Raw genomic sequence first — 56,901 nt, forward strand, 5'->3', positions numbered from 1 at the left:
TCCTTGCGGGTCAGCGCCACCGGCCGGCCCCCGACGGTGACCGTCCGGGCGGCCACGTCGACGCGTACGGGCCCCACCTCGATCAGGTTGCGCTCCGGCACGGCGTGCGCCGCGCGGCGCAGCACCGCCTCGATGCGCGCCTGGAGTTCGGTCATGGAGAAGGGCTTGACCACGTAGTCGTCCGCGCCGAGCCGCAGGCCGAGCACCCGGTCCCGTTCCTCGCCCCGGGCGGTCACCGCGATGATGCCGAGCTGGCTGCTGCGCCGCCGCAGCTCCCGGCACAGGTCGGTGCCGTCGCCGTCGGGCAGGGTCAGGTCCAGCAGCACCAGGTCGCAGGGGGCGGCACAGAGGGCCGCGGCGACGGTCGCGGCGTGCTCCACCTCGTACCCCCGGCGGGTGAGGGCGGAGGAGAGCGCGGCGGCCACCCGGCGGTCGTCCTCGACCAGCAGGATGCGCACCCGGGGCCCCCATTCGTCGGCTTGTCGACCCGAATGGTGGCAGAAACCCGCTCGCGGCGGGAGGGCCGGTCCCACGCCGGCCGCTCCCCGGTCGGAGGTGCGGCCCGCCGCCGGCGGGGCAGGCCGGCCGGATCAGAGACCGAAGATCTCGTCGGCCGTGGCGTCGCGGACCCCGTCGACGAAGCCCCGGAAGCCGGGGTCGTGGTGGCTGGCGGGCACGCTGGTGACGATCTCGCCGGTGGCCTGGGTGACCGCGTCGACCAGGGGTGGGTAGTCGATCTCGGCGTCCGGGAGGGTGTCGTCGTCCGCCTGACCGAGGTTGATCACGTGCTGCACGTCCTCGGTCGGGGTGTCCGGGTCGCCGGCCCACTCGCCGCCCGCCCGGTGGCACTCGTCGTACAGCGCCCGCTGGCTGTCGGTCCAGTCCTCGTCGTAGCTCTCCATCGCCATCCCTCCGCGGCCCGCTGCCCCGAGCATGCCGGGCGGCGGCGGGCACCGGGGCGGTACCGGGAAACCGGGACGGCCGCCGGCGGGACCGGCCGCGCGTAGGCTGCCGGGGTGATCTACAAGCTCCTCACCACCACCGAGTGGGACGACGCGCTGGCCGCCGGCCACCTCGACGGTACGGCGCTGGACCGACAGTCCGGGTTCATCCACCTCTCCGGCGCCGACCAGGTGGTCGGTACGGCCCGGCGGTACTTCGCGGGCGCCACCGGGCTGACCCTGCTGACGGTGGACCCGGACCGGCTGGGCGACGCGCTGCGCTGGGAGCCGTCGCGCGACGGGCCGCTCTTCCCGCACCTGTACGGCCCGCTGCCGGTGCCCGCCGTGGTGGCCGCCGACGCGCTGCCGGCGGACCTGCCGGTCGCCGACGCGGTGGCGGCGCTGCTCGCCTGACGGGTCGCTATGCTACGCCGAGTCCGCTCCCCCGGCCTCGCCCGCGCGCCCCGGGGCGGGTGTGGCAGAACCGATCCGCGCGATCGACGCCCGCCCGGCGTACGCCGACGCGGATCACCGACGGCGCGACGCCGCGCCCCGAGCCATGCGAGTTGAAGGATGACTGACAGCAGTTCCCTGCCCCCCTCCGTCTTCGTCCACCCGACGGCCGACGTCGAGGAGGGTGCCCGCGTCGGCGACGGCACGAAGGTCTGGCACCTTGCCCACATCCGGTCCTCGGCGCAGGTCGGCGCCGGCTGCGTCATCGGCCGCAACGTGTACGTCGACGCCGGCGTGACGGTCGGCGACCTGGTCAAGATCCAGAACAACGTCTCGGTGTACCAGGGCGTCACCATCGAGGACGAGGTCTTCGTCGGCCCGTGCGCGGTCTTCACCAACGACTTCCGGCCCCGGGCGCAGAATCCGGACTGGACGATCACGCCGACCCTGGTCCGCCGGGGCGCCTCGATCGGCGCCAACGCCACTCTCGTCTGCGGCATCGAGGTCGGCGAGTACGCGATGATCGCGGCCGGCTCCGTGGTGACCCGGGACGTGGCGCCGTACCAGCTGGTCGCCGGCAACCCGGCGCGCCCGAAGGGCTGGGTCGACGAGCGCGGCGAGGTCGTCTCGCGGGACGTGGAGAACCCGCCGCAGCGGGGCTGAACGGACGACGCGGGGGCGGTGACCGGCACCACCGGACACCGCCCCCGCGTCGACGCGTCAGCCGCAGAGCCGGTCGACCTCCGCCCGGAACCGGTCCATCGCGTTCGGCTCGTCCGGGCCCAGCAGGTACGTCTTCAGCTCCCGACGCGCCTCGGTCATCGGGTCGTCACCGGCCCGGGTCACCGCGACGATCTTCGGCAGCTCCCCGCAGTCCGCACCGAGCAGGTACGCGGCCCGCGCCGTGGGGTACCGGCGGCGGAACTCGTCCTCGGGCAGCCCGGCCGGGTTCGCCACGACGTACGGCCGCTGGCTCTGCATGAAGTCCGAGACGACGCTGGAGATGTCGCTGACCAGCAGGTCGGTCTGGTTGAAGCAGTCGAACAGCCCCGGCGCCCGGCCGCTGACCACGAGGTGCGCGTCGCCGGCCAGCGAGGTCGCGTCGCTCTGCCCGCCGGCGGCCCGGATCCGACGGATGATCCGGTCGTTGGCCGACCGGGCCTTCGCCGACCGGCTGCCGGTGAGCGGGTGCGGCTTGTAGATCACCCGCACCCCGGGGGTCGCCAGCAGGCCGGCGACGATCCGCTCGCCCATCAGCACCACGGAGGTGTGGTAGACCTCCTCCTCCAGCCAGCCCTCCCAGGTCGGGGCGTAGAGCACGGTGAACGGTCGCTCCGTGGCCGTCGAGCCGAAGGTGTGCACGCCGGCCAGCTGCGGCCGGCCGATCTCGACGATGTCGCGGTCGAGCACGCCGACGCCGCTGAGGGCGTAGCGTTCCCGCCCCGCCGGACCGGCCACCCAGACCTCGTCGTACACCTTGCTGTAGGGGTTGACGCTGGCCTGCTTGTCGCTGTCGCCGTGGCCGACGAAGACGTGCTTCACGCCCGGCTCGCGCAGCAGGTGGATGTTGGCGCCGACGTTCGCCACGTAGAGGGCGGCGCGGAGGCTGCCCAGTTCGAGGTTCATGAAGTCGGTGCCGGCGGGTACGCAGACCACCGGCAGGCGGGTGTCGGCGAGCGCCCGGAACGCCTCCTCCTGGCGCATCAGCACCACCGCCCGCCGGCCGGTCGCCTCGACCGGGGCGAGCCACATGTTGGCCTGGTAGACGTCCTTGACCGGGCCGGCGAAGTAGAGCGCCAGGTCCGGCTGCTCCCGGGCGAGCCAGCTCTGCACCGCCGGCAGCGCCGAGGTGGCCCGGCCGCGCCCGCGCAGCCAGGTCAGCGCGAGCACGGCGGCGACCAGCGCCCCCGCCACCAGGGTGACCGCCGCGGTGAGCACCACCGGCGCCACGTCGTCGGCCAGCACCGCGACCACGGCCGCCGGCACCAGCAGCAGGTTGAGCAGGGGCAGCCGGTCGCCCTCGACGGCGACGGCCCAGGCCGGCGGCCGGGGCGCACCGGAGGACCGCCCGACCTCGATGTTGCGGACGAAGGCGACGGCGGCGGCGCCCCGCTCGCCGAGGCGCGCCAGCACCCCCGTGCCGAGGGCGAGCGCCAGCAGCGCCGCGGGCAGCAGCAGCACCAGGACCAGCGCCGTCGGGCCGGGGCGGACCGTCGTCACGATCAGCAGGACGACCGCCAGGTCCCGGGCCAGGTGCCGGTACAGGCTCCCGATCCCGGCCTTGTCCAGCAGTACCCCGCCGGCCGGGCGGCGCAGCAGGGTGAGTTCACCGGCGGCCACGGCCAGGCCGGCGACCGCGAAGGGGATCATCCAGCCGAGGGCCCCGGCCAGCACCATGACGGCGTACGACAGCAGTAGCGCGCCGATGAGGCCGGCGTCCGGCTGCCTGCGCAGTTTGCTGAACAAAGACACACTCCCCTATCGATCACCGGCGAATCCGGGCAGGTGCGACCTTAACGTGGCATGTCCTTCGAGTATTGCCGGGGTGTCGCGCAGCCCACCAGCGGGCCACGGCGGCACCCCGCTCGACGCGACGGGGCCCCGGCCGTTGTCGACCGGGGCCCCGTGACGCGACGGCGGATCAGCCGCCGATGACCACCCGCCGCACGCCGGCCCAGCGGGCCGCGTCGGTGACCCGGCGGCCGTCGACCAGGACGGTCACGCCGGGCAGGTCGGCCGGGCTGAGGGTGCGGTACTCCGCGTGGTCCGCCTGCACGACGGCCGCGCCGAGCGGCTCACCGTCGTACGGCGGCAGGCCGTGCGCGGTGAGTTCCTCGGCGGTGTACATCGGGTCCGAGACGTACGGCCGGGCACCGCGCCGCCGCAGCGCGTCCACGGTCGGGAAGACACCGGAGAAGGCGGTCTCCTTGACGCCGCCCCGGTAGGCGGCGCCCAGCACCAGCACCCCGACGTCGGTCAGGTCGCCGTAGGCGGCGGCGAGCAGGTCCACCGCGTACTCCGGCATGGCCGCGTTGGCCTCGCGGGCCGAGCGGACGACGGTGGCCGCCGGGTCGTTCCACAGGTACATCCGGGGGTAGATCGGGATGCAGTGCCCGCCGACCGCGATGCCCGGCTGGTGGATGTGGCTGTACGGCTGGGTGTTGCACGCCGCGATGACCTTGGTGACGTCCACGCCGACGGTGTCGGCGAACCGGGCGAACTGGTTGGCCAGCCCGATGTTGACGTCCCGGTAGGTCGTCTCGGCCAGCTTGGCCAGCTCGGACGCCTCGGCGGAGCCGAGGTCCCAGACGCCGTTGGGCTGCGCCAGGTCGGGCCGCTCGTCGAAGTCCAGCACCGCCTCGTAGAAGCGCACGCCGTGCTCCGCCGACGCCTCGTCGACGCCGCCGACCAGCTTCGGGTAGCGGCGCAGGTCGGCGAAGACCCGGCCGGTGAGCACCCGCTCGGGGCTGAAGACCAGGTGGAAGTCCTTGCCCGCGGTCAGCCCCGAGCCCTCCTCGAGCATCGGCGCCCAGCGGTTGCGGGTGGTGCCGACCGGCAGGGTGGTCTCGTAGCTGACCAGGGTGCCCGGCTTGAGGCCGGCGGCGATGGCGCGGGTCGCGTCGTCCATCCAGCCGAAGTCCGGCACGCCCTCGGCGTCCACGAAGAGCGGCACGACCACCACGACCGCCTCGGACTCGGCGACCGCGGCGGCGGTGTCGGTGGTGGCGGTCAGCAGCCCGGCGGCGACGGTCTCCTTGAGCTTGACGTCCAGGTCGGTCTCGCCCGGGAAGGGCACCGCCCCGTCGTTGACCAGCCCGACGACCCGCTCGGAGACGTCGGCACCGATCACCCGGTGGCCCTTCGTGGCGAACTGCACGGCGAGCGGCAGACCGATCTTCCCCAGCGCGACGACGCAGATGTTCATGGAACTACTTTCCTCCTAGTGGAAGCCTGCGCCGCAGGCGGGCCACCACCCGGCGCAGCGTCACCGGCGAGACGGCGATCACCAGGTGGCCCTTGTGGTTCGTGGTCGTGGTGAACACGTACAGCTGTCCGCCGTGTCGGTGGAGCACCCGCTGCCGGACCGGCGGACGTGGCCCGCGCAGCGGGGTGGAACCGCTCTCCCCGGCCGCCACGGCGGTGACCCGGACGGTCCGGGTCCGCCCTCCGGGCGGGAGGCCGGCGAGCAGGTCGACGGCCCGGAACGTGACCCGGACGGTGGTCCCCAGCGGGTCCTCCGTCAGGCCGGTGACCGTGCCGGCGGCCGAACCCACCTTGAAGGTGAGCCCGCCGTCGGCGAGCTCGGCGAGCTCCGGCCAGGGGCTGCGCGCGGCGACCGTCAGCGTCCTCTCCCCGCCCCGGTCGGGGGACCAGGTCGCGGAGACCGCCTCCAGCCGGGCGAGCCACTTGGGGTCGGACCGGCTGACCTCGAACCACTCCTCGGACAGGGCGGAACGGGGGTCGCCGAAGCCAGGGTACAGGGCGTACCAGCGCTCGTCCTGCACCACCGTGGGCGGCAGCCCCTCCTCGACGTCCTGCCTGATCACCGCCCGCAGGTCGGCGAGCGACCCGAGCCAGGCGGCGCCGATGCGCACCCGGGCGGTGACGCCCAGCCGGTCCCGGATGGGATCCGTGAGGTGCTTGCGGGCCAGGTTGGCCACGCCCGCGCGGACCTGTTCCTGGACGTCGGGCTCCAGCGTCAGGAAGTCGTCCTGGAGCAGCTTGGCGATCTCCCAGGTGAAGTGCCGGTACAGCACCGCGTCGCGCCGCTCGCCGGGCTCGATCAGCTCCGCCACCACCTCGACGACGCGCTCGACGCCGCGCAGCCGGGCGAGGTGGTTGCTGCGGTAGGTGATGTTGCCGGCGTTGAGCCGCTTGACCGCGTAGTAGTAGTCGTAGTCGGCGAGCACCGAGATGCGCCCGGCCCGCAGGCACGCCTCCAGAGTGAACGGCTGGTCGCTGCCGACCGGCATGTCCTCCGGGTAGCGCAGCGCGTACTTCTCGATCAGGTCGCGCCGGAACAGCTTGGTGTTGGACAGGGCGAACGGCAGCGCGGAGGCGAAGAGGTCCACCTCGGCCCGGGTGCTCTCGAAGATCGCCTGGTGGACGTAGCGTTCGTTGACCCCGACCATCCGGCCGAGCAGCACGTCGGAGCCCCACTCGTCGGCCGCGGCGACCATCCGGGCCAGCGCCTCCGGCCCGAGGTGGTCGTCGGCGCCGATGAACAGGACGTAGCGGCCGGTGGCGTGCTCCAGCGCACGGTTGCTGGGGGCGGCGGGGCCGCCCGAGTTCGCCTGGTGCAGCACCTTCACGGTGCCCGGGTACGCCGCCGCGAAGCGGTCCAGCTCGGCGCCGCTGCCGTCGGTGGAGCCGTCGTCGACCGCGACGACCTCCAGCCGGTCCAGCCCGATGGTCTGCTCCACCAGGGAGGTCAGGCACCGGGTCAGGTCCGGCATCGTGTTGTAGACGGCCGTCACCACCGTCACGTCGGGCGTGGTCACGCGCCGACCCGCAGGGCTGGCGGCTCGGCGCCCGGGGTGGTGTCGTCACCGCCGGCACCGCGGCCGGCGGGCAGCAGTCGGGAGTAGACGCCGTCGAGCACCCGCGCCTGCGACTCCCACGTCCACGACTCCAACAAACCCGGACGCTCGTACGCCTCCCGATAACGCCCCGGATCCCCCAACACCGCACGCACCACCCGCACGAAGTCCCCCACATCCTCCGCCCGGAACACCTCACCCTGCCCCGTCGACCGCACCGTCTCCGCCATCGTCCGCACATCACTGACCACCAACGGCAACCGCGCATGCGAATACTCGAAGAACTTCGTGATCAACGCGATCTCATGATTCGGCCAATGATGAATCGGAATGACCCCCACCGAAGCCCCCGACAAGAACGGCACCACCTGATGATGCGGCACGTACGACAACACGTGCACCCGCTCGGCCACCCCCAACTCACCCGCCCGCACCACCAACCCCTTCACGTACGCGGAGTCGGGCTTGTTGACCACGAAGGCGGCGTGCGCCCCGGGCAGTTGCGGCAGCGCCTCGACCATGACGTCGAGGCCCCGCCGCGCGGCGGCGACGCCGCTGTAGACCAGCAGCGGCACGTCCGGCCCGATCCCGCAGAGCTGGCGGATGTCCGGCGCGGGCTCGTCGCCCGGGCCGGGCAGCTCGGCCAGCGAGGGGGCGTTGAGCACGACCTCCGGCCGTTCGGCCAGGCCGTGCTCCTGCTGCAACAGGTCGGCCAGCCCGCCGGAGACGGTCGTCGCCGCGTCCGCGTACGGCACGAACTCCCGCTCGTGCGCCATGTTGCCGGGCAGCCACCGGACGTTGTCGCGCCACGCCTGCACGCCGGGGAGGTACTCGTGGGCGTCCCAGACGACCGCGACCCGCCGGCCCTTGGCGGCGGCCCGCAGCTTGGCCCGGGCGGCCACCCCGAGCATGCGGAAGTCGTTGGCGTGGATCAGGTCCGGCCGCAGTTCGTCGACCGTCGGGCCGTAGGCCAGCTCGTAGTCCCACAGCCCCGGCTCCAGCCGCCGCCAGGCGCCGTCGCCCTGCACGGCCTGCCAGAACCTGGTGTACGCCCGGTCCAGCGGCCCGTCCAGCTTCTTCCGGTCGCGCCGGGACCGGGTGAGCTGCCAGTGGCGGAACGAGACCCAGCGGCGGGTCGCCCCGGCGACCAGCTCCTCCGCGCGCAGCGCGTGCCACCGCAGGGGTGACGGGCGGCCGGCGCCACCGGCGCGCGCGGCCACCGTCAGGGCGGCCCGCCGGAAGGTCAGGTCCGCACGCCAGGCCTTCATCGCCTGGCTGCGGTGCGCGGCGATCCCGGTGGGCGGGTACGCCAGCGGCCAGCGCAGCCAGCCACGGCGGAACTCGTGCCGGCGCTTGGCCAGCGGCTCGGGCATCGGCAGCAGGCGCACCTCGGCGTCGCCGAGGTGCCAGCTCTGTTCGCGCCCGGCGGATGTGCGGCCGAGCAGGACGACCTCCCAGCCGGCGTCGGCGGCCGAACGGGCGGCCTTCTGTACCCGGGAGTCACCGTTGACCCCGTTGTCGACCAGCATGACAACACGCCCCCGGGCGCCGGCGCCGCCGTTCAGCCCCATCGTCTGCTACTCCGCCTCTGCCCGGTGCTGTCCGGCCGGGTCACCCGGCCCGGATCCCGAGCGATTGTACGAGACCGCCGGCCGGCGCCCTCGCACCATGGATGTGGGAAAGCGCGGGTCGACTTCGCCTCCGCGCGCCCCGGAGCGTACCCTCCCCGCTGTCCGTCCCGGCGCCGACCGCGTCGATGCGCGCTCCGCGCGAGGAAACTGTCAGCCGGATACCTTCCGCCGGAAGTAGGGCGAGATGTCGAGTAGCCAAAACCTCGGTGGCGCGCCGGTGACCGCGCCGGACGCCCGCCGGGCCCGCCTCCGGCTGGTGCTCGGCCTGCTCGCCGCCGCCGCGCTCGGCAGCCTGCTGTGGGTGGGCCGCTGGGAGACCGCGCCGCAGCACGCCTACCCGGACACCTACTGGTACGCCCGGCAGGCGGTCACCGCGACCGGCACGCCGTCCGCCGAGGCGGACCGGTTCGCCGCCCGGCTGGTCTGCCGCCAGGGCATGCCGAGCCCGCGCCCGGGTATCTCCTGCGTCGCCGGCACCCGGCAGTGGGCCGCCAGCATGCCCCCGCGCTACCAGCGGATCTTCACCACCCGGCCCGGCTACTCGCTGACCGTGGCACCGTTCGTGCTGGCCTTCGGGGAGCGGGGAATGGTGCTGGCCACCGCCGCGCTCGCCGTGCTGGCCGGCGTGTTGGCGGCCCTGGCGGTCCGGCTGCTCGGTGGCGGCCTGGTCAGCTCGCTCGCGGCCACCGCGCTGCTCTTCCTCCTGCCCACCGGGTTCTGGCTGAGCCGGCTGCTGGCCGAGGCCGGCGCGACGGCGTTCGCGTTGGCCGCGCTCTGCGCCGCCATACCCCTGCTGCGGCCGGGCGGCTCGACGCGCGGCCGGCTGCTGCTCGGCGGCGCGGTGCTGGCCGCGCTGCTCGGCTCGACCGTCACCCGGCCGGCGACCGGCCTGCTGCTGTCGGGCGCGCTGACGGCGGTGCTCGGCGCGCTGACCCTGGCCCGCCGCCGCCGGGCCGGCTGGGAGCCGGGGCTGGTCGTGCTCACCGCCGCCTGCGGCGTGGCCACGGCGGTCTGGCTCGGCCTCAGCGCCGCGCTGGACATCCCCGGCGCGGCGGAGACGCTCCAGGACAAGTTCACCGTGCACTTCACCCGGCCGGACGTGCCCGACCCGTGGCCCCGCCTGGTGGAGCTGAACCGGGACTTCTGGCCCGCCCAGCTCAACGCCTGGTGGAACGGGGGCGCGCCGCTGGCCGCCTCGCCGTTCCTGGCCCTGCTGCTGGTCGGCTTCGCCGCCCTGTTCCGGGCGCTGCCCGGCCGGGCCGCGCTGCTCTTCGCCACGGCCGGGGCGACCGGACTGCTCACGCTGGTGGCCCACCCCAAGGAGTCCGAGGCGGACCGGCTGGTCCTGGTCATCTGGCTGCCGGTGGTGGTCGGCCTCGCCATGCTGCTGGGCAGACCCGCCCGGCCCGCCCCGGCGCCCGCCCCGGACACCGCGGTCGGACCGGGGCAGCAGCCCCCGGAGTAGGAACCGCCCGGGCGGTCAGCGGGTCAGCGGGCGGACGTCCCAGAGCCAGACGTCGTCGACGCGGCGGCCCGGACCGAAGCACGCGTCCAGCACCGCGCGGAGCGCCTCGGCGCGGGGATGCCGGGGCAGCGCCACGGCGTCCGCCCGCCAGTGCCGCACGTCCAGCTCCGCCTGCGCGCGTTCCGCGGGGGTGATGGTGACCGGCGCCGGGCGTTCCCCGGTGGCCACCTGGGTCAGCAGGACCGCGGTGGGCCGGGGATCCACCCCCCACCGGCCGGTGTCGTCGGTGGGCGAGGTCGGTCCGAGGAAGTAGCCCTGTGGCACGGCGAAGCCGGCACCCGCGGCGGCGCCCCAGCGCACCGAGGTCATGTTCTCCACCGGCACCGGCACGAGCGTCCGCCCGGGCGCGACGTGGTCCCGCCACCCGCCGGCGGTGACGAAGTCGGGCACCTCCGGGCGACCCACGGCCGGCAGCGGGGTCGGCAGCAGCGGCACCAGGGCGACGGCCAGCGCCACCGCGACCAGCGGCCGGACCGGCACGACGCCCACCCGGGCCGGGACCCGGCCGGAGAGCAACCGGTCCACCACGATCGCCATGAGCACCCCGAGGGCGGCCGTGGTGATCAGGGCGAAGCGGGCCACCACCATCGCGTCGACCACCGGCAGGCCGTTCAACAGCCGGAACGGCCCGGGGACCCCGGGCCCGCGGACCGCCCAGTTGATCGTGTTGCCCAGCGAGAAGAGCGCCGCCAGCACCGCGGTGAAGCCCAGCACCCGGACCAGGTGCTCCCGGCGCAGCCAGGCCATCGCGGCGACCGCCACCAGCACCAGCGGCCAGCCGTAGAAGCTGGCCTCCTCGGTCACGTTGGCGGCCAGCCGGCGGTCACCCTGCGGGCCGCCGCCGAGCGACTCGGTCGCGTAGCTGAAGTAGGAGGCGAGCCGCAGGGCGTACTTGTCGGGGTCGGTGGGGTGTCCGCTGCGGTGCTGCGGGCCGAGGAACTGCATCCAGAGCGGGTACGCCGTCACCAGCAGGGTCAGCGCGCCGGCGACACCCAGCACGGCCAGCGCCCGGGGGGCCGCGGCCAGCGCCGCCCGGGGCCGGAACAGCACGTGGCCCAGCAGCGCCATCACGCAGGCCAGGGCGAGGATGAAGAGGATCTCGACGCTGACGAAGAACTGCGCGGAGACCAGCGCGCCGAGGATGAGCCCGTCGCGCAGCGGGCGCCCGCCGCGGGTGAGTCGGGCCACCCGCCACACGATGAGCGGGACCAGCCACTGCGCGGTGACGTGCGGGTGACCGTTGCTGTGCGAGATGAGGGCCGGCGCGAAGGCGCAGCAGGCGGCGCCGACCAGCGCCGCCGCGCGGTTGCCGACCACGTGCCGGGAGAGCACCCAGTACCAGGCGAAGCCGGTGCCGGCGAGGTTGAGGGTCATCAGCACCAGGTAGGACAGCGAGGCGCCGCCGAGCAGGGTGACCGGCGCGAGCAGGATGCCGGGCAACTGGATGCCCACGTTGGTCATCAAGTTCACGCCGTCCGGCGCGTTCTGCAACGTCGTGAAGAACGGGTTCTCCAGGTTGGCCACCGCGTGCGCCGCGTGGGCCAGCATCCACTCGTTGAAGTCCTGGTCCGCCGGCTGCGCGCCGAGCACCCGGCCGTGCACGTCGCGCCAGCCCCGGGCGGTCACCCAGAGCGCGCCGGCGAGAAGGACGAACACGGCGACGAGGTCCGGCCGGCGCCGGCGGGACTCCCGGGGCGGATCAGCCGGCGCGCGCTCCTCGGCGGCGTCGGTGGAGAGGTCTGTCGCCGGGGGATGCGCTGCGGTCACGGTGCCCGATCCTACTCATGGGGACACGCTCCACGGTGCCTCCGCTCCGGCCGCATCGCCGCCCACCGCGCCCCGTCGCCGCCGACGGCCGGGCATGCGGTCAGACCCCCGACCTGCCGCGGCCGCTCAAGGGCGGGGCCGTGCGATCAGACCCCCACCTGCCGGGGCGAGTCGGGCGCGGACCCGGCCGCCGGGCGGTGCGCCGGAGCGGGCGGGTGGTCGGGCAGCAGTCGGGAGTAGACACCGTCGAGCACCCGCGCCTGCGCCTCCCACGTCCACGACTCCAACAAACCCGGACGCTCGTACGCCTCCCGATAACGCCCCGGTTCCCCCAACACCGCACGCACCACCCGCACGAAGTCCCCCACATCCTCCGCCCGGAACACCTCACCCTGCCCCGTCGACCGCACCGCCTCCGCCATCGTCCGCACATCACTGACCACCAACGGCAACCGCGCATGCGAATACTCGAAGAACTTCGTGATCAACGCGATCTCATGATTCGGCCAATGATGAATCGGAATGACCCCCACCGAAGCCCCCGACAAGAACGGCACCACCTGATGATGCGGCACGTACGACAACACGTGCACCCGCTCGGCCACCCCCAACTCACCCGCCCGCACCACCAACCCCTTCACGTACGGGGCGGCGGGGCGGGGCACCACCAGCGCCACGTGCGCGCCGGGCAGCTCGGTGAGCGCCTCGACCATGATGCCGAGGCCCCGCTGTTCCGCGGCGGCACCGCTGTAGACCAGCAGCGGCACGTCCGGCCCGATCCCGCAGAGCTGACGGATGTCGGGCACCCCGTCGCCGCCGCCCGCCGCGTCCGCGCTGCTCGGGGTGTTGAGCACGACGGTGGGCTGCTCGGGCAGGTGGTGCCGCTCGCGCAGCAGGTCCGCCAGCCCGTCGGAGACGGTGAGCACCGCGTCGGCGTACGGGGCGTACTCCCGCTCGTGGGCCGTGTTGGCCGGCAGCCACCGGGGGCTGTCGTTCCAGCGCCGGATGCCGGGCAGGAACTCGTGGGCGTCCCAGACCAGCGCGACGCGCCGGCCCTTGGCGGCGGCCCGCAGCTTGGCCCGGGCGCCGACCCCGAGCATGCGGAAGTCGTTGGCGTGGATCAGGTCCGGCCGCAGCTTGTCGACCACCGGCCCGTACGCCAGCTCGAAGTCCCACAGCGCCGGGTCGAGCCGGCGCCAGGCGCGGTCTCCGGCCACCGTCTGCCAGAACTTGGTGTAGAGCTGGTCGACCGGGGTGGCCAGGTCCTTGCGTGCCTCCTGGGCCCGGCTGAGCTGGCGTCGACGCAGCGACACCCAGCGGCGCGACACCTTCGTCGCCAGCAGCTCACCCCGCAGCAGCTGCCGGCTCAGCGTCAGCCCGGCGGAGGATCGCCCCTCCCCCCGGGCCTGGCTCAGCGCACCGAGCCGCGCCTCCAGGTCGGCGCGGCGGGCGCGCACCTCCTGCTCGCGCCGGGCGGCGATGCCGGTGGGCGGGTACGCCAGCGGGCCGCGCACCCAGTGGCGGCGGAACTCGTGCGGCGCCCGGGCGAGCGAGGTGGTCATCGGCAGCAGCCGGACCTCGGCCCCGCCGAGCTGCCAGGTCTTGACCTTGCCGGTGGCCGAGCGGCCCAGCAGGACCACGTCCCAGCCGGCCTCGGCGGCCGAGGCGGCGGTCTTCTGCACCCGGGAGTCGCCCTCGACGGCGTTGTCCACGAGCATGACCACCCGGCCCCGGGTGGCGGGGGTGGCCGGTCCGGCGGCGCCGTCGGTCATGGGTGTCTCCTCCGTCCGTGCGGGCCCGTCGGGCCCCGGCGAGTGTACGGCAGCGGCAGCCGCCCGGACGCCACGCTCCCGGTGCGCCGGGGCGGTCGACAGCCGTCGCGCGGCGGTCGACCCAACGGCTGCGGCAGCGTCGGCGGACACCACCGCCCGGGGCACTAGCATGGCCCGGTGACCGCCTCCCACCCTGTCAACGTCGCGCCGGCCGTCGGGGCCGGCCCCGCACCGTCGCCGGCCCCGCACCGGTCGGACGGCGCCGTCGCCACCGCGCAGCCGGAGGGCCGGGCCGGCGGACCACCACCTCGCGAGTACGGGCTGGACGCGCTGCGGGTCGTGGCGATCTGCGGCGTGGTGGCGATCCACGTCTTCGGCGTCGTCGTGGGCCAGGACGACCTGCGCGGCAACCTCGGCTGGTGGGTCGCGACCGCCATCGACATCGGGGCGATCTGGACCGTGCCCGCGTTCATCATGATCAGCGGGGCGTTCGTGCTCGATCCGCGGGCGCACCGGGCCGGCCCGGCCGCGTTCTACCGCAAGCGGTTCGCCCGGATCCTCCCCGCCATGATCGTCTGGCACGTGGTGTACGTGGTCGTGGTGCGGATGGCCATGCGGGGCGAGGAGGTGAGCCTCACCCTGCTCACCCGGCTGCTGATCGACGGCAAGGTCTTCACCGCGCTGTACTTCCTCTGGCTGATCGCCGGGCTCTACGTGCTCGCGCCCGTCCTCGCGCCGTTCCTGCACGCCGGCGGGCGGCACCGCGCGCTGGTCACCGCCGGGGTGGCGCTGGGCTGGACCATGGTGGCGTACATGATCCCGGGCATCGCCCTGATGCTGGGTGACTCCCGGCCGAACATCCTGACCAGCTGGAACCGGTGGTGGCCGTACGTCGGCTTCTTCATCGCCGGCTGGGCCCTGCGCCGGGTGGTGCTCAACCGGCTCTGGACGACGCTCGCCCTGCTCGGCGCCGGCCTGCTGCTGGCCGAGGCGATCTGGCAGTTCGGGGTGGCGCCCGAGCACCGCCTGCTCCAGGTCACCTTCCCGGTGATGGCGACCGGCACCCTGGTCGCCGCCGCCACCCTGCTGATCTTCATGGCCTCGGTGAGCATCGGGTCCCGGGTCACCTGGCGCCCCGCCGTGGGCCGCCTGGTGACCCGCCTCTCCGACGCCTCGTTCGGGGTGTTCCTGATCCACCTGCTGGTCTTCGAGGTCTTCCGGCAGCTCATCCCCGACGTGGAGGCCGGGCGGTCGCTGGTGGTCATCGGGCTGACCTACCCGGCCGTGCTGGTGATCTCCTTCGCCGTCTCCATGCTGGCGTCGAAGATCCCGTACGTGCGGGCGGTCTTCTGACCGACACCGCCGGCGGTCGGCCGGCAGCGACGACGGCGGCCCGGACGATTGCGATCGTCCGGGCCGCCGCCTGTCGGAGATGGGCCGCCACGCCGACGGCCGCCCGCCTCCCGCAGGCAGCGGGGGACGGGCGGCCGTCGGACCGGCGTGGCCTCAGCCGAGGAACGAGGTGAGCTGGCGGGCCGTCCAGGTGCCGTCGTGGTAGGTGCGGGCGTACTCGGCGGAGGCGAGGCCGATCTTGGCGGTCGCCTCCCGGTCGTCGAGCAGGGACTCGATGACCGTGGTGAGGTCGGTCGGGGTGGCGTTGACGATCGGCAGGTCGCCGCCGACGGTCTTGGTGACCTGCTCGCTGAGGTAGGCCACCACCGGCTTGCCGGCGGCCATCGCCTCCACGGCGAAGGTGCCGAAGCTGCCGGTGGTGAACTGGTCGAGCACCAGGTCGCAGTCGCGGACCAGCTCGCGCATCTCCGCCCAGGCAACCCCCTCGGCCAGCCGCAGCTCGATGACGCCCCGGTCGTGCAGGGCCTGCATCGCCGGCAGGATCCGGTCGGTGCCCTTGGTCCACCGCTTGGAGGGGGCGTGCAGCACCAGCGGGCGGGACCGCTGCATCACCGGCCGGTCGCAGGCCCACGCGTCGACGTCCACCACCAGCGGGGCCCACGTCGCCCAGGGCAGGTCCTCGAGCAGGTCCGGCGTGGTCACGAAGGCCGGCAGCCCGCACTCCTCGGCCACCCGCCGGTTGCGCTCGGCCTTCTTCCGCAGCTTCGCCGCGATGCCGTCGGGCGCGTCGCTGAACAGGGAGAACTCGTGCCGCTGCTGGTGCCGGTCCGGATGCCGGATCTCGCTGCCGTGCGCCAGCAGCGCGACTTTGATCCCGGCCTTGCGCAACGCCGGCAGGTCACCCTCGATGTTGTCGCCGTTGAGCTGGCCGAACAGCGGCATGAACGCGTCCACCAGCACGTGGGTGTACTGGCTGAGCACCCGGTTGACCTGCTCCAGCTGGAAGTCGAGCTCCGGCTGGCGCAGCGAGTCGAGGTAGACGTCCGCCGGGTAGTCGAACGAGCCGGGCAGCTTGTTCATCACCACCTGCACCGACACGTCGGCGTTGTCCCGGCAGATGGCCCTGGCGAAGGCGGCGGCCTGACCGGCGTAGTTGGCCGGGCCGAGGCCGAGGCGGATCGGCGTGTCACCGAGCTCGCGCCAGCCGCCCAGGGGCCGCGGCTCGGCCGTGCCCGTCGACGGTGCGGTGACCGGACGCTCCTGCACCGTCCAGGGCACCTCGCGCGGGCCGGCCGGCGCGACGCCGGAGAGGTCCCGGTAGAGCTGGAGCAGCTTGCTGCTCTGCCGCTCCCAGGACAGCTCGTCGAGGATCGGCTCGCTGATGTGCGCGGCCAGCTCGGCCCGGCGGGCGGTGGCCCGCCGCGTCGCCTCCACGAAGCCCGCCACGTCGCCGGAGGTGAAGGTCTCCCCGATGTCGTGGCCCTCGACGAACGCCCGGACCACCTGCACGTCGCTCGTGACCAGGGGAAGGCCGGCGTGCAGGTACTCGGAGACCTTCGTCGGCAGGGACAGCTCGCAGTTCGGGGTCCGCTGGAACGGGATCAGGCCGAGGTCGGCGGAGCTGAGGTAGTCGGCGACCTCGTACGGCGCGACGTAGGGGACCACGTGCACCCGGTCCCGCGTGCCGGTCGCCTCGGCGCGGGCGAGCAGGTCCTCCAGCAGTGGGGTCATCCGGCCGCTGACCAGGGCCAGGTGGTGCTCCGGCAGCTGCGGCAGCGCCGCGATGACGGTGTCCAGCCCGCGTTCCTTGCCGATCCAGCCCGCGTACACCATCAGGGGCACGCCCTCGGCGACGCCGGCGCGCTCCCGCACGGAGGCGGTCACGGCGCCGCTGCGGATGCCGTCGCGCACCGGCGAGTTTCCCACCACCATCGGGGTCTTCGGCAGCCCGTACTCGGTCTGGAGCTTCTCCGCGATCTGCTCGGAGACGGTGACCACCGCGTCGGCCCGGCCGATGAACTCCCGCTCGGCGGCCCGCACGCCACTGGCCTGCTGCGGCTTGGGCCAGGCGACGCCCTGCACGTACTCGTGGGCGTCGTAGAGCCAGACGCAGCCGCGCCCGCGCGCCCGCAGCCGCGCGGCGCTCATCGCCGCCGTCGGGATGGTGTTGATGTCGTTGGCGTGGATGACGTCCGGCTCCAGCTCCTCCAGCACCGGCCCGAACGCCAGGTCGATGTCGACAAGCGTCGGCCAGTCGGTCCGCCAGTCGCCGGTGGGCGGCAGCGGCTGGGTGCTGTGGAACTGTTCCCAGCCCCAGGCCCGCAGCCGGAACTGGTGCACCGCCTCGTGCGCCCGCAGCCAGGCGCGCGGCGGAGGGTTGCGCTTCGCCGTCTGCGTCCGGAGCCAGGCCTGGTGCGAGGCGCGGTAGCGGGCCAGGGCGGACTTGTCCGGGATGCCGAACTGCGTCACCGTGCGGCGGATCCGGTGCTCGCGGGCCGGCCGGCGGGACAGGGTCTGCGGCACCGGCACCCGGATGACCTGGATCGGCCCCATGGCGGAGCGCTCCGGCTCGCCCTTCTTGCGGCTGCTCCGGCCCACCAGGACCACGTCCCACCCGTCCCGGGCGGCGGCGATGGCAGTCTTCTGTACGCGGGAGTCGCCGGTGATGCCGTTGGCGACCAGTACGACGAGCCGCGGCGCTCGGCGGGGCGTTGACATGCGCTGTCCTTAGGTGGGAGGAGGGCTGGCGGTGCGAGGTGCCGGACCGCGGCCCGCCGGACGCGGACCGCGGTCGCCCATCGTCAGCGGGTGGGAACGGTGTCCCCCGCCGGGGACGCGGTGCCCGCCCCCACGGTGATCGTGCTGCCGTCGGTCGCGGAGCGCAGGACGGCGCCGGCCACCTCGACCGTACGCAGGCCCTGGCGCAGGGTCACGATGTCGCTCTCCTTGCCCTCGACCGCGTCGCGGAAGCGCTCGTGCTCGACCAGCAGCGGCTCCCGCTTCGGGATCGCGTAGCGCACCATGTCGCCCTCGGCGACGCCGCGGAACGCGCGCAGCGCCTCCCACTCGGTGTCGATGGCGCCGTTGGCGTAGAAGGTGAGGTCGGCGGTGAGGGTGTCGGCGACGAAGCAGCCCCGGTCACCGGTGATCACCGTGGACCGCTCCTTGAGCGGGCTCAGCCAGTTGACCAGGTGGTTGACCATGGTGCCGTCGGCGAGCTGCCCCACCACGGCGACCATGTCCTCGTGCAGCCGGCCGCTGCGCGACACCGTCCGGGCCGACACCGAGGTGTATTCCTGGCCGGTCACCCAGCTGGTCAGGTCGATGTCGTGGGTGGCCAGGTCCATCACCACGCCGACGTCGGCGATGCGGTGCGGGAAGGGACCCTGCCGGCGGGTGACGACCTGGTAGACCTCGCCCAGCTCGCCCGCCTCCAGCCGGGTGCGCAGGTTCTGCAGGGCGGGGTTGTAGCGCTCGATGTGCCCGACGCCGGCCACCAGGCCGGCGGCCTCGAAGGCCTCCACGAGCCGCACCGCCGCGTCCACGCTCTGCGCGAGGGGCTTCTCGATCAGGGCGCTGACGCCGTTGGCGGCCAACTCCAGGCCGACCTGCTCGTGCAGCGCCGTCGGGCAGGCCACCACCGCGTAGTCGACGCCGAGGGCGAGCAGGTCGCCGAGCTCGGGCACGACCGGCGCCCGCAGCGTGCCGGTGGTGTCGCCGGCCGGGTCGACGATGCCGACCAGCTCGACGCCGTCCAGGCCGGCGAGGATGCGGGCGTGGTTGCGGCCCATCGCGCCGAGGCCGATCAGGCCGGCGCGCAGCTTGCGGCCGGCGCTCACCGGGCACCCCCGGCCAGGTTCGCGCCCTCGGCGATGCGCTCCAGCTCGGCCTCGGTCAGCGAGGGGTGCACCGGCAGGGAGACGACCTCGGCGGCGGCCCGCTCGGTCTCCGGCAGGTCCCAGGGGCCGGGCTTGCCGTCCTCGGTCAGGTAGGGCTTGAGCCGGTGGATCGGGGTCGGGTAGTAGACGGCGTTGCCGATGCCCAGCTCGGTCAGGCGCTGCTGGGCGGCGTCCCGGTCGCCCTGCACCCGCACCGTGTACTGGTGGTAGACGTGCCGGGCGGCGTCGGCGACCGGCGGGGTGACCATGCCGGTGATCTTCGAGTCGAGGAACTTGGCGTTCGCCCGGCGCTGCTCGGTCCACTCGCCGAGCTGGCCCAGCTGGACCCGGCCGATGGCCGCGGCGACGTCGGTCATCCGCATGTTCGCGCCGACGATCTCGTTGGCGTACCGCTGCTCCATGCCCTGGTTGCGCAGCAGCCGCAGGGTGCGGGCCAGCTCGGCGTCGCCGGTGCTGACCATGCCGCCCTCCAGGGCGTGCATGTTCTTGGTGGGGTAGAAGCTGAAGCAGCCGGCGGTGCCGAACGCGCCGACCGGGGTGCCGTGCAGCGCGGCGCCGTGCGCCTGGGCGGCGTCCTCGACGACGGCCAGGCCGTGCCGCTCCGCGATCGCCATGATCCGGTCCATGGCGGCGGGGTGGCCGTAGAGGTGGACCGGCATGATCGCCACGGTGCGCGGGGTGACCGCGGCGGCGACCGCCTCCGGGTCGAGGCAGAAGCTGCCCGCCTCGATGTCCACGAAGACCGGCTCGGCGCCGACCAGCCGGACGGCGTTCGCGCTGGCCGCGAAGGAGAACGACGGCACGATGACCTCGTCACCCGGGCCGAAGCCCAGGGCCATGAGGGTGAGCTGCAGGGCGGAGGTGCCCGAGTTCACCGCGACGCAGTGCCGCCCGGCGACCAGCTCGCCGAACTCCTCCTCGAAGGCCGCGACCTCGGGACCCTGCACCACCCGGCCGCTGCGGAGCACCCGGACAGCCGCTTCGATCTCGGCGTCGCCGATGATCGGCCGCGCTGGGGGAATGAACTCTGGGTGCGGCCCAGCCATGGGGCATCCTCCTGTGTCAGATGGTGCTCGGGTGGGGGTTCGGGGTGCGATACTAGCCCGTTGCGAATCAGGCCGAGACCGACGAGGTCAACGTTCACGCACCGGCCCGATGGGGTTCAGAAGTGGTCAGGGACCGGGTGTCCCACACCGCTGGCTCGTCGAGGGACGGACCGGTACATGCTACCCGCAGGGCCGCGACGATCGCGGCGGCCATGCGCGTGATCTCCGGCGTGTCAAGAGGTGTCCGCGAAATCGCCAGCCGCCAGTAGACCGGCCCGACGATCAGATCCGCCGCGCCGCGTCGGTCGGCGCCCGCCGGCAGCTCACCCCGCTCGACCGCTCGGCCGATGACGAGCTCGCCGACCCGGTCCTGGTAGCCGGTCAGCGCCTGCTGGAGGGTCTCGGCGATCTGCGGGTTGCGCGCCGCCTCGGCGAGCAGGTCCGGAATGATCTGCGAGGCCAGCGGGTGACGTAGCGCACCGGCGGCCACGAGCAGCAGCAGCTCCACGTCCCCGTGCAGGCTGCCGGCGTCCACCATCGGCAGCTTGCGCCCGGCGACCGCGGAGACCATGTCCAGCACCAGCTCGAGCTTGGAGCGCCACCGGCGGTAGATCGCCGTCTTGCTGACCCCGGCCCGCCGGGCCACCGCCTCTATCGACAACCGTCCGTAGCCGACCTCCGCCAGCTCCTGCGTGACCGCGCGGCGGATGGCCGTGGTGATGTCGTCACGGAGCACCGCCGCACCGGCCGGCACCCGCCTCTTATCGGTCTTCACGTGCAACAATGTAGCGCAGCGACGGTACGGTTGCGTCCCGACGTGTTTTCCACTACGGTTCGCCCGGCGACGAGGCGGCGCTCCGCACTGGCCACGCTCTCCCGTCGTCGCGCGCAACCCGTTGGCACGAAAGAGATCGGAGCGCCTAACCATGGCCAACACCACGGTGGCAGACCCGGATTCCGGGCTCACCGGGGCCCAGCTCGCCCAGCGCTACGGTCTCCGGTTCGCCGGCGAACGGCCGTCCCTGGGCGAATACGCGGGGCAGCTCTGGCGCTACCGGCACTTCATCGCCGCGTACGCCAACGCCAAGCTGGTGGCGTCGTTCAGCAACGCCCGGCTGGGGCAGCTCTGGCAGGTGCTCACCCCGCTGACCAACGCGGCGGTCTACTACCTGATCTTCGGTGTGGTGCTGGAGCAGAACAGGACCCCGAACTTCATCGCCTACCTCTGCACCGGCCTGTTCATCTTCAACTTCACCCAGACCGCGGTGCAGAACGGCACGCAGTCGATCACCAGCAACCTGGGCCTGATCCGGGCCCTGCACTTCCCCCGGGCCTGCCTGCCGCTGGCCGTGACGATCACCCAGTTCCAGCAGCTGCTCGGCTCGATGGTGGTGCTCGTCCTCATCGTGCTGGTGACCGGTGAGCCGATCACCCTGGCCTGGCTGATGCTGCCGCCGGCGATCCTGCTCCAGACGATCTTCAACGCCGGGCTGACCATGGCGATGGCCCGGATGGGCTCGAAGCTGGCGGACCTCAAGCAGGTCATGCCCTTCGTCATGCGCGCCTGGATGTACGGCTCCGGGGTGCTCTACAGCGTGGCGCTCTTCGAGGAGCAGCTGCCCTCCTGGGCCTCCAGGCTGGTCGAGCTCAACCCCGCGCTCGTCTACATCGAGCTGGCCCGGGTCTCGCTGCTGGAGAACACGCCGACGCTCAGCTCCTCCCTGCCCCAGCTCTGGGTGACGGCGCTGGGCTGGGCGATCGTGATGGGCGTCGGAGGTTTCATCTACTTCTGGCGAGGCGAACAGGAGTACGGCCGTGGTTGATCACTTCGAGTCGTCCAACGACGTGACGGTGACGCTGCCCAAGGTGCAGGAGCGCATCCCCACCGTGGTGGTGGACGACGCCCACGTCATCTACCGGATCCACAAGGGCGCCGGTGGGGGCGGCGGCCCGGTCGGCGCGCTCAAGCGGATCATGAGCCGCACCTCGGCGCCGAACATCCAGGAGGTGCACGCGGTCAAGGGGGTCAGCTTCACCGCGTACCGGGGCGAGGCGGTCGGGCTGATCGGCAGCAACGGCTCCGGCAAGTCGACCATGCTGCGCGCCATCGCCGGCCTGCTGCCGGTCAACCGCGGCGCGGTCTACACGCAGGGGCAGCCGTCGTTGCTCGGGGTCAACGCGGCCCTGCTCAACGACCTCTCCGGCGAGCGCAACGTCGTGCTGGGTTGCCTGGCCATGGGCATGTCGCCCGAGGAGGTGCAGCGGCAGACCCCGGAGATCATCGACTTCTCCGGCATCAACCAGCGGGGCGACTTCGCCTCGCTGCCGATGCGCACCTACTCCTCCGGCATGGGGGCCCGGCTGCGCTTCTCCATCGCCGCGGCCAAGAAGCACGACGTGCTGCTCATCGACGAGGCCCTCGCCACCGGCGACAAGATCTTCCGCAAGCGCAGCGAGCGGCGGGTGCGGGAGCTGCGGGAGGGCGCCGGCACGGTGTTCCTCGTCAGCCACCAGCTCTCCTCGATCCGGGACACCTGCGAACGGACGATCTGGCTGGAATCGGGCGTCCTGCGCATGGACGGCCCGACCGACGAGGTCGTCCGGGAGTACGAGGCGTTCAGCGGCAAGTAGCGCCCCGGCGCACGTACGGCATCCGCCCGGTGCCGGCCGACCGCGTCGCCCCGTGGGGGCGGCGCGGTCCGCGCGTTAAGGTTCATCCGGTCGCCGCGCGGGCGGAACCTTCTGTTCACGCACCCTGAGAGTGAGGCTTCGGCAATGACGCAGGACCACACCACCGGCCCGGACGCCGCACCGGAGGACCCGGCGCCATGGCGGCCCTCGCGGACGGTGGCGGTGGTGCTGGCCGGCGGCACCGGGACCCGGCTGGGCCTCGGCATCCCGAAGCAGCTGCTGAAGATCGCCGGTAAGCCGATCATCGAGCACACCCTGGCGGTCTTCGAGGCGGCGCCCGAGATCGACGAGATCGTCGTGCTGATGGCCACCGGCCACGTCGCCGACGCGCAGCAGATCGTCGACAAGGCCGGCTTCCGCAAGGTCACCAAGGTGATCGAGGGCGGCGACACCCGCAACGCCACCACCCGCATCGCGCTCGACGCCGTCGGCGAGGGCGACTGCAACATCCTCTTCCACGACGCGGTGCGGCCCCTGGTCAGCGGCCGGATCGTGCGGGAGTGCGTGAACGCGCTCTGGACGTACTCGGCGGTCGACGTGGCCATCCCGTCGGCCGACACGATCGTCCAGGTCGACGAGGACGACTGCATCACCGACATCCCCGTGCGCTCCTCGCTGCGCCGGGGCCAGACCCCGCAGGCGTTCCGCTCGGGCACCATCCGCGCGGCCTACCGGCTCGCCGAGGACGACCCGCACTTCGCCGCCACCGACGACTGCGGGGTGGTGCTGCGCTACCTGCCCGGCACGCCGATCAAGGTCATCGACGGCTCCGACGAGAACATCAAAGTCACCCACCCGGTCGACGTGCACCTGGCGGACAAGCTGTTCCAGCTCGCCGCCGCGCAGGCACCCCGGGTGACCGACGAGCGCAGCTACACCGAGGAGCTGACCGGCCGGACCATCGTCATCTTCGGCGGCAGCTACGGCATCGGCCACGACCTCGCCGTGCTGGCCCGCCGCTACGGCGCGCAGGTCTTCCCGTTCAGCCGCTCCAGCACCGGCACCCACGTCGAGCGCGCCGAGGACGTCGAGGCGGCGCTGAAGACCGCCTTCGAGGCCACCGGCCGGATCGACCACGTGGTGGTCACCGCCGGCATCCTGGAGAAGGGTCCCCTGTCCGAGATGGACCAGGAGACCATGGACCGGGTGCTCCAGGTCAACTTCGTGGGGCCGGTCATCGTGGCCCGTCAGTCGCTGCCCTACCTCCAGCAGACCAAGGGCCAGCTGCTGCTCTACACCTCCAGCTCCTACACCCGGGGCCGCGCCGACTACGCGCTCTACTCCTCCACCAAGGCGGCCCTGGTCAACCTCACCCAGGCGCTCTCCGACGAGTGGGCGGAGTTCGGCGTACGGGTCAACTGCGTCAACCCCGAGCGGACCGCGACGCCGATGCGCACCAAGGCGTTCGGCGAGGAGCCGGAGCACACCCTGCTCGCCGCCGAGACCGTGGCCCAGGCGTCGCTGGACGTGCTGATCTCGGACCTGACCGGCCAGGTCATCGACGTGCGTCGCGCGCCCGGCGAGGTGCCGGCCCAGCCGGGGCCGGCGCGGGCCGAGCGGGACGCCAGCCCGGCCGACGCCGGCTGACGCGGATTTCGGGCCACGGCGGGAAACGGAGCCGACATGCGTGGTGACCTGGTTCGGAAGCTGCTCGCCCGCGCGCTGGCCACCGGCCTGGCGGTGCTGGCGTTCCTCGTCGTCGCGCTGACCGGCGCGACCGGCTGGGGGCTGGGGCTGGCGGTGGCCGCCCTCGCGGCGGCCACCTGGGAGCGGCGGGTGCGCCCGGGCGCCGACAACGCCGCCGAGACCACGCTGGTCGCGGCGGCGATCCTGGTCGGCTACGCCCGCCGCCTCGACGCCGGGTTCGACCCCGCGCTGGCCGTGACCGCGCTGGCCCTGCTGGGGCTGGTGCTGCTGGTCAACCCGCTCCGCGACGCCGGCGGCCTGGAGGTGCGCGCCGCGAACCTGCCGGTGCGCTCGTGGACGCCGCTGGTCGCCGCCCGCCTCGGCGACGCGCTGGCGGTGCTGCTCGCCCTGCTGGCGCTGGCGGCCGTCGCGGGCCTGCCCGCCGGTGTCGCGCTGACGGCCGTCGCCCTGGTCGCCGCCGGTGCCGCGGCGGTCGGGCTGGACCTCGCCCGGCGCAAGTTCCGGCCGGGGGCCGGCGGCTCGGCGGTGTCCCGCGCGCTGCGCCGGCACCAGCCCGAGTTCCTGCTCCACTTCTCCGCGCCGCCCGGCTCGGAGTACCAGGTCACCATGTGGCTGCCGTACCTGGAGCGGATCGGCCGGCCGTTCCTGGTGATGGTGCGCGAGCCGGAGTTCCTGCCCCTGGTCGCCGCGGCCACCAGCGCGCCCGTGGTCTACTGCCCCACCACCAGGGCCATGGACGAGGCGCTGGTGCCGAGTCTGCGGGTGGCGTTCTACGTCAACCACGGCGCGAAGAACAGCCACTGCATCCGCTACACCCAGCTGACCCACGTCCAGCTGCACCACGGCGACAGCGACAAGGCCCCCAGCGCCAACCCGGTCTCGGCGATCTTCGACCGGATCTTCGTCGCCGGCCAGGCCGCCATCGACCGGTACGCCCGCGCCGGGGTGGACATCCCGGCGGAGAAGTTCGTCGTCGTCGGCCGCCCGCAGGTCGAGTCGATCGAGGTACGCCCGGAGCCGGCGCACGGGCGGGCCAACCCTACCGTGCTCTACACGCCGACCTGGACGGGGCACAACGCGGACGCGAACTACTGCTCCCTGCCGGTGGCCGAGACGCTGCTGCGCCGGCTGCTCGACCGGGGCGCGACGGTGATCCTGCGGGCCCACCCGTACACCTCGCAGAACCCGGCCTCCGCCCGGCAGCTGGGCCGGCTCACCGAACTGCTGGCCGCGGACCGGGCCCGCAGCGGCCGGCAGCACGTCTTCGGGGCCGCCGCCAGCCGGGAGCTGACCCTGACCGAGTGCGTGAACCGCTCGGACGCGCTGGTCTCCGACGTGTCCGGGGTGATCTCCGACTACCTCTACTCCGGCAAGCCGTACGCGGTGACCGACATGGTGGACTCCGGCGACCGGTTCCCCGAGCAGTTCCCGCTCGCCGGGTCGGGCTACGTGCTGCGGCGCGACATGGCGAACGTGGACGAGGTGCTGACCGCGCTGCTGGACACCGATCCGCTGGCCTCGGCGCGGTGGGTCACCCGGAGCCGCTACCTGGGCGACTTCCCCGCCGAGTCGTACGCCGAGGCGTTCCTGGAGGCCGCACGGCGCCAGCTCGACGAGGGCTGGAAGACGCCCGCCCCGCGCACGGGCGGCGCGACCGGCCTGCCGCTCGACCCGGACGAGGCGGCCCTCTCCCCCGCCACCTGACGCACCGTTCGGGAGGCACACCGGTCGCGACGGCGGATCTCCGGGCCGGGCCGTTCGCCAGGCACCGTCAGCGGTACGGCTCGACGAGGTCCAGGACCGCTTCGGGGGCCTCGACGTGGGCGTTGTGCCCGAGGCCGGGCAGGGTGGCGACCGGCACCCCCAGCTCCGTGAGCTGGGCGTCGGTGACCATGGGGTCGTGCTCGCCGCGGGCCAGCAGCACGGGCACGTCGGTCGCCGCCAGCAGGGCGGGCAGCTCCGGCGCGCCCACGCCGAACGCGGCCGGGTCCATCGCCAGCCGCCAGCGGCCGTCGACCTGCCGCAGCCCCGCCTCCACGACGGGGTGCTCCGGGGCGAAGAGCCCGGTCAGGCCGGCCACCCGCAGGTAGCGGCGGGCCGCCTCGTCCCGGCTGGCGAACCAGGTCACCGGCCGGGCCGCCAGCTCACCCGCCTTGGCCAGCTCCGCCGGCGACCAGACGGCCTTGATGCCGAGCCCGACGACGGCGTCGACGGGCAGCCCGGCGCCCCGGGCGGCCAGCGCCAGCCCGACCACCCCGCCGAGGGAGTGCCCCAGCACGACGAGCCGGTCCCCCGCCGCGAGCCCCGCGCCGATCCGCGCGGCCAGCCCCGGGAAGGAGTACTCCGGCAGCGGCGGCGACCAGCCGTGGCCGGCGAGGTCGGGCGCCAGCCACCGCCCCGCCCACCGACGCTCCAGCAGCGGCGCCCAGGGCAGCCACACGTCGCCTGTCGCGCCCATGCCGTGCAGCAGCAGGAGCACCCGCCGGCCGTCCCGCTCACCCGACTCATCGACCATGGGCGCAGTGTGCCACCCGTCGGACGCCGCGGGCGAGGGCCGTGACCCGGACACGACATCGGGCGCCGACCCCCCGGGTGGGGAGCCGACGCCCGACGGCGTCGCTCAGGCGGAGTAGCCGCGGGTGGCGGCCCAGTTCGCCAGGGCGATGGTGCTGATCCAGTACGACGCGGTCGCCGGGTTCGCCGAGTCGGCGATCTTCACCAGCCGCCCCTCGTCCTGGTAGCCGACCACCGCGATGTAGTGGCCGCCGGGGAAGGAGTGCCAGCCGCCGTCGGTGTCCGTGGCGCTGCCGGCGACGTTGACCACGACGCCCCGCCCGTCGGTGATGGCCGCGACGACGTCGGCCTGGAGCCGGTCCATCTGGGCCGGGGTGGCGGCGCCACCGGGGATCATCCGGGTCCGGTACGGGTCGCCCTTCACCACCGCGTTCAGCACGCGGGTGGTGTCCTGGGCCGAGTCGGTGCCCATCTGGTCGGTGCCCAGCTGGGCACCGAGGGCGTCCTGGCTGCGCGCGATGCCGGCGGCGCTGAGGGCGTGCCGGACGGCCGCCGGACCACAGTTGTAGAAGGTGGTCTGGGCCTGGTAGTCGTAGTCCAGGCTCTTGGCGGCCGGAGGCTTCGGCGGCTCCGGCTTGCGGGTCAGGTCCGGGTCCGGGGCGGCGCTGGACGCGCTGGCCGACGGGGCGGCGCTGGACGCGGCCGGGGCGGCGCTGGACGGGGCGGGCGCGACCCGGGCCTGGCTGCGCGAGGCCGACGCGTCGTCCCGCAGTTCGGTCGCGGCCACCGGGGCCTGCGCGGCGGCGGGGGCCTCGTCGGTTCCGGCCAGCAGCGCGCCCGTGCCCGACGCCAGCACGAGCGCCGCGGCGGACGCGGCGGCCAGTTGGTACGGACGCTCGGACGTGAGGCGACGCAGCTGTCGCTTGAGGTGGTGCTTCACGGTTTCCTCCACGGGCTCGGGGTGAGCGGCCGTCGGTCCGCGCCGAGGGCAGGGCGGACCGACCGCGCGGACGGGCGTCCGGGCGGGTGGTGGGCCACTCAGGGGATGCGCCCGGGACGCCGGGCGACGGACGGTGACCGGTGGGTCAGCTCATGACCTGCGGGCGGACGAGCGCGGTCACCGCGGCGCCGTGGAGACGGCGGCACAACCGAGGGGTGTACGGGTGTGGCATGACGATGGAACTCCTTCCGACACCGCCGACCGGGTTAGCTGACGGATTCGGGCGGGAAGAACGCCCTACCACGGGCCCACGGCCCACGGATTCACCCCAACGAGCACTGGGTCCCCGGTTCGTCGTTCACGATTAGGCGGGTCGGCGCGGCGTCGCCTCTGGCGATCGGGTACCGCACCGGACGCGCCGACATTACTGGCCGGTCCGCGCCCTGCCAACCCCGTCCCACCTGCCTAAACCTTGATCGGCAGACAATTTTTGCGGGCACTTCGCCACTGACGCGACTCAATGGGACGACCGTTTCTGCGCGCACCTCCGGGCGACAACGGGACAAGTGGCGGACATCGGCGCCGAAACCCCGGCAGGAATCGACCGGGCCGCGCCCGATGACCGGTTCGCCGACGTGGTGACCGGCGTCACCGAAACGGCCGGGATTTCGTCGGCGGACACTCCGGTCGCCGGGGCGCTCAGCGCGAGTCGGCGTACGTCGGTCGGTGGTCGTCCTGCGGGCCGGCGGCCCGGGGGCGCGGCACGGCGCTGCCCCGATCCCCCGGCGTCGCCCCGGGGCCGCCGGGGTCCTGCCCGGCGCCGTCCCCGTCCCGCGGCGTCCGGACCGGCCTGCGCGGGGTGAGCAGCCGCATCATCGGCGTCTCGACGAGACGGTGCAACAGGCCGGCCAGGGCCAGGTTGACCAGCAGGAAGCCGAGCACCACCGCCAGCCCCGACCAGCCGGTGAAGCCGACGCCCCAGTCGCCGGTGAGCCGCAGGACGGTGATCATCACGAGGACGTGCACCAGATAGAAGGCGAAGGAGACCTCGCCCAGCCAGATCATCGGCCGGGACCGCCACGGCGAGCGCCGCCCGCGCACGTCCGCGTCCGCCGCCGCGGCGATGACCAGGATGTACGCGACCGAGAGCAGCGCCGCCCACAGTTCGGCGCGGACCCACTGCGCGGCGACCACCCAGGTCGCCACGAAGAGCAGGCTGGCCAGCGGCAGGCCCGGCCCGCGCCACCGGCCACGCCGCATCAGCTCGGCGGCGGCGACGCCCATCCAGAACTCCAGCGACCGCACCGGCGGGAAGATCTGGGTGAACCACCAGCGGCTCTCCTCGGGCACCAGCGCCTGGGCCGGCCAGAGCGCCAGGATGAGCAGCGGCACCGCGACCACGACGGCCCACAGGGCCCACGGTCGGGCCCGGCGGATCAGCGGCAGCGCCAACGGCAGGCAGAGGTAGAAGAAGAACTCGCAGGACAGCGACCAGCTGACCGTGTTGATGCTGTAGAAGTGGCCCGGCCGCGGGTCCCACGCCTGGAGGAGGAACAGGTTCTCCACCGCGACGAACCGGTCCACGGGGTCGGCGAACCAGGCCGCGACCGCCAGGGCCGCCACCCACAGCACCACGTGGCTCGGCCAGATCTTGGCCACCCGGCGCCGCCAGAACGCCCGACGGGTGTCGGTGGGTCGGGCCGACCAGACCAGCACGAAGCCGCTGAGGATGAAGAAGAACTGCACGCCCGACAGCCCGAGTGCGAAGGCCCAGTCCACGACGGCCTTCTGGCCGGGCTCGGCGATGATGCCCATCGTCGCGACGTGGAACCCGAAGACGAGCAGGGCGGCGACCCAGCGCAGCCCGGTCAGCGACGGCAGGCGGCTGGCCGGGGACGCGGGCCGGGCGGCGGGCGCGACGGTCGCGGCGTCGTTCATGCCGGCATCCCGACGATCCGCAGGGTCACCAGCACGTACGTCTCCTCCTCGACCCCGTCCTCAGGCGCCCCCGAGGGGCCCGTGGCGGTCCGCCGGTCGGCGCCGCCCCGCCGGGCACCCTACCCGCCGGGCCTGAGGCTCTGTTCCGTCCCGTCCGCGAGTGCCCGTTCTGTCCCGTGGGGGAGTCCCGTTCCTCCCGTCCCTCCGTGACCGTTGCGTCCCCATCCGTGACGGCGGTGGCGGGCATCCGGGTTCCGGCCGATCGGGTGGCTAGTATTCCCAGACCCGGAGGTGACGAGAGGCGGGCGAATGCACCAGCGAATCCTGATGCGGGCGAAGAAGGGCCCGTTCGACGTCTACTCGCCGGAGGAGACGCACGAGCGGAACTGGATCGGCGACAACAACGGCAACCTCGTCTTCAGCCACGCCGCCCACAAGCTCCTGCGCACCGCCACCGCCGAGATCACCTCGACCGAGTTCAGGATCGACCCGCGCGACGCCGACATGATCAACGAGCGGTACGACGTCTACGTCGTACCGCTCGCCAACGCCTTCCGCCGCAGCTACGCCCACCGCGTCGAGGCCATGACGAAGCTCATCGAGCAGCTGAAGATCCCGGTGGTGGTGCTCGGGGTGGGCGTACAGACCGACATCAACGGCGACCGGGAGTACCTCCGCCCGATCGACGACGTCGTGACCCGGTTCGTACGGGCGGTCCTCGACCGCTCGCACAGCATCGGCGTACGCGGCGAGATCACCCGTGACTACCTGCGCACCCTGGGCTTCTCGGCCGTCGACGTGATCGGCTGCCCGTCGATGTTCCTGCACGGCGACAGCCTGCGGGTGGAGAAGAGGAAGGCGTCCCTGTCGCCCGACGACAGGCTCGCGCTCACCGTCTCCCCGTACGTCACGTCGATGGCGGAGATCATCGCCCGGCACCACGAGCGGTACCCGAACCTGCGCTACCTGCCGCAGGACCTCAAGACGCTCGGCACGCTCCTCTACGGCGACGCCCCCGGGGACCGGGGCAGGACCAGCAAGATCCCGATCCACACCTCGCACCCGCTGTTCACCGAGGACAAGGTGCGGATGTTCGTCGACCCCTGGACCTGGATGGACTACCTCTCCGGGTTCGAGTTCGCGTTCGGCACCCGCATCCACGGCACCATCACCGCGCTGATCGCCGGCACGCCCGGCTACCTCTTCGCGCACGACTCGCGCACCCTGGAACTCGCCCGGTACTTCGAGATCCCGCACCGGGTCATGAAGGACGTGCCGGTCGACGTCGACGCCGCCCAGCTCTACGCGGAGGCGGACTACACGGCGCTCAACGCCGGCCACAGGTCGCGCTACGAGACGATGCTGGCCTTCCTCGCCAAGCACGACCTGGGCCACGCCTTCGCCGACGGCGACAGCGCGGCCCGGTTCGACGCGCAGGTGCGCTCCACCGCCTTCCCGCCCGCCGTACGCCCGGCCGCCGCGACCGCCCCCGACGCGCTGCTGGAGCGGATCCAGTGGCTGCGCGACCGCAACGTCGAGCTGCGCAAGGAGACGGAGACGCTGCGCGGGCAGCGCCTGCAGGCCCGGGTCAAGCAGGTGATCGGTGGCCGGGTGCGCCGGATGCTGAGCCGCTGAGGCGGGGTTCGCACCGCCCGTCCGGCCGCCCCTCACCGGCGACCGGCGGGCGGGCGACGCGTCCGTACACCTGTACCAACATGGCGGGTACGCTGGGCGGATGACCGGGGCCGCCTACCAGCCGTCGATGTTCGACCTCACCGCCGCCGGACCGTCGCTGAGCCCGCTGGCCGACCGGCTGCGCCGGCACCCGCTCACCCACGGCGCGTGGGTCGACCATCTCCCCGGCTGGGTCACCGGCTCCGACCAGGTCTTCGACGTCCTGCTGCGGGACGTCCCCTGGCGGGCCGAGCGCCGCACGATGTACGACGCCGAGGTCGACGTGCCCCGGCTGCTCTGCTGGTACGCCGGGCACCGCCCGCTGCCGCACCCGCTGCTCACCGAGGCGCGCGCCGCCCTCACCCGGCACTACGCCCCCGAGCTCGGCGAGCCCTTCGTCACCGCCGGCATGTGCCTCTACCGCTCCGGCCGGGACAGCGTCGCCTGGCACGGCGACACCCAGGGCCGCTCCGCGCACACCGACACCATGGTCGCCATCGTCTCGTTCGGCTCGCCGCGCGCACTGCTGCTGCGGCCCCGTGGTGGCGGCGACAGCCTGCGCTTCCCACTCGGCCACGGCGACCTCGTGGTGATGGGCGGCTCCTGCCAGCGCACCTGGGAGCACGCCGTGCCCAAGACCACCCGCCCCGTCGGGCCCCGCGTCAGCGTCCAGTTCCGCCCCGCCGGCGTCGCCTGACCCGCCCGACGGGCGGCAACGGTTCGCGGGCCCGGACGGCCCGCCCATGCCACCAGCCGAACCCCTGCCGGGCCACCGGCCGGGCCGAGCCGGGCCTCTGCTAGAAACGACTCCTGGGTTTCACCTGCGCCCCCGTCACCTCTCCAGACGCGAAGGGCGTTCCATGACCCAGTCCTCCACCGAGCCGCGCTCCCGTTGGTCCGCGTGGGCGGTCCACGGCGACGGCCGGTCCATCCGCCCCGGCGACGTGGTCCACCCCGACGAACGCCTCTCCTGGCCGCGCACCCTCGGCGTCGGCGTGCAGCACGTCGTCGCGATGTTCGGCGCCACCTTCACGGTGCCGCTCATCACCGGCTTCCCGCCCGCCACCACGCTCTTCTTCTCCGGGCTCGGCACGCTGCTGTTCCTGCTGATCACCGGCAACCGGCTGCCCTCGTACCTCGGCTCGTCCTTCGCCTTCATCGCGCCGGTGCTGGCTGCCAAGGCCGGCGGCGACATCGGCCCGGCGCTCGGCGGCATCGTCGTCGCCGGCGTGGCGCTGGCCGCCGTCGGGCTGGTCGTCCAGCTCGCCGGGTCGCGCTGGATCGACGCGCTGATGCCGCCCGTGGTCACCGGGGCGATCGTCGCGCTGATCGGCCTGAACCTCGCCCCGGTCGCCTGGGACGGCGACGGGAGCGGCACCGGCGTGAAGGCGCAGCCGCTGATCGCGGTGGTGACGCTGGCCGCCATCCTGCTCGCCACGGTGGCCTTCCGGGGCTTCCTGGCCCGCCTGTCCATCCTGCTGGGGGTGGTGGTCGGCTGGGTCCTCGCCGCCGTGCTCGGCGACCTGGACCCGAAGGCGGTCGACGGCCTGCGGGACGCCGCCTGGGTCGGCCTGCCCGAGTTCCACGCGCCGAGCTTCAGCCTGCGGGCGGTCGTGCTGGTCATCCCGGTGATCCTGGTGCTGATCGCCGAGAACGCCGGGCACGTCAAGGCGGTCGCCGCGATGACCGGCCGGAACCTGGACCGGGACATGGGCCGGGCGTTCATGGGCGACGGGTTGGCCACGATGCTCGCCGGCTCCGGCGGCGGCTCCGGCACGACCACCTACGCGGAGAACATCGGCGTGATGGCGGCGACCCGGGTCTACTCCACCGCCGCGTACTGGGTGGCCGGCCTGACGGCGGTGCTGCTCGGGCTCAGCCCGAAGTTCGGCGCGCTGATCCTCACCGTGCCGGCCGGTGTCCTCGGCGGCGCCACCACCGCCCTGTACGGCCTGATCGCCATCCTCGGCGCGCGGATCTGGATCGAGAGCCGGGTGGACTTCCACGACCCGGTGAACCTGATGACCGCCGCCGTCGCGGTGATCGTCGGCGCGGCCAACTACACCCTCACCGCCGGCGACCTCTCGTTCAACGGCATCGCCCTGGGCACCGCCGCCGCCCTGACCGTCTACCACGGCATGCGCCTGGTAACCCACCTACGAACCCCCACCCCGGATCCCACCCCCACCCAGCCCCCCGCTCCGCCCCGTTGATCATGAAGTTGTTGTCGTGACACGCCGAGTGGGGTGACAACAACTTCATGATCAACGCGCGGAACGAGCGCGGGGAGCAGGGGTGGGGGTGGGAGTGGGGGTGGGTGGGTGGGCGTGCGGGGGCCGGTTGGGTCAGCGGCCGGCCCCCGGCCGGTTGGGTCAGTCGCGTTCGATCTGGTGGCCGACGACGGTGGGGCCCAGCATCACGGCGAAGCCGGAGCCGTCGCGGCGCGGGTCCGCCGCCGGCAGCTCCACCGGCTCGCCGGTGGCGGTGGCGGCCGCCGGACGCGACCCGACCCAGGCGACGGCCACGTCGGTCTCACCCTTGAGGAAGCGGTGGGCGCGCACACCGCCGGTCGCCCGCCCCTTCGCCGGGTACGCCTGGAACGGCGTGACCTTCACCGTGGCGCCCGTGGAGGTGACTACCATCGGCTCACCGTGGCCCGGGTCGTCGGTGCGGATCGCCCCGAAGAACACCACCCGGGCGCCGGCGGGCAGGTTGATGCCCGACATGCCGCCGCCCTTGGTCCCCTGCGGCCGGACCAGTCCGGCGGCGAACCGCAGCAGCGACGCCTCCGAGGTGACGAAGGTGAGCGTCTCCGCGCCGTCGGTGAGCCAGGTCGCCCCGACCACCTCGTCGCCCTCCCGCAGGCCGATCACCTCGAACTCGTCCGAGCGGACGGGCCACTCCGGTGCGCAGACCTTGACCACGCCCTGCCGGGTGCCCAGGGCGAGGCCCGGGGAGCCCTCGGCCGTCGGCCCGAGTGGTGCCAGCCCGACCACGGTCTCCCCCGATTCCAGCGGCACCAGCTCGGCGGCGGCCATCCCGCCGCGCAGCGACACCGTCCCCGCCTGCTCGGGCAGGACCGGCAGCGGCAGCACGTCGACCTTGAACGCCCGGCCGGCGCTGGTCACCAGCAGCACCTTCCCCCGGGCGGTGGAGTGCACGACGGCGCGTACGGCATCGTGCTTGGTCCGGCCGTGCCGCCGGCGGCCCTCGGACGCCTCCTCCGACTCCGCCGCCGTCCTGGCGACCAGCCCGGTCGCGGAGAGGATCACCTGGCAGGGGTCGTCGGCGACCTCCAGCGGGCCGGCCGGCGCGGACGCGGCCAGCACCTCCTTGAGGTCCCCGTCGACGAGCGTGGTGCGACGCGGCGCCCCGAACTGCTTCACCACCGCCGCCAGCTCGTCGGAGACGACCTTCTTCAGCACCTTCGGGTCGTCGAGGATCGTGGAGAGCTCGGCGATCTCCTTGCGGAGCTTCTCCTGCTCGGCCTCCAGCTCGATCCGGTCGTACTTGGTCAACCGGCGCAGCGGGGTGTCCAGGATGTAGGTGGCCTGGATCTCGGAGAGCCTGAACTTCTGCATCAGGCCGTCCTTGGCGGCCTGCGCGTCCTCGCTGGCCCGGATGAGCTTGACCACCTTGTCGATGTCGAGCAGGGCGATCAGCAGGCCGTCGACCAGGTGCAGCCGCTCCTGGCGCTTGCGCCGGCGGTACGAGCTGCGCCGGGTCACCACCTCGTAGCGGTGGGCCAGGAAGACCTCCAGCAGCGCCTTCAGCCCGAGGGTCTGCGGTTGCCCGTCGACCAGCACCAGGTTGTTGACGCCGAACGACTGTTCCAGCGGGGTGAGCCGGTAGAGGTCGGCGAGCAGCGCCTGCGGGTTGACCCCCACCTTGCACTCGACGACCAGGCGGGTGCCGCTCTCCCGGTCGGTGAGGTCCTTGACGTCGGCGATGCCGGTGAGCCGCTTGGTCTTGTTGACCTCGTTGGTGATGGCCGCGATGACCTTCTCGGCACCGACGCCGTAGGGCAGCTCCACGACAGTGATCGCCTGCCGGCCCCGGCTGCCCTCCAGCGGGCCGATCTCGACCTTGCCCCGCATCCGGACCACCCCGCGCCCGGTCTCGTAGGCCCGGCGCACCTCGTCGAGCCCGAGCAGCAAGCCGCCGGTGGGCAGGTCGGGACCGGGCACGAACTCCATGAGCCGGTCCAGCGTGGCGTCCGGGTGGTTGATCAGCCAGCGGGCGGCGGAGACCACCTCGCCGAGGTTGTGCGGGATCATGTTGGTCGCCATGCCGACCGCGATCCCCGAGGCGCCGTTGACCAGCAGGTTGGGGAACGCGGCGGGCAGCACGGTGGGCTGGGTCAGCGAGCCGTCGTAGTTGGGCTCGACGTCGACCGTGTCCTCGCCCAACTCGCCGACGAGCAGCATCGCCTCCCGCGACATCCGGGCCTCGGTGTATCTCGAGGCCGCCGGCCCGTCGTCTGGGCTGCCGAAGTTCCCGTGCCCGTCGATGAGTGGCGCGTTCAGCGAGAAGTCCTGCGCCAGGCGCACCATCGCGTCGTAGATGGCCGTGTCGCCGTGCGGATGGTACTTGCCCATCACGTCCCCGACGATGCGGGCGGACTTCACGTGCCCCCGGTCGGGGCGGTGGCCCTGCTCGTACATGGACCAGAGGATGCGCCGGTGCACCGGCTTGAGGCCGTCGCGGGCGTCGGGCAGGGCCCGGGAGTGGATCACCGAGAAGGCGTACTCCAGGTAGGAGTCGGAGACCTCGGTGACCAGCGGATTGTCGAAGACCCGCGCGCCGGCCTGGTCGAAGGCGGACAGGTCCACCTTGGCGCGGTCGTCCTTGCGGCGTGCCATCGTTCAGCTTCCCTCTCGGCGGGTGGTGCTCATGCGTCGATCGCCTCGCGGTCGACCCGGTCGGCGGAGTCGATCAGCCAGTTGCGGCGCGGCTCGACCTTCTCCCCCATCAGCAGTTCGAGGATCCGCTCGGCGGCGTCGACGTCGTCGAGGGTGATCCGGCGGACGGCCCGGGTGGCCGGGTTCATCGTGGTCTCCCACAGCTCGTCGGCGTCCATCTCGCCGAGACCCTTGAATCGCGGGATCGGGGTGACGATCTGCTTGCCGGCCTTCTCCAGCTTGCGGACCGTGGCCTCCATCTCCGCCTGGGTGTAGGTGTAGATCGTCTGCGGGTTGCGCCCCCTGGTGGTGATCTTGTGTAGGGGCGGCATCGCCGCGTAGAGCCGGCCGGCCTCGATCAGCGGTCGCATGTAGCGAGCGAAGAGCGTGATCAGCAGGGTGCGGATGTGCGCGCCGTCCACATCGGCGTCCGCCATGATCAGCACTCGGCCGTAGCGCATGGCGGACAGGTCGAACGTGCGGCCGGAGCCGGCGCCGAGCACCTGCACGATCGCGGCGCACTCAACGTTGTCCAGCACCTGCTGGAGGTTGGCCTTCTGCACGTTGAGGATCTTGCCTCGAATCGGAAGAAGTGCCTGATATTCGGCAGATCGGGCAAGTCGCCCTGTCCCGAGTGCGCTGTCCCCTTCCACGATGAACAGCTCACTACGGTCGATGCCCGCCGCGCGGCAGTCGACCAGCTTCGGCGGCATCGACGCGCCCTCCAGGGCGGTCTTGCGGCGGGCCGCGTCCTTCTGCTGCTTCTGCGTCAGCCGTACGCGCGCCGCGTCGACGATCTTCTGGAGGACCGTACGCGCCTCGGCCTTGGTCCGGCGATCCTCCAGCCACGCCTTCAGGTGCTGCTCGACCAGCCCCTGGATCACCTTGGTGATGCCGGCGGTGGAGAGCTCGTCCTTGGTCTGCGAGGTGAACTGGGGCTCCGGGATCCGGACGTGCACGACCGCTGTCATGCCCTCCAGGACGTCGTCCAGGGTGGGCGGGTCCTCCTTGGCCTTGAGCAGGCCACGGGTGTTGCGGACGGCGTCGGCGAGGGTACGCGCCAGGCCCCGCTCGAAGCCCTTGCGGTGGGTGCCGCCGTGCGCGTTGCGGATGGTGTTGGTGAAGCACTCGACGGTGCGCTCGTAGCCCGTGCCCCAGCGGAAGGCCACCTCGACCTCGGCCCGACGCTGCACGTTGGACTGCATGACCCCGTTGGCGTCGGCGGCGTTCTCCCGGTAGGTGCCCTCGCCGGTGACCATCAGCATGCCGGAGACGGGCCGGTCGCCGGCCGGGGCGAGGAACTCCACCATGTCCGTTAGGCCGTCGGGGTAGTGGAAGCTCTCCTCGGTCGGCTCCTCGCCGGTGTGGTCGCGCAGCGTGTAGTTCACGCCCGGCACCAGGAACGCCGTGTTGCGCAGCTTCATCCGCACGGCCTCGGCGTCCAGGCGGGCGCCGGTCTCGAAGTAGCGCGCGTCGTGCCACCAGCGGATCGAGGTGCCGGTGCGCTGGCCGCGCTTCATCGCGCCGACGATCTGGAGGCCGGGACCCGGGGTGAACGCCGCGTCGGGGCCGGCATCGTCGAAGACCCCCGGCACGCCGTGCCGGAACGACATCGCGTGGACCTTGCCGCCCCGGCGGACGGTGACGTCGAACCGGCGGGACAGCGCGTTGACCGCCGAGGCGCCCACGCCGTGCAGACCGCCGGAGGTCTTGTAGCCGGAGCCGCCGAACTTGCCGCCCGCGTGCAGCCGGGTGAGCACCAGCTCGACGCCGGAGATGCCGGACTTGGCGTGCACGTCGGTGGGGATGCCCCGACCGTCGTCGTCGACCTGGACCGAGCCGTCGGCGTGCAGCGTCACCTCCACCTTCGTGGCGTGGCCGGCGACGCCCTCGTCCGTCGAGTTGTCGAGGATCTCGTTGACGAGGTGACCCACGCCACGGCTGTCGGTGGAGCCGATGTACATGCCGGGCCGCTTGCGGACGGCGTCCAGCCCCTCGAGGTGCGTGAGGTCGTCGGCCCCGTACAGGGTCTCAGGCTCTGCGGTCAACTGGTCGTACTCCCAGGTCTCGGCGATGTGGTGCCGCGTCCGACGTCGCCGGCCGGCCCGCGCGCCGCAGCGAGCCTAACCGGGAGATGCGACAGGACGACGGCGCCCCGCAGCGAGGCACGCGCCTCGTCGTGGGTCGGGCCCGGGCGGCAGGGTAGCGCGTTCCGTCCGGTTCCGGCGCATCGAAGCCACCGTGACCGGTTTGCGGTGATGCCGGCCGGCGGGCGGTTCCACCCGGACAACAACGATGCCGTGGCCAGCCTTCCCCCACGCGGCTGACGCCGCCACTGACGCAGGGTCCCCGGGCACCGCAACGCCGGGTTCTCCGGTCGCCGGGACGCCGGACCCCCGGGGGCCGGGTGGCCGGCGTCACCGGCCACCGACACTCCACCGCCGACGCCCCGGACCTGCGCTCCGACCGCCGACGCCCCCGGGGTCGCGGCCGGGGCGAGTGTGTCCCTCTCGGAAAGATCTTGTTACAGGCCATTGACGCCCGTCGTGCCGGAGTGATCTGATCGCGCCCTCGGAGGATCTTTCACGTTTCGATGGACAGTTAGGGGACGCATGTCCAGGTTCCGTCGTACCGCACTCGCGGCGGCGCTCGCCGTCGCCACCGCCACCCTGTCGACCGCCGTCGGGCTGAGCGCCCCGGCCTCGGCAGCCCCGCCCACCGCCGCGGTGGCGCTCGGCGACAGCTTCATCAGCGGCGAGGGCGCCGGGGCGTACACCCCGGTGGCCGACGCCAACGGGGTCGCCCAGGGCTTCCCGGGCTGGACCGCCGCGAACAACAACGCGTTCTTCTGCCACCGCTCGGCGAACGCCTCACTGCACCGGGCCAATCTGCCGGGCATCCAGGACCGGTTCAACCTCGCCTGCTCCGGCGGGCAGCCGCACGACATCGCCGCCGCCTCCTCGGCCCGGGCCAACGGCCGCCAGGTGGCCGCCCAGCTCGACCAGCTCCGGGCGGTCGGCCGGACCCACGACATCGACCTGGTGCTGCTCGGGCTCGGCTCCAACAACAGCTCGTTCACCTTCGGCAACGTCGCGGAGAAGTGCGCCAACCGGTTCATCGCCGACGCCTGGACCGGCTGGTGGGAGTTCTGGGCCTACCTGAACGGCCCCGTCGAGCAGAAGCCCTGCTCCGACGCCGACCTGGCCACCGCCGCCCAGTGGAGCGCCGCGACCGCGGAGACCACCTCGGCCGTACGCCAGCTCCTCGCCACGCTGCGCGAGATCGACGCCGACGGCCAGCACCGGATCGTCTTCCAGGACTACACCAACCCGCTGCCGCTCGACCTCGCCCCCGGGTTCCACGAGGAGGACAGCCGGGACGACACCCGGGACAAGTTCCGCGCGCTCGGCGCCGAGCGGTACGCGGCCGGCTGCCCGATCCACCGGGCCAGCCTGCTGCCGGGGCACCGCTTCTCGCAGGGGCTGGGCACCCTGGTGAAGTCCACCCGGGACACCCTGGCCGCCGAGTTCCCTGGCGCGGACCTGGTCTACCTCAACGTGCAGCGGGCCTTCGACGGCGCCCGGCTCTGCGAGTCGGGAACCAGCCCGGCCGGCACCCTGGCCACCCCGATCCGGCTGCAGGACAGCCCGCCCAACGGCGTCTTCGTCACCAGCCTCTCGGGCAAGGACAAGATCGCCATCCAGCGGATCGCGAACACCTGCGTGAGCTACTTCCAGACCTGCCAGGAGTCGTGGCACCCGAACGCCGCCGGCCACCAGGTGCTCGGGCAGTGCCTGACGGGCGCAGCCACCACCGGTGCGCGTTCCGTGGCCTGCGTCCGCGCCGGGGACGGCTCGATCACGGTCTCCTGACCGCGACCGCGTCCCGGAACCCCGTGCCGCCTGGCGCGGGGTTCCGCCACGTCCGGGCCCGGAACGGACCGGCGCGGCAACGGTGAGTGGCACCGGTCCGACGGCCACGGACAGCCGGCTCGGTCACGGACGACCGGCGCGGCCACGGACGACCGGCGCGGCCACCGACCACCGGCGCGGCCATGGGCGAGGGTGGATCAGTCGCGGGTGGCCACGCCGAGCACGTGCGGGGTGGCGGGGGCCGGGAGTCGACTGTCGGGGAAGCGGAACGCGTCCAGCTCGGTGACGGTGAAGCCCGCCGCCCGGATCGCGGCCACCGTATCGCGGCCCGTGTGGCAGCCGCCGCAGAGCAACGGCCAGACGGTCGCGTCGGCCAACCGCTGCACGCGGCGCAGGCCGGGGCTCTGCGCGCGTACGTGCTCGAAGAAGCGCACCTGCCCACCGGGCCGCAGCACCCGGCGGGCCTCGCGCAGCGCGGCGGCCTGGTCGGCCACCGAGCAGAGGACCAGGGAGAACACCACCGCGTCGGCGTCGCCGTCGGGCGCCGGCAGCGCCTCGGCGAGGCCGTCGGCCACCTCGACGGGTACGGGAGCGGTGCCCGCCGCCTCCCGCGCCGCCGCCCGGAGCCGGGGCTCCGGCTCCACCGCCAGCACCCGCTCGACGGTGCCCGGGTAGTGCGCGAAGGTGCGGCCGTTGCCGGCGCCGACCTCGACCACCCGGCCCGCGAGGCCGGCGACGAGGCGCCGCCGGTGAGCGGCCGCGCCGGCGCGGTCCATCGCCACGCTCGCCCGCTGGAACACCCGGGCGAAGACCGGGTGGGAGACCTTGTTGGCGGGCATCGTCACTCCTCAGACCGGACCGGGTACGGCCGGCCGGGCTCCGGAGGGCCCGACAGGCGACGGCGGCGCGTGGGGCTCCGGCGGACGCGGCACGGTCGCTGAGGGCGACACGTCGCGCCCCGGCGGCCCCCCGGACGGCGACACGTCGCGCCCCGGCGACCCTCCGGACGGCGGCGCGTCGGGCGCCGGCAACTCTCCGGACGGCGACACGTCGCGCCCCGGTGGCTCCCCGGACGGCGCCGGCCGGGGGCGGGGCAGGCCGAGGGCGAGCAGCGCCGGGCCGGTCGGCCCGGCGACGAGCTCGCCGAGGGTCACGTCGTCCAGCACGGCGAGGAAGGCGTCCCGGGCACGGCGCAGTTCGCCCCGCAGCCGGCAGGCCGCGCGCAGCGAGCAGGCCGGCTCGTCGCAGGACACCACCTCGTCGTCGCCCTCGAAGGCCCGGACCACGTGCCCGACGGTGGTCCTCCCGCCGTCCTCGGCGAAGGCCACCCCGCCGGAACGGCCCCGGATGGTGACCAGCACCCCGAGCCGCTGCAACCGCTGCACCACCTTGGCGACGTGGTTGCGGGGCAGGTCGAGCTGGTCGGACAGCTCGTCCACGGTCATCCGTCGCGGGTTCGCGGCGGCGAGCATGGCGATGCGCAGCGCCATGTCGGTGGACCGGTTGAGCTTCACGCCTCGACCCTAGCCAGCGCGGTCGACCGCCCACCACGGCCGACCGGCCCCGGGTGTGATCCGGACGACCCTCGACCCGGGACCTTCGGCCCTGAAGAGGTATTTCGAATACCTGTTTTGCTGTCGGGGCCCGAGCGGTTCAGCCCAGAAGGAGACAGTCGTGCTCTCGGAGTCCTCAGCAGCAGTGGTGACGGCGACCCTGCCCGCCGTGCAGGCGCACGGCGAGGCGATCACCGGCCGGTTCTACCAGCGGATGTTCGACGCGCACCCCGAACTGCTGGACATCTTCAACCGCAGCAACCAGGCCACCGGCACCCAGAAGGCCGCCCTCGCCGCCGCCGTGGTCGCGTACGCGGAGCACCTGACCGGCGGCAGCCACGCACCGTGGGGGCCGATCCTGGACCGCATCGCGCACAAGCACGCCTCGCTCGGCATCACCGCCACCCAGTACACGATCGTCGGCCGGCACCTGCTCGCCGCCGTCGGCGAGGTGCTCGGCGACGCCGTCACCGACGAGGTCGCGGCGGCCTGGGACGAGGTCTACTGGCTGCTCGCCTGCGAGCTGATCGCCCGGGAGGCCCGCCTCTACACCGTGGCCGGGCTGGCCGAGGGCGAGTCGGTCTGGCGGGACTGGCGGGTCGTCGCCCGGGCCACCGAGGCGCTGGACGTCGTGTCGTTCACCCTGGTCCCGGCCGACGGCGGCCCGGTGCCCACCTTCGTCCCGGGCCAGTACACCTCGGTCGCCGTCGACCTCGACGGCGGGCGCGGTCAGCAGATCCGCCAGTACAGCCTCTCCGGCCGTCCCGGCGCCGACCACTGGCGGATCACCGTCAAGCGCGTACGCGGTGGCGGTGACGCCCCCGACGGCATGGTCTCCACCTTCCTGCACGAGCGCGTGGGTGTCGACGACGTCCTCCGGCTCAGCCCCGCGTTCGGCGAGGTCAGCGCGGTGGCCGGGGAGGGCCCGCTGCTGCTGGTCAGCGCGGGCATCGGCCTGACCCCGGCGATGGCCGCCCTGGAGCACCTGGCCGCCACCAAACCGGAGCGTCCGGTGGTGCTGGTGCACGCCGACCGGGCCGGCGCGGCCCACGCGTTCCGCGGTGAACTGCCGCGCCTGCACGCCGCGCTGCCCAACCTGCGCACCGCCCTCTGGTACGAGGACCTCACCGGCGGCGAACTGGCCGGGGTGACCGCCGAGGTCATCGCGGGCCGGGTCGACCCGGCGCTGATCCCCCTCTCCCCCGACGCCCACGTGCACCTCTGCGGGCCGCTGCCGTTCATGAACACCGTCCGGGGCGGCCTGCTGCGCCGGGGAGTGCCGGTGGAGCGCATCGCCTACGAGGTCTTCGGGCCGGGCATGCTCCACGACGAACGGTCCTGACCGGCTGCGACCGGGCGGTCACGGGCGGTGGGGTGGTTCGCCCCGCCACCCGCCGGCCGCTCCACACCCGACGGACACTCCGTCAGGACGAGCCGGGCAGGCGGCGGTTAGGAGGGAAGGTCGGGGGTAGGGACTCCTGCGGCGGGGTCCGCCAGGCGGCGAGGAGACGCCCCGGGGCTCGACCGGGTCCCCGCCGACGGGCCGGCCGATGGAGGAAGCACATGCGTATCGCGATGATCTCGGAGCACGCCAGTCCGCTCGCCGTCGGAGGGGTGGAGGAATCCGGCGGTCAGCACACGCACGTGGCGGAGCTCGCCGCCGCGCTGGCCGGCGAGGGGCACGACGTGCGCGTCTACACCCGCCGGGACTCCACCGTCCCGCCCGACTCCGTCGTCACCCCGGACGGCTACCGGGTGTGCCAGGTGCCGGCCGGCCCGGCGCTGCGGGTGCCGAGGGACGAGCTGCTGCCGCACCTGGGCGAGTTCGGGCGCTGGCTGGCGGGTCAGTGGCGCGATGGCGGCTGGGCGCCGGACGTGGCGCACGCCCACTTCTGGACGAGCGGGCTGGCCACCCTGCACGCCGGCCGGCGCACCGGGGTGCCGGTGGTGCTGACGTACCACAGCCTCGGCTCGGTGAAGCGGCGGTTGCAGGGCGCCCGGGACACCAGCCCACCGGGCCGGGTGGGCTACGAGCGGGCCCTGGGCCGGGCCGCCGACCGGATCATCGTGCAGTGCCAGGACGAGGTCGGCGAGCTGGTCCGCCTCGGCGTGCCCCGGTCCCGGATGACGCTGGTCCCCGCCGGGGTCGACCAGGAGCTGTTCCGTCCCGACGGGCCCGTCGCCCCGCGCGACCCGGCCCGCCCCCGGATCATCACCGTCGGCCGGCTGGTGGAGCGCAAGGGCATCCAGGACGTCATCCGGGCGCTGCCGGCCGTGCCGGACGCCGAGTGCGTGGTGGTCGGCGGCCCGCCGGCGGAGTTGCTCCCCGCGGACGGCTTCGCCCGCCGGCTCCGCGCGCTCGCCGAGTCCTGCGGGGTCGCCGACCGGGTGAAGCTGCTGGGCGGGCTGCCCCGAGAGGAGCTGGCCCCGTGGTACCGCTCGGCGGACCTGCTGGTGGCCGCCCCCTGGTACGAGCCGTTCGGGCTCACCCCGCTGGAGGGCATGGCGTGCGGCGTACCGGTCGTCGGCACGAACGTCGGCGGGATCGCCGACACCGTGGTAGACGGCCTGACCGGCGACCTCGTGCCGCCGCGGGACCCCCGGGCCCTCGGCACCGCGGTCCGCCGGCTGCTCGCCGACAAGGTCCGTCGCTTCGCGTACGCGACGGCGGCGCTGGACCGGATCCGCAACCGGTACTCGTGGAAGCGCTGCGCCGAGCAGCTGAGCACGGTCTACGCCACGGTCAGCACGGTCGGCCGGCCCGCTCCGGCGGTGGCGTAGCGCAGGGTGGTGGTGGGCGGCCCCCGGTCGTCGCCCGGGACGTGACGCCCACCACCCCACGGTTACCCGTCGGTAGCCTCGGGCCGTAGCCTGGGCCGGTGAACGCGACGGGGGAATACCGGCAGGAGTTCGTCGAGGTCGACGGGGCCCGCATCGGGCTACAGGTGTATCCGGATCCGGAGGGCGTCGCCGACGCCCCGCTGGTGCTGATCACGCCGGCGATGGGCGTCCGGGCGCGCTACTACCGGCCGTTCGCCGCCGCGCTGCGCGCCGCCGGCCTGGCCGTGGCGGTGGCCGACCTGCGCGGCACCGGGGAGAGCACCCCGAAGCCGAGCCGCGCCTGCCGGTACGGCTACCCGGAACTGGCCGCCGACGTGGGCGCCGCGCTGGCGGCGCTCAAGTCCCGGCGGGACGGGCGCAGGACGCTGCTGCTCGGGCACTCCCTCGGCGGGCAGGCGGCGCTGCTGCACCTCGCCCTGCACGGCGAGCACGACGTCGACGGGCTGGCGCTGGTCGCCGTCGGCGTACCGTGGTGGCGCAGCTACCCGGGCCTGCGCGGGTACGGCGTCCTGCCGTACACCCAGGGGATCGCGGCGACCGCCCGGCTGCTCGGCGTCTGGCCGGGCTGGGGCTTCGGCGGCCGGCAGGCGCGCGGGGTCATCCGGGACTGGGCGTACACCGCGCGGACCGGGCGCTTCCCGCAGCTGGACGGGGTGGACGCCGAGGCGGCCGTGCGGGCGCTGCGGACCCCCGTCCTCGCGGTCAGCGTCGACGACGACCAGTACACCCCGCACGAGACCGTCGACCACCTGTGCGCGAAGCTGGCCGCGGCGCCCGTCGCGCGCGAGCGCTACACGCCGGCGCAGGCCGGCGCCCCGATGGACCACTTCACCTGGGTACGCGCGAGCGGCCCGCTGGCGGCCCGGGTGGCCCGCTTCGCCGCCGACCTGCCGGCCCGCTGACCCGGGGCGGGACGCGGCACCGAGCGGGGCGACCCGTCGGGGCCGCTCCCCCGGTCACGTGACACCGGCGCCGGGCTGCTGCGGCACGCGTCCCGGGCGGCGCGACCACCGCCCGGGACGGAGACGCTCACTCGTCGGTGTCGACGGGCACCATCTCGCCGTCCCGCTCCACGCGGGTCTCGCCGCGCTCGGCGGGCGGCGGCACCTGCGCCGTGGTCCTGCGCGGATCGTTGTCCGGGTGCATCAGCACCGCGTCGGTCGACGCGGTCTTCTCCCGGCTCTCCTCGGGCTGCGACATCCGCTTCCCCTCTCGCTCGGGTCGTCCGACGAACTACCCGCGCCGGCCCCGACGACTCCTCCCGGCCCGTCCCCGGCGACGACGCCCCGGGTCCGGTATCTGTGCCGCCGCGGCATATCGGCAGGTCACGGGCGGGATTAGCCGGCCGGGCGGCGGGTATGCCGCACCGCCCGACACGGTGGAAGGGGATCAGATGTCCGAACGGCACACCGCACTGCGCTCGATGCACGACCTGGGCCTGGCGGCCTGGTTCGGGGGCTCCCTGATGGGAGCGTTCGGCGTCAACGGCGCGGCGGCACAGATGAACGACTCGACCCAGCGGTTGCCGATGGCCTCGGCCGGCTGGGCCCGGTGGACCCCGGTGAACGCCGCGGCGATCGGCGCCCACCTGGCGGGGGCCGTCGGGGAACTGGTGACGGAGAGCCCCCGGGTGGCCGCCCAGTCGGGGGTGGCCCGGGCCAGCACGCTGAAGACGGCGTTGACGGTCGGCGCGCTGGCGGTGACCGGCTACAGCCGACTGCTCGGCATGAAGCTGGAGAAGGCGGGCGGCCCGGCGGTCGAGGGGGTCACCGAGCCGAACTCGCACACGCCGTCGAACGTGGCGTCGTGCCAGCGGCAGATGCGGATGCTCCAGTGGGCTGTCCCGGCGATGACCGGGGCGCTCATCGTGATGACCGCGTACATGGGCGAGCAGCAGAAGCCCGGCGAGGTGTTCCGGGGGATGTTCGGGCGCATCGGCGGCATGCGGAACGCCCCGAAGGGGATGGGCGCGCTCATGGCGATGGGCGGGACCAGGCAGAAGCGGATGGCGAAGTCCGGCCGCTGCTGACGACGTGTCGCCGGACGGCGTCCCGCCGACTCCTCGGCGGCGGGGCGCCGCTGCGCGCGTCCCCACCCGTACCGGCACCGCGGCCCCGGGGCGCCGGCGAGGCATGACCGCCCCGGTGACGGGCATTCGGGGCCGGTACCGGCGGACCGAGCAGCGAGGTGGTCATGACGGCAGAAGAGGGACGCGGCGGGGGCCGACGCGCACCGGAGGCGACCACGCCCTGGGTGACCAGGGACGGCATGGACGTGGAGGCGCCGTGGGGCGTCGCTGAGCACGACCCCATGAACGAGGGCAGCGAGGAGACCGCCGTGCCGGAAGGGCGGCGCGGGGAGCGGCGGGCCGACGAGCCGGCGGGACCGTCCGGCCCCGCCGGCCGGCACGGCTTCGGCCCGGTCGAACCGACACCCACGCGGCCGGCGGGCCCCGGCGCGCCGCCCGACCCGGCGCCGGCCCGACGGTCCTTCCCCGACGCCGCCGACGTCGAGGAGCGGACGGAGGACGCGCTGCGGACCAGGGGCCGACGTTCCTGACCGGCACGCCCCGGCACGGGGCTGCACGAGGCGTGGTTCCTCGACCTGGACGCCGAGCCGCGCGGACGGGACCGCCCCCGCCGAAGAGCCCGGCGGTCAGGCGCGCCCCGCCGCCCGCAGCAGCCGGAGCTGACCGATCTCGGCCGCGTTCTTCATCAGCTCGGCGTTGACCCAGGCGAGCATGTGCGCCACCGTGTGGCCCGGGTCGTCCTGCCACGGGAACGGCGCGGTGCCGTCGAGGTCGGCGTCGGTCAGCCGGTCGAGGTGCCCCAGCCACTCGGCGCGCAGGCCCCGCAGCCAGGCGACCGTCGGCTCGCCCGCGCCCGGCCATCGCACGTCGGTGCGCTGCCGTGCTGGCCGTCCCCCGAGATGGTCCATGGTCACCGTCCACCACCAGCCGATGTGCCAGGACAGCCAGCCGATGGTCGGAACCGGCACGGGGTCGGGTTCGGTGTCGGCCCAGTCGGGTGTCCAGCCGCCGGCGGGGTCGCGACGCACCGTCCAGCAGACCTCGGCCGGTTCCCAGAGGAAGTCCGTCGCGTCGAGGCGCTCGAGGTGGTACTCGAACAGCGACCACGTCAGGTCGAACTGCCAGCGCAGGAGCGCACGGGAGGTTGCCGCCATCCGGCGATCATCCCGGAGGGCACCGGCCCCGGTCCACGGAATTGGACCCCGCGTCACGGGGTCAGCCGCCGGCGGTGTCCTCGTCGGCGACCTCGGCGGGGTCCGCCGTCACCGGGTGACCGGTGTCGTCCACCAGAGCGGGCGCCATGCTGCCGCCGTGCGCCTCCTGCGCCTCCCGGGTCTCGCGCGCCGCCGCGTCCCCCGGTACGCCGGGCGTCGCCTCCCCGGGGTGCTCCTGCCGCTGCTCACCCATCACCGCGTCCCCTTCCGTCGCTCACGCCCCCGCCGGTACCCGGGCGGCCGGCGGGGAAACCTGGCGCCGCGCCGACGATCCCGGGTGGGGCCGGTGGGTGCTCAGGAGGGCGAACCGGCTCCCGCCCGGTCGCGTCCCGCCGGGCGGACCCCGAGCAGTTCCGCGAGTCGGGCCGCGTCACGCTGGGCCTGGTCGCCGCAGCAGTTGTTGAACAGCGCGTGCAGCTCCCCCGCCTGCCCGGCCAGCTCGACCAGGAGTTCCGACCAGCGGCGCAGTTCCTCGTCGCCGTACGCGTAGCGGAACTTCTCCTGCTTGTCCCCGGTCTCCCAGGCGGTGCTGTGGCCGTGGAACCGGACGACCGCCAGCTCCGCCGTGGCGAACAGGATGGGCGGCACCGACGAGGCGTGCCCCTGCGGCATGTCGACGCAGACGAACGACAGCCCGCGCTCCCGCAGGAACCCGAGCGTGTCCAGCGCGGCGGTGCCGTCGAACCAGGACGCGTGGCGCAGCTCGACGGCGACCCGCCACGGCTGGCACCGCTCCGCCAGCTCGGCGATGCGCCGTTCGGCGGCGGCCCCACGGGCCAGCCACGGCGGAAACTGGAGCAGGACCGCGCCGAGCCGGTCGGCCGCCGCGATCGGGTCCAGCGCCGCCCGGAACCGGTCCCACAGCTCGTCGTACGCGGCCGCGGGAAGGTCCCGGCGCCGGATCCGGCTCGGGCCGCCGGCCGGGCGCAGGTCGCGGGGCAGCGCCGCCACCGGTGTCGGGTGACCGGTGAAGAGGCTGAACGCCTTGACGTCGAAGGTGAAGCCCTCGGGCGTGGCGTCCACCCAGCCTCGTGTCGTCTCCGGCACGGGCACCGCGTAGTAGGAGGTGTCCACCTCGACCAGCGGGAAGCGCCCGGCGTAGAAGTCGAGCCGACCGGCCGGGGTGTTGGCCGCGCGGGGGTACCAGCCCGAGCGCAGCAGCATCTGGTCCGCCCAGGACGACGTGCCCACCTTGATCACACCCATGTGATTCAGTGCACCGCGCACCGGACGAATCGGCAACCGCTGGCGGAAACCCGGCGTCCGGGCATCCTGCGCGAGGCGGTCGCGGCGTGTCAGGACCATGGGCGGACCGGTCGGTCCCGGCCCGGCACTTGTCGGACGTCACACCCGACCCGTGTGACGGCCCGACGGCCCGTGGCGCTGAGGGACACGAGATGAACGCACACCGGATGGACCAGGAAACCGTCGAGCGGCTGCTCGACGGCCCTGTCCTCGACCCGCAGGACGGCCCGCAGTCCCTCACGTCGCTGTTGACGGCGGTCCGCGCCACGCCCCACGCCGACGAACTGGCCGGTGAGGAGGCGGCCGTACGGGCCTACCGGCTGGCCCGGGCCGGCAACCCGCCCGGCCGGCCGGAGCCGCGCCGCCGTCCCGCCCTCGCGGGGTTCGGCGTCCGCGCCGCGCTGGCCGGTGCCGCCCTCGCCCTCACGGGCGGGGTGGCCCTCGCCGCCACCGGGGGCGCGCTGCCCGACCCGCTGCGCGGTCCGGCACCCACCACCGCCGCTCCCGTGCCCGCCCCCACCACGGGCGCCGCACCCACGAAGGCCCACCGTCCGCCGTCCGCCCCGACGGGCGGGGTGGACGGTCGGCCGGAGCACGACGCGGCGGTACGGGAGTCGTGCCGGGCGTACCGGGCGGACGTCGGCGACGGCGGTCTCCCGGACGAGGCCACCTTCGATGACCTGATCCGCGCCGCCGGTGGCCCTGGAAAGGTCGCCGGCTACTGCGACCGGGTGCTGACCGACGAGCCGAAGGGCCCCGCCCCGAACGGCAGCCCGTCCGGCGGGCCGACGGTCACGCCGACCGGCGATCCCGGAGCCGACCCGACGGGCCAACCCGGAGCCGACCCGACGGGCCATCCGGGAGCGGAGCCGACCGGCCGACCGGGAGCCGACCCGACCGGCCGACCCGGAGCCGACCCGACCGGCCGTCCCGGGGTGGACCCGACCGGTCGGCCCGGAGCCGACCCGAGCCGGCGGACCGGGCCGCTGCCCACGGCGTCGCCGTCGGCCACGGCCGCGCAACCGGCCGGGCCCGGCCCCGCCCACCTCCCGCCGGAGCAGGGGCGCCACACCGCCCCGCCGAGCGGCGGCGAGGCGGGCTGACCGGGCGGCCGACGGGCAGGGGCGCGCCCCTGCCCGCGCGCCCTCCCCCGGCGGCGTGGCCCGCGTGCCGTCGGCCGGTGACCTCAGCTCCGGGTGGCTGGTAGCTTGCCCCGATGAGTCTGCGGCGTCGACGCGTGGCGGTGGTCTTCCGCCTGGCGATCGTGATCAGCGTGCTGGCCGGGATCGTGCTCACCGCGCTCGGTTCCGCCACGCTCACCGGCCTGCTGCCCTACTTCACCATCCAGAGCAACCTCGCCGTCGGGCTCTTCGCCGGATACGCCGCCTGGCTGGCCCGCCAGGACCGGCCCGAGCCGCCCTCGGCGCTCAAGGGCGCGGTCACGCTCTACATCACCATCACCGGCGTGGTCTACCACCTGGTGTTGGCCAACCCGGCCAGCCCGTTCGCGATGCCGCAGGCCGACCGTACGCTCGGCGAGGCGCTGGGCAACCAGTTCCTGCACACCGTCGTGCCCCTGCTGGCCGTGGCGGACTGGGCGCTGTTCGACCGCCGGGGCCGGCTCCGCCCGCGCTACGCGGCCTGGTGGTTGGCGTTCCCCCTCGGATACCTCGGCTTCGCGCTGCTGAGAGGGCTGGTGGTGGACCGGTACCCGTACCCGTTCATCGACGCAGGCGAGCTGGGCTACGCGGGGGTGGCCGTCAGCGCGGTCTTCTTCGCCGCCGCGTTCTGGCTGCTGGGCCTGCTCTTCGTCGCCGTCGACCGGGGCCTGGGCCGCCGTGCCGTGGCGCAGGCCGCCCCCGCGACCAGCCCGGACGCCCCCTCCATGGCCCCCGACGCCCCCTTCACGCCAGGGGGTCAGACCGGCCCGGCCACGGCCCCGGACGCCGCCCGGCCCGACGCGACGGCCCTGCCCTGAGGTCCACGCCTGCGGCGGCTCACCGGTACGGGTGACCGGAGCGTCGCGGCGGGCCGTTTGGGCTGTCGCGGAACGGGCAGCCGGCAGGCGGACCGGAAGCGGGAGAACAGGAGGCGTCATGCGCGCGCTGCGATTGCCCAACTGGAAGTCGGAGCCCGAACTGGTCGAGGTCGACGAGCCGACCCCGGGCCCGGATCAGGTGGTCGTGAAGATCGGCGGTGCCGGTGCCTGCCACTCCGACCTGCACCTGATGCACGACTTCGAGGCCGGCGCGGTGCCCTGGAACCCGCCGTTCATCCTCGGCCACGAGAACGCCGGCTGGGTGCACGCGCTCGGCGACGGGGTGAGCGGGCTGACGGTGGGGCAGCCGGTGGCCGTGTACGGGCCGTGGGGCTGCGGCACCTGCGAACGCTGCCGGGTGGGCGTCGAGTCGTACTGCGAGAACGTCGCCGAGGCGCCGGTGCCCGGCGGGGGCGGCGGCCTCGGCCTGGACGGCGGCATGGCCGAGTACATGCTGGTGCCGCACGCCCGGCTCGTCGTGCCGCTGCCCGACGGGCTCGACCCGGTGTTGGCGGCGCCGCTGACCGACGCCGGGCTCACCCCGTACCACGCGATCCGCCGGTCCTGGGCGAAGCTCGGTCCGACCAGCACCGCCGTGGTGATCGGCGTGGGCGGGCTCGGGCACGTCGGGGTGCAGATCCTCAAGGCGACCACCGCGGCCCGGGTGATCGCGGTGGACACCCGCGAGGAGGCGCTGAAGCTCGGCGCGGAGTGCGGCGCCGACCTCACCATGCTCTCCGGCGCGGACACCGCCCAGGAGATCCGCCAGGCCACCGGCGGCCGGGGCGCCGACGTGGTCCTGGACTTCGTCGGCGCCGATGCGACCCTCGCGCTCGGCGCCGCCGCCGCCCGCACCGTCGGCGACCTCACCATCGTCGGCATCGGCGGCGGCACCCTGCCGGTGGGCTTCTTCTCGGTGCCGTACGAGGTGAGCATCCAGAGCACGTACTGGGGCAGCCGGCCGGAACTCATCGAGGTGCTCGAACTGGGCGCCCGGGGCCTGGTGAAGCCGAAGGCCAGCACCTTCTCGCTGGACGAGGCGGTCGTCGCGTACCGGAAGATGCGCGACGGCACGCTGGAGGGCCGGGCGGTCGTCGTGCCGTGACCACCGCGGCCCTAGGGTGATCATGTGGTCGCGGCGCTGGAGCTCTACCTGGACACCGACGCCACCCGACGGATCCGGGTGCTCTGGGACGCGCTGGAGTCCGAGGGCGTGCAGAGCATGCGGTCGCTGCTGGAGCAGCGTCACCGGCCACACGTCTCACTCGCCGTCGCGACCCGCTTCGATCCGGAGCGGGTCGCGGCGGCGTTGCGCGGAACGGTGGTGGCCACGCCGCTGCGGCTGAGCTTCGAGCACGCCGGGCAGTTCGTCGGCCGGGTGCTGTGGCTGGGCCCGACCCCCACCGCCGAGCTGCTCGCGCACCACGCACTGGTGCACGACCGGCTGGCCGAGGCGGGGATCGGGCTGGTCGAGCACTACCGGCCGGGGCGTTGGGTGCCGCACTGCACGCTGTCGATGCGGGTGCCGAACGCCCTGATGGCCGCCGCCGTGCGCCGCTGCCTGGAGATGCTGCCGCTGGAGGCGACCGTGGTCGGCGCGGCCCTCACCGACCACGCCCGGGGCATCTCCCAGCCATTGCCGTAGCCGGACCGCGGACGGGTCGCCGGCACGACGAGCCGCTTGTCCGTGTCACGCCGGGGGTGGATCCTGTAGGGAATCGACAGAAACGAATCCATGGAGGTTCGATGCGTCGTCTCCCGCCCGCCCTGCTCCTGCTCGCCGCGCTGCTGCTCGGCCTGCCGACGCCCGCCCACGCCGCCCCCGACCACGACACCGGCCGCGCCGCGGCCGCGCTCGCGCAGGTCCGTACCGCCGGCACCGCCTGGGGGCTCGACCCCGCCACCGGCCGGATGACCCTGACCGTCGACGACACCGTCTCCGCCCGGGACGTCGCCGCGCTGCGGGCGACCGCCGCCCGGGCCGGTGCGGTGCTCCGGCACGAGCCGGGCGAACTGCGCACCCTCATCGCCGGCGGGCAGGCGATCTACAGCGGCGGCCGGTGCTCCCTCGGCGCCAACGTCCGCAGCGGCACCACCTACTACTTCGTCACCGCCGGCCACTGCACCTCCGTCGGCGCGACCTGGTACGCCAACAGCGCGCAGACCACCGTCCTCGGCAGCCGGGCGGGCAGCAGCTTCCCCGGCAACGACTACGGGCTGGTCCGCTACACGAGCCTGGTCGCCCACCCCAGCGCCGTCTACACGTACCCCGGCCTGCTCACCATCAACGGCGCCGGCAACGCCTACATCGGCCAGGCGGTCTGTCGCAGCGGCTCCACGACGGGGGTGCGCTGCGGCACGGTCACCGGGCTCAACGCGACCGTCAACTACGCCGAGGGCAGCGTCTCCGGCCTGATCCGCACCAACATCTGCGCTGAGCCGGGTGACAGCGGCGGGCCGCTCTACGCCGCCGGCACCGGCACCGTCCTCGGCATCCTCTCCGGTGGCAGCGGCAACTGCACCAGCGGTGGCACCACCTACTACCAGCCGATCATGGAGATCCTGGCCGCGTACGGCGTGACCGTCCCCTGACCGACCACCCGCGTGCCCGGCCCGACCCCGCGCGACGGGCCGGGCACGGCGGGGTCAGCCCTCGCGGCCGGTGGTCGCGACGCCCACGACGAGGTGACGCCCTCCGGCACCGACCGGAACCGGTCAGGCGGCCCGGGGGGTGAGGAGGTAGTCGTCGGCCTCGGGGCTCCACCGCAGGTCGACGACGCCGCTGGTGGCGGCCGCCTTGCAGAACTGGAGGAAGCTGCGGTAACCCAGCTTCTTCTCGCTGAAGTCGGGCCGCGCCCGGCGCAGCTGGTTCTTCAGCCCGGAGAGGGCCACCGCGCCCTCGTCTCCGGCGAGGTCCGACACCACCGAGCCGAGCAGCGCGAACGCCACCTCCCGGTCGCCGTGCTCGGGCAGGGAGACCTCGGGGTCGCCCTTGGCGGGTCCCTCCGCCAGCTCGACCACGTTGTGCTGGGCGAGGTGCCGCATGAGCTCCCCGAAGGTGCGGAACCCGTAGTCGGACTCGCTGAACGTCGGGTCCTTGCGCAGCAGGGTGCGCTTCAACGTCGAGGCCGTCACCTCGCCGCTCGAACTGCCCTGGAGGCCGGCGACGGTCTGCGCCACGAACACGGCGAGCGTGTCGACGTCCCGCCCGGCCTCCTCGGCCGCCGGCTGCGGCTCGGGCTCCGGCTCCTGCTCCACCCGCGGCACGTCGGGGCTGGGCAGGCGGGCCGGGCGGCCCCGCCGGACCCGGGCGGGAGGGATGTCGACGCCCTCCAACCGGTCGTAGTAGAGGAACTCGTCGCACGCGGGCGGCAGCAGCGCCGAGGTCGAATTCTCCACGCCCACCCCGATGACGCGCTTGTTCAGCTCGCGGAGCTTGTGGACCAACGGGGTGAAGTCGCTGTCGCCGGTGCAGATCACGAAGGTCGAGATGTACCCGCGCTCGAAGGCCAGCTCCACCGCGTCCACGGCCATCTTGATGTCGGCGGCGTTCTTGCGCGAGGCCCCCATCCGCTGGGGAATCTCGATCAGCTCGACGTGCGACCGCGTGAGCATCCGCCGGTCCTCGTCGAAGTACGACCAGTCCGCGTACGCCCGGCGCACCACCACCCGGCCGCGCTCGGCGAGGGCGTCGGCGATGGGACGGAAGTCGAAGGCCACGCCGCCGAGGTGGTCGCGGGCCCCCAACGCGAGGTTCTCGTAGTCGAGGAAGAGGGCGATGCGGTCTTCGTGATCCACGCAGGTCAGCCTACCCCCGGCGGGGCGCCGCGCCGTCGCGTCCGCCCCTGGCATGGCGCGGTGCCCGCCGGGGTCGGCCGGCCACCGGGTAGTGCTGGCCCTACCCGGGAACTACCTCCAGACGGCTGGGTCGGCGCGTCACCCACGGTTAGCGTCAGCGGCATGACGACAGCTCGTCCCCTGTGCCTGGCCGAGGCGCTGCGCCGGCCCGGATACCTGTTCTCCCCGTGGCCGTGGCGCGCGCTGGCCTACCTGTTCACCACCGTCCCCGTCGCCGGGGTGCTCGCCGTCGGGCTGCTCGTCGTCGGGGCACCCCTGCTGGCCGCGGTCAACGCCGCCCGGCAGGACCGCCCGGTCGAGCTGCCCCTCGTGCTGTTCCTGGCCGTCGGTGCCCTGACGGTGCTGGCGTCGGCCCCGGTCGTGAGCATCGCGGTGACCGCCGTGGAACGGCAGCGGCTCGGCCTCGTGGACGGGCGGCCGTTGCCGGCGTACCGGTGGCGGGGCCTGGCCGCGCGCTACACCGACGCCGACGCGTGGCGGGAGGTCGCTTACACCTTCTGGCTGGGCGGCGTCGTGCCGCTCGGCTACGCCGTGTCCACCCTGCTCGTGCTGCTCGACCTCACGCTGGTCGCCAGCCCCTGGCTGGTCGGCGACGCCGACGAGGTCATCGTGGTCTGGACCACCGTCGACACGGCCGGCAAGGCCGTCCCGTACGCCGTCCTCGGGGTCCTGCTCCTCCCGGTGCTCTGGTACGGGCTCGGCGTGCTCGCCGCGGCCCAGGGCGCGGTGGCGCGGTGGCTGCTCGGCCGGCCCGCCGACGGGGCGGCCCTGCGGGAGGTCAGCCGCTCGCGGGCCCGGCTGGTCGACGCGTACGAGACCGAACGCCGCCGCATCGAGCGCGACATGCACGACGGCGCGCAGCCCCGGCTGACCAGCCTCACCCTCCACCTGGGTCTGGCCCGGCTGGACGTGCCCGAGGACTCCCCCGCCGCCGCCCCGCTAGCCGTGGCGCACGACCAGGCCAAGAACCTGATGGTCGAGCTACGGCAGATCGTGCAGGGCATCCGCCCGCAGAGCCTCACCGACCTGGGCCTGGCCGGCGCGGTACGGGAACTGGCCGGCGAGGCCACCGTCCCGGTCACCGTCCACGCCGACCTCGGGCAGCCGCTGCCCGAACTCGTCGAGAGCACCGCGTACTTCGTGGTGTCGGAGGCGTTGGGCAACGTCGTCCGGCACGCCGGGGCGACCCGGGCCGAGGTCCGGCTCGTCCAGGCCGACGGCGAACTCGTCGTGGAGATCTCCGACGACGGCCACGGCGGGGCCGACCCGGCGCGGGGCACCGGCCTGACCGGCCTCGCCGATCGGGTCGCCGCGGCCGACGGGCGGCTGCTGCTCGCCAGCCCGCCCGGCGGCCCCACTCTCGTCCGGGTGGAGTTGCCGTGCCACCGATGACGCGCGTCGTGCTCGCCGAGGACGAGGTCCTCCTGCGCGAGGGCCTCGCCGGCCTGCTGGCCCGGTTCGACTTCGAGGTGGTCGCCGCCGTCGGCACGGCACCGCAGTTGCGGGACGCGGTCCGGGCGCACGAGCCGGACCTGGTGGTGACCGACATCCGGATGCCGCCCGGCCCGCACGACGACGGGCTGCGGGCCGCCGTCGACCTGCGCGCCGAACGGCCGCGGCTCGCCGTCATGGTGCTGAGCCAGCACGTGCAGGCCGAGTACGCCTCCGCCCTGCTCGCCAGCGGCGACGGACGGGGCGTCGGCTACCTGCTCAAGGACCGGATCGCCGAGGTCGCCGAGTTCGCCGGGCAGCTGCGCACGGTCGCCGGCGGCGGCACGGTCGTCGACCCCGACGTGGTGCGGCGGCTGCTGCACCGCCCACGCGACCCGCTCGCGGCCCTGTCCGCCCGGGAGCGCGAGGTGCTGACGCTGCTCGCCGAGGGGCACTCCAACGCGGCGATCGCCGCGCGGCTGCACGTCACCGAGGCGGCCATCGGCAAGCACATCGGCAACGTCCTGGCGAAGCTCGGCCTGCCGCCCAGCGACGACACCAACCGCCGGGTGCTGGCGGCCCTCACCT

48 protein-coding genes and 1 riboswitch (2 of these 49 running past the window's edge) are annotated in these 56,901 nt (G+C 74.0%); of the genes, 24 read left to right on the forward strand and 24 right to left on the reverse strand.

What is annotated here, in order from left to right:
- Window positions 1-458, reverse strand: partial view of a response regulator transcription factor gene (locus ACLQ20_RS23770; protein ID WP_132235788.1) — the 5' portion only. It extends 199 nt beyond the left edge of the window; 458 of the gene's 657 nt are visible here — the first part of the coding sequence; its start codon is at window positions 456-458; the stop codon falls past the left edge of the window.
- Window positions 459-590: 132 nt separating this feature from the next.
- Window positions 591-902 (reverse strand): hypothetical protein, encoded by a 312-nt coding sequence (locus ACLQ20_RS23775; RefSeq protein WP_425857720.1) that lies wholly within the window; start codon window positions 900-902, stop codon window positions 591-593.
- A gap of 114 nt (window positions 903-1,016) precedes the next feature.
- Here ACLQ20_RS23775 and ACLQ20_RS23780 point away from each other — a divergent pair, with 114 nt between their 5' ends.
- Together ACLQ20_RS23780 and ACLQ20_RS23785 are read left to right on the forward strand one after the other, a co-directional pair.
- Window positions 1,017-1,355 (forward strand): DUF952 domain-containing protein, encoded by a 339-nt coding sequence (locus ACLQ20_RS23780; RefSeq protein ID WP_425857721.1) that lies wholly within the window; start codon window positions 1,017-1,019, stop codon window positions 1,353-1,355.
- 159 nt (window positions 1,356-1,514) lie between these two features.
- Window positions 1,515-2,057 (forward strand): acyltransferase, encoded by a 543-nt coding sequence (locus ACLQ20_RS23785; protein WP_151454371.1) that lies wholly within the window; start codon window positions 1,515-1,517, stop codon window positions 2,055-2,057.
- Window positions 2,058-2,114: 57 nt separating this feature from the next.
- Here the strand turns inward: ACLQ20_RS23785 and ACLQ20_RS23790 are convergent, their stop codons facing one another.
- From ACLQ20_RS23790 to ACLQ20_RS23805, 4 genes are all read right to left on the reverse strand, one after another.
- The gene (locus ACLQ20_RS23790) at window positions 2,115-3,860 is read right to left on the reverse strand and encodes a CDP-glycerol glycerophosphotransferase family protein (protein ID WP_425857722.1); all 1,746 of its coding nucleotides are present in this window, start codon (window positions 3,858-3,860) and stop codon (window positions 2,115-2,117) included.
- 175 nt (window positions 3,861-4,035) lie between these two features.
- On the reverse strand, window positions 4,036-5,319 hold the full coding sequence (locus ACLQ20_RS23795; protein WP_151454369.1) for a nucleotide sugar dehydrogenase: 1,284 nt from the start codon (window positions 5,317-5,319) through the stop codon (window positions 4,036-4,038).
- 4 nt (window positions 5,320-5,323) lie between these two features.
- Entirely contained in the window at window positions 5,324-6,895 is a 1,572-nt protein-coding gene (locus ACLQ20_RS23800; protein WP_151454368.1) for a glycosyltransferase family 2 protein, read from the reverse strand.
- Window positions 6,892-8,463 (reverse strand): glycosyltransferase family 4 protein, encoded by a 1,572-nt coding sequence (locus tag ACLQ20_RS23805; protein ID WP_425857776.1) that lies wholly within the window; start codon window positions 8,461-8,463, stop codon window positions 6,892-6,894. Before ACLQ20_RS23805 ends, ACLQ20_RS23800 begins: the two co-directional genes overlap by 4 nt.
- 286 nt (window positions 8,464-8,749) lie before the next feature.
- Between ACLQ20_RS23805 and ACLQ20_RS23810 the strand changes: the two genes are divergently transcribed.
- A complete protein-coding gene (locus ACLQ20_RS23810; protein WP_327031072.1) occupies window positions 8,750-10,030 on the forward strand; it encodes a hypothetical protein in 1,281 nt (426 codons plus the stop codon).
- Window positions 10,031-10,045: 15 nt separating this feature from the next.
- Here ACLQ20_RS23810 and ACLQ20_RS23815 read toward each other — a convergent pair whose 3' ends face one another.
- The gene (locus tag ACLQ20_RS23815; RefSeq protein WP_327031071.1) at window positions 10,046-11,857 is read right to left on the reverse strand and encodes a hypothetical protein; all 1,812 of its coding nucleotides are present in this window, start codon (window positions 11,855-11,857) and stop codon (window positions 10,046-10,048) included.
- Between the two features lie 146 nt (window positions 11,858-12,003).
- Window positions 12,004-13,575 (reverse strand): glycosyltransferase family 4 protein, encoded by a 1,572-nt coding sequence (locus ACLQ20_RS23820; RefSeq protein ID WP_425857777.1) that lies wholly within the window; start codon window positions 13,573-13,575, stop codon window positions 12,004-12,006.
- Between the two features lie 231 nt (window positions 13,576-13,806).
- On the opposite strand from ACLQ20_RS23820, the gene ACLQ20_RS23825 reads away from it, so the two are divergent.
- Window positions 13,807-14,982, forward strand: a complete 1,176-nt coding sequence (locus tag ACLQ20_RS23825; RefSeq protein ID WP_151454981.1) for an acyltransferase — start codon at window positions 13,807-13,809, stop codon at window positions 14,980-14,982.
- A 153-nt stretch (window positions 14,983-15,135) separates the two neighbouring features.
- On the opposite strand, the gene ACLQ20_RS23830 is transcribed toward ACLQ20_RS23825, so the two are convergent.
- The 4 genes from ACLQ20_RS23830 to ACLQ20_RS23845 all read right to left on the reverse strand — a co-directional run bounded on the left by ACLQ20_RS23830 (window position 15,136) and on the right by ACLQ20_RS23845 (window position 20,702).
- The gene (locus tag ACLQ20_RS23830) at window positions 15,136-17,700 is read right to left on the reverse strand and encodes a glycosyltransferase (RefSeq protein ID WP_425857723.1); all 2,565 of its coding nucleotides are present in this window, start codon (window positions 17,698-17,700) and stop codon (window positions 15,136-15,138) included.
- Window positions 17,701-17,783: 83 nt separating this feature from the next.
- On the reverse strand, window positions 17,784-18,821 hold the full coding sequence (locus ACLQ20_RS23835) for a Gfo/Idh/MocA family protein (protein WP_151454983.1): 1,038 nt from the start codon (window positions 18,819-18,821) through the stop codon (window positions 17,784-17,786).
- Complete coding sequence (locus ACLQ20_RS23840) at window positions 18,818-19,927, reverse strand: DegT/DnrJ/EryC1/StrS family aminotransferase (RefSeq protein ID WP_151454984.1); 1,110 nt, start codon at window positions 19,925-19,927, stop codon at window positions 18,818-18,820. The genes ACLQ20_RS23835 and ACLQ20_RS23840 overlap by 4 nt, the downstream gene beginning before the upstream one ends.
- 94 nt (window positions 19,928-20,021) lie before the next feature.
- Entirely contained in the window at window positions 20,022-20,702 is a 681-nt protein-coding gene (locus tag ACLQ20_RS23845) for a TetR/AcrR family transcriptional regulator (RefSeq protein WP_151454985.1), read from the reverse strand.
- A 151-nt stretch (window positions 20,703-20,853) separates the two neighbouring features.
- Here ACLQ20_RS23845 and ACLQ20_RS23850 point away from each other — a divergent pair, with 151 nt between their 5' ends.
- The 4 genes from ACLQ20_RS23850 (at window position 20,854) to ACLQ20_RS23865 (ending at window position 25,969) form a co-directional block, all read left to right on the forward strand.
- Window positions 20,854-21,750: an ABC transporter permease gene (locus ACLQ20_RS23850; RefSeq protein WP_151454986.1), complete on the forward strand. Its 897-nt coding sequence runs from the start codon at window positions 20,854-20,856 to the stop codon at window positions 21,748-21,750.
- Entirely contained in the window at window positions 21,743-22,558 is an 816-nt protein-coding gene (locus ACLQ20_RS23855) for an ABC transporter ATP-binding protein (protein ID WP_151454987.1), read from the forward strand. Before ACLQ20_RS23850 ends, ACLQ20_RS23855 begins: the two co-directional genes overlap by 8 nt.
- A 144-nt stretch (window positions 22,559-22,702) precedes the next feature.
- Window positions 22,703-24,205, forward strand: coding sequence for a bifunctional cytidylyltransferase/SDR family oxidoreductase (locus ACLQ20_RS23860; RefSeq protein ID WP_151454988.1), 1,503 nt, complete (start codon window positions 22,703-22,705; stop codon window positions 24,203-24,205).
- Between the two features lie 36 nt (window positions 24,206-24,241).
- On the forward strand, window positions 24,242-25,969 hold the full coding sequence (locus ACLQ20_RS23865) for a CDP-glycerol glycerophosphotransferase family protein (protein ID WP_425857724.1): 1,728 nt from the start codon (window positions 24,242-24,244) through the stop codon (window positions 25,967-25,969).
- Between the two features lie 67 nt (window positions 25,970-26,036).
- Here ACLQ20_RS23865 and ACLQ20_RS23870 read toward each other — a convergent pair whose 3' ends face one another.
- The 3 genes from ACLQ20_RS23870 to ACLQ20_RS23880 all read right to left on the reverse strand — a co-directional run bounded on the left by ACLQ20_RS23870 (window position 26,037) and on the right by ACLQ20_RS23880 (window position 29,657).
- Window positions 26,037-26,780 (reverse strand): alpha/beta fold hydrolase, encoded by a 744-nt coding sequence (locus tag ACLQ20_RS23870; protein ID WP_425857725.1) that lies wholly within the window; start codon window positions 26,778-26,780, stop codon window positions 26,037-26,039.
- Between the two features lie 105 nt (window positions 26,781-26,885).
- The gene (locus tag ACLQ20_RS23875) at window positions 26,886-27,731 is read right to left on the reverse strand and encodes a C39 family peptidase (protein ID WP_327031065.1); all 846 of its coding nucleotides are present in this window, start codon (window positions 27,729-27,731) and stop codon (window positions 26,886-26,888) included.
- Between the two features lie 228 nt (window positions 27,732-27,959).
- Window positions 27,960-28,100: riboswitch (cyclic di-AMP (ydaO/yuaA leader) on the reverse strand.
- A gap of 318 nt (window positions 28,101-28,418) precedes the next feature.
- Complete coding sequence (locus ACLQ20_RS23880) at window positions 28,419-29,657, reverse strand: acyltransferase (protein ID WP_327031064.1); 1,239 nt, start codon at window positions 29,655-29,657, stop codon at window positions 28,419-28,421.
- Window positions 29,658-29,966: 309 nt separating this feature from the next.
- Between ACLQ20_RS23880 and ACLQ20_RS23885 the strand changes: the two genes are divergently transcribed.
- The 3 genes from ACLQ20_RS23885 (at window position 29,967) to ACLQ20_RS23895 (ending at window position 33,544) form a co-directional block, all read left to right on the forward strand.
- Complete coding sequence (locus tag ACLQ20_RS23885; protein WP_358119077.1) at window positions 29,967-31,292, forward strand: polysaccharide pyruvyl transferase family protein; 1,326 nt, start codon at window positions 29,967-29,969, stop codon at window positions 31,290-31,292.
- A gap of 100 nt (window positions 31,293-31,392) precedes the next feature.
- Window positions 31,393-32,028 (forward strand): alpha-ketoglutarate-dependent dioxygenase AlkB, encoded by a 636-nt coding sequence (locus ACLQ20_RS23890; RefSeq protein ID WP_151454994.1) that lies wholly within the window; start codon window positions 31,393-31,395, stop codon window positions 32,026-32,028.
- 163 nt (window positions 32,029-32,191) lie between these two features.
- Window positions 32,192-33,544: a uracil-xanthine permease family protein gene (locus ACLQ20_RS23895; protein WP_358119080.1), complete on the forward strand. Its 1,353-nt coding sequence runs from the start codon at window positions 32,192-32,194 to the stop codon at window positions 33,542-33,544.
- Window positions 33,545-33,703: 159 nt separating this feature from the next.
- Here the strand turns inward: ACLQ20_RS23895 and ACLQ20_RS23900 are convergent, their stop codons facing one another.
- Window positions 33,704-36,193, reverse strand: a complete 2,490-nt coding sequence (locus ACLQ20_RS23900; protein WP_151455853.1) for a DNA gyrase/topoisomerase IV subunit A — start codon at window positions 36,191-36,193, stop codon at window positions 33,704-33,706.
- 29 nt (window positions 36,194-36,222) lie between these two features.
- On the reverse strand, window positions 36,223-38,280 hold the full coding sequence (locus ACLQ20_RS23905; RefSeq protein ID WP_425857726.1) for a DNA gyrase/topoisomerase IV subunit B: 2,058 nt from the start codon (window positions 38,278-38,280) through the stop codon (window positions 36,223-36,225).
- A 564-nt stretch (window positions 38,281-38,844) separates the two neighbouring features.
- On the opposite strand from ACLQ20_RS23905, the gene ACLQ20_RS23910 reads away from it, so the two are divergent.
- Window positions 38,845-40,104 carry a hypothetical protein gene (locus ACLQ20_RS23910; protein ID WP_425857727.1) on the forward strand — a complete coding sequence of 420 codons (1,260 nt, stop codon included), beginning with the start codon at window positions 38,845-38,847 and terminating at the stop codon, window positions 40,102-40,104.
- A gap of 197 nt (window positions 40,105-40,301) precedes the next feature.
- On the opposite strand, the gene ACLQ20_RS23915 is transcribed toward ACLQ20_RS23910, so the two are convergent.
- Both ACLQ20_RS23915 and ACLQ20_RS23920 read right to left on the reverse strand, forming a co-directional pair.
- A complete protein-coding gene (locus ACLQ20_RS23915) occupies window positions 40,302-40,943 on the reverse strand; it encodes a class I SAM-dependent methyltransferase (RefSeq protein WP_151455856.1) in 642 nt (213 codons plus the stop codon).
- 9 nt (window positions 40,944-40,952) lie between these two features.
- Complete coding sequence (locus ACLQ20_RS23920) at window positions 40,953-41,618, reverse strand: Rrf2 family transcriptional regulator (RefSeq protein ID WP_425857728.1); 666 nt, start codon at window positions 41,616-41,618, stop codon at window positions 40,953-40,955.
- A gap of 112 nt (window positions 41,619-41,730) precedes the next feature.
- On the opposite strand from ACLQ20_RS23920, the gene ACLQ20_RS23925 reads away from it, so the two are divergent.
- From ACLQ20_RS23925 to ACLQ20_RS23935, 3 genes are all read left to right on the forward strand, one after another.
- Window positions 41,731-42,999 (forward strand): globin domain-containing protein, encoded by a 1,269-nt coding sequence (locus tag ACLQ20_RS23925; RefSeq protein WP_425857778.1) that lies wholly within the window; start codon window positions 41,731-41,733, stop codon window positions 42,997-42,999.
- Between the two features lie 221 nt (window positions 43,000-43,220).
- The gene (locus ACLQ20_RS23930; RefSeq protein ID WP_151455859.1) at window positions 43,221-44,438 is read left to right on the forward strand and encodes a glycosyltransferase; all 1,218 of its coding nucleotides are present in this window, start codon (window positions 43,221-43,223) and stop codon (window positions 44,436-44,438) included.
- Window positions 44,439-44,536: 98 nt separating this feature from the next.
- Entirely contained in the window at window positions 44,537-45,400 is an 864-nt protein-coding gene (locus ACLQ20_RS23935) for an alpha/beta hydrolase family protein (protein WP_151455860.1), read from the forward strand.
- Between the two features lie 127 nt (window positions 45,401-45,527).
- On the opposite strand, the gene ACLQ20_RS23940 is transcribed toward ACLQ20_RS23935, so the two are convergent.
- Complete coding sequence (locus tag ACLQ20_RS23940) at window positions 45,528-45,698, reverse strand: hypothetical protein (protein ID WP_165947796.1); 171 nt, start codon at window positions 45,696-45,698, stop codon at window positions 45,528-45,530.
- A gap of 193 nt (window positions 45,699-45,891) precedes the next feature.
- On the opposite strand from ACLQ20_RS23940, the gene ACLQ20_RS23945 reads away from it, so the two are divergent.
- Together ACLQ20_RS23945 and ACLQ20_RS23950 are read left to right on the forward strand one after the other, a co-directional pair.
- A complete protein-coding gene (locus tag ACLQ20_RS23945) occupies window positions 45,892-46,527 on the forward strand; it encodes a hypothetical protein (protein ID WP_151455861.1) in 636 nt (211 codons plus the stop codon).
- Window positions 46,528-46,691: 164 nt separating this feature from the next.
- On the forward strand, window positions 46,692-47,057 hold the full coding sequence (locus ACLQ20_RS23950; RefSeq protein WP_425857729.1) for a hypothetical protein: 366 nt from the start codon (window positions 46,692-46,694) through the stop codon (window positions 47,055-47,057).
- Between the two features lie 96 nt (window positions 47,058-47,153).
- Here the strand turns inward: ACLQ20_RS23950 and ACLQ20_RS23955 are convergent, their stop codons facing one another.
- The 3 genes from ACLQ20_RS23955 to ACLQ20_RS23965 all read right to left on the reverse strand — a co-directional run bounded on the left by ACLQ20_RS23955 (window position 47,154) and on the right by ACLQ20_RS23965 (window position 48,947).
- Window positions 47,154-47,681: a DinB family protein gene (locus ACLQ20_RS23955; RefSeq protein ID WP_151455863.1), complete on the reverse strand. Its 528-nt coding sequence runs from the start codon at window positions 47,679-47,681 to the stop codon at window positions 47,154-47,156.
- Window positions 47,682-47,742: 61 nt separating this feature from the next.
- Window positions 47,743-47,934: a hypothetical protein gene (locus ACLQ20_RS23960; RefSeq protein WP_225852332.1), complete on the reverse strand. Its 192-nt coding sequence runs from the start codon at window positions 47,932-47,934 to the stop codon at window positions 47,743-47,745.
- 101 nt (window positions 47,935-48,035) lie between these two features.
- The gene (locus tag ACLQ20_RS23965) at window positions 48,036-48,947 is read right to left on the reverse strand and encodes a DUF72 domain-containing protein (protein WP_151455864.1); all 912 of its coding nucleotides are present in this window, start codon (window positions 48,945-48,947) and stop codon (window positions 48,036-48,038) included.
- Window positions 48,948-49,138: 191 nt separating this feature from the next.
- Between ACLQ20_RS23965 and ACLQ20_RS23970 the strand changes: the two genes are divergently transcribed.
- The 5 genes from ACLQ20_RS23970 to ACLQ20_RS23990 all read left to right on the forward strand — a co-directional run bounded on the left by ACLQ20_RS23970 (window position 49,139) and on the right by ACLQ20_RS23990 (window position 53,616).
- Window positions 49,139-50,089 carry a hypothetical protein gene (locus ACLQ20_RS23970; RefSeq protein ID WP_425857730.1) on the forward strand — a complete coding sequence of 317 codons (951 nt, stop codon included), beginning with the start codon at window positions 49,139-49,141 and terminating at the stop codon, window positions 50,087-50,089.
- 113 nt (window positions 50,090-50,202) lie between these two features.
- A complete protein-coding gene (locus tag ACLQ20_RS23975; RefSeq protein WP_425857731.1) occupies window positions 50,203-50,964 on the forward strand; it encodes a Pr6Pr family membrane protein in 762 nt (253 codons plus the stop codon).
- 118 nt (window positions 50,965-51,082) lie between these two features.
- A complete protein-coding gene (locus ACLQ20_RS23980) occupies window positions 51,083-52,129 on the forward strand; it encodes an NAD(P)-dependent alcohol dehydrogenase (protein ID WP_151457798.1) in 1,047 nt (348 codons plus the stop codon).
- Window positions 52,130-52,153: 24 nt separating this feature from the next.
- Window positions 52,154-52,669 (forward strand): 2'-5' RNA ligase family protein, encoded by a 516-nt coding sequence (locus tag ACLQ20_RS23985; RefSeq protein ID WP_151457799.1) that lies wholly within the window; start codon window positions 52,154-52,156, stop codon window positions 52,667-52,669.
- Between the two features lie 101 nt (window positions 52,670-52,770).
- A complete protein-coding gene (locus ACLQ20_RS23990; RefSeq protein ID WP_425857732.1) occupies window positions 52,771-53,616 on the forward strand; it encodes a S1 family peptidase in 846 nt (281 codons plus the stop codon).
- A 123-nt stretch (window positions 53,617-53,739) separates the two neighbouring features.
- Here ACLQ20_RS23990 and ACLQ20_RS23995 read toward each other — a convergent pair whose 3' ends face one another.
- Complete coding sequence (locus tag ACLQ20_RS23995) at window positions 53,740-54,822, reverse strand: PIN domain-containing protein (protein WP_151455944.1); 1,083 nt, start codon at window positions 54,820-54,822, stop codon at window positions 53,740-53,742.
- Window positions 54,823-54,984: 162 nt separating this feature from the next.
- On the opposite strand from ACLQ20_RS23995, the gene ACLQ20_RS24000 reads away from it, so the two are divergent.
- Together ACLQ20_RS24000 and ACLQ20_RS24005 are read left to right on the forward strand one after the other, a co-directional pair.
- The gene (locus ACLQ20_RS24000; RefSeq protein ID WP_151455943.1) at window positions 54,985-56,274 is read left to right on the forward strand and encodes a sensor histidine kinase; all 1,290 of its coding nucleotides are present in this window, start codon (window positions 54,985-54,987) and stop codon (window positions 56,272-56,274) included.
- Window positions 56,271-56,901, forward strand: partial view of a response regulator gene (locus ACLQ20_RS24005; protein WP_425857733.1) — the 5' portion only. 29 nt of this gene lie beyond the right edge of the window; the window shows 631 of its 660 coding nt (coding positions 1-631); it begins with the start codon at window positions 56,271-56,273; its stop codon lies off the right edge, out of view. Before ACLQ20_RS24000 ends, ACLQ20_RS24005 begins: the two co-directional genes overlap by 4 nt.

The sequence above is a fragment of the Micromonospora sp. DT46 genome, assembly GCF_049841735.1.
GTDB classification, from domain to species: domain Bacteria; phylum Actinomycetota; class Actinomycetes; order Mycobacteriales; family Micromonosporaceae; genus Micromonospora; species Micromonospora reichwaldensis.

Excerpts from the sequence above, each read along its gene's own strand:
- ACLQ20_RS23775 (WP_425857720.1), bottom strand. The coding sequence starts at position 902 with ATGGAGAGCTACGACGAGGACTGGACCGACAGCCAGCGGGCGCTGTAC.
- ACLQ20_RS23785 (WP_151454371.1), top strand. The coding sequence starts at position 1,515 with ATGACTGACAGCAGTTCCCTGCCCCCCTCCGTCTTCGTCCACCCGACG.
- ACLQ20_RS23795 (WP_151454369.1), bottom strand. The coding sequence starts at position 5,319 with ATGAACATCTGCGTCGTCGCGCTGGGGAAGATCGGTCTGCCGCTCGCC.
- ACLQ20_RS23805 (WP_425857776.1), bottom strand. The coding sequence starts at position 8,463 with ATGCTGGTCGACAACGGGGTCAACGGTGACTCCCGGGTACAGAAGGCC.
- ACLQ20_RS23810 (WP_327031072.1), top strand. The coding sequence starts at position 8,750 with ATGTCGAGTAGCCAAAACCTCGGTGGCGCGCCGGTGACCGCGCCGGAC.
- ACLQ20_RS23820 (WP_425857777.1), bottom strand. The coding sequence starts at position 13,575 with ATGCTCGTGGACAACGCCGTCGAGGGCGACTCCCGGGTGCAGAAGACC.
- ACLQ20_RS23830 (WP_425857723.1), bottom strand. The coding sequence starts at position 17,700 with ATGTCAACGCCCCGCCGAGCGCCGCGGCTCGTCGTACTGGTCGCCAAC.
- ACLQ20_RS23840 (WP_151454984.1), bottom strand. The coding sequence starts at position 19,927 with ATGGCTGGGCCGCACCCAGAGTTCATTCCCCCAGCGCGGCCGATCATC.
- ACLQ20_RS23850 (WP_151454986.1), top strand. The coding sequence starts at position 20,854 with ATGGCCAACACCACGGTGGCAGACCCGGATTCCGGGCTCACCGGGGCC.
- ACLQ20_RS23860 (WP_151454988.1), top strand. The coding sequence starts at position 22,703 with ATGACGCAGGACCACACCACCGGCCCGGACGCCGCACCGGAGGACCCG.
- ACLQ20_RS23865 (WP_425857724.1), top strand. The coding sequence starts at position 24,242 with ATGCGTGGTGACCTGGTTCGGAAGCTGCTCGCCCGCGCGCTGGCCACC.
- ACLQ20_RS23870 (WP_425857725.1), bottom strand. The coding sequence starts at position 26,780 with ATGGTCGATGAGTCGGGTGAGCGGGACGGCCGGCGGGTGCTCCTGCTG.
- ACLQ20_RS23880 (WP_327031064.1), bottom strand. The coding sequence starts at position 29,657 with ATGAACGACGCCGCGACCGTCGCGCCCGCCGCCCGGCCCGCGTCCCCG.
- ACLQ20_RS23885 (WP_358119077.1), top strand. The coding sequence starts at position 29,967 with ATGCACCAGCGAATCCTGATGCGGGCGAAGAAGGGCCCGTTCGACGTC.
- ACLQ20_RS23890 (WP_151454994.1), top strand. The coding sequence starts at position 31,393 with ATGACCGGGGCCGCCTACCAGCCGTCGATGTTCGACCTCACCGCCGCC.
- ACLQ20_RS23895 (WP_358119080.1), top strand. The coding sequence starts at position 32,192 with ATGACCCAGTCCTCCACCGAGCCGCGCTCCCGTTGGTCCGCGTGGGCG.
- ACLQ20_RS23900 (WP_151455853.1), bottom strand. The coding sequence starts at position 36,193 with ATGGCACGCCGCAAGGACGACCGCGCCAAGGTGGACCTGTCCGCCTTC.
- ACLQ20_RS23910 (WP_425857727.1), top strand. The coding sequence starts at position 38,845 with ATGTCCAGGTTCCGTCGTACCGCACTCGCGGCGGCGCTCGCCGTCGCC.
- ACLQ20_RS23915 (WP_151455856.1), bottom strand. The coding sequence starts at position 40,943 with ATGCCCGCCAACAAGGTCTCCCACCCGGTCTTCGCCCGGGTGTTCCAG.
- ACLQ20_RS23930 (WP_151455859.1), top strand. The coding sequence starts at position 43,221 with ATGCGTATCGCGATGATCTCGGAGCACGCCAGTCCGCTCGCCGTCGGA.
- ACLQ20_RS23940 (WP_165947796.1), bottom strand. The coding sequence starts at position 45,698 with ATGTCGCAGCCCGAGGAGAGCCGGGAGAAGACCGCGTCGACCGACGCG.
- ACLQ20_RS23945 (WP_151455861.1), top strand. The coding sequence starts at position 45,892 with ATGTCCGAACGGCACACCGCACTGCGCTCGATGCACGACCTGGGCCTG.
- ACLQ20_RS23950 (WP_425857729.1), top strand. The coding sequence starts at position 46,692 with ATGACGGCAGAAGAGGGACGCGGCGGGGGCCGACGCGCACCGGAGGCG.
- ACLQ20_RS23955 (WP_151455863.1), bottom strand. The coding sequence starts at position 47,681 with ATGGCGGCAACCTCCCGTGCGCTCCTGCGCTGGCAGTTCGACCTGACG.
- ACLQ20_RS23960 (WP_225852332.1), bottom strand. The coding sequence starts at position 47,934 with ATGGGTGAGCAGCGGCAGGAGCACCCCGGGGAGGCGACGCCCGGCGTA.
- ACLQ20_RS23965 (WP_151455864.1), bottom strand. The coding sequence starts at position 48,947 with ATGGGTGTGATCAAGGTGGGCACGTCGTCCTGGGCGGACCAGATGCTG.
- ACLQ20_RS23970 (WP_425857730.1), top strand. The coding sequence starts at position 49,139 with ATGAACGCACACCGGATGGACCAGGAAACCGTCGAGCGGCTGCTCGAC.
- ACLQ20_RS23975 (WP_425857731.1), top strand. The coding sequence starts at position 50,203 with ATGAGTCTGCGGCGTCGACGCGTGGCGGTGGTCTTCCGCCTGGCGATC.
- ACLQ20_RS23980 (WP_151457798.1), top strand. The coding sequence starts at position 51,083 with ATGCGCGCGCTGCGATTGCCCAACTGGAAGTCGGAGCCCGAACTGGTC.
- ACLQ20_RS23990 (WP_425857732.1), top strand. The coding sequence starts at position 52,771 with ATGCGTCGTCTCCCGCCCGCCCTGCTCCTGCTCGCCGCGCTGCTGCTC.
- ACLQ20_RS24000 (WP_151455943.1), top strand. The coding sequence starts at position 54,985 with ATGACGACAGCTCGTCCCCTGTGCCTGGCCGAGGCGCTGCGCCGGCCC.